At 65.9% G+C, this 55,557-nt stretch carries 57 protein-coding genes and 1 pseudogene (2 of these 58 cut by a window edge); 39 read left to right on the top strand and 19 right to left on the bottom strand.

The genetic code is table 11. The features are described from left to right. Together AU252_RS13705 and AU252_RS13700 are read left to right on the top strand one after the other, a co-directional pair. Positions 1-539, top strand: the final stretch of a protein-coding gene (locus AU252_RS13705; protein ID WP_058931205.1) for a nucleobase:cation symporter-2 family protein. Its footprint begins 949 nt before the window's first position; 539 of the gene's 1,488 nt are visible here — the last part of the coding sequence; its start codon lies beyond the left edge, outside the window; its stop codon occupies positions 537-539. Between the two features lie 121 nt (positions 540-660). Then, a complete protein-coding gene (locus AU252_RS13700; RefSeq protein WP_058931204.1) occupies positions 661-1,134 on the top strand; it encodes a DUF2867 domain-containing protein in 474 nt (157 codons plus the stop codon). Between the two features lie 13 nt (positions 1,135-1,147). Here AU252_RS13700 and AU252_RS13695 read toward each other — a convergent pair whose 3' ends face one another. Next, the gene (locus tag AU252_RS13695) at positions 1,148-1,903 is read right to left on the bottom strand and encodes an IclR family transcriptional regulator (RefSeq protein ID WP_058931203.1); all 756 of its coding nucleotides are present in this window, start codon (positions 1,901-1,903) and stop codon (positions 1,148-1,150) included. A 220-nt stretch (positions 1,904-2,123) separates the two neighbouring features. Between AU252_RS13695 and AU252_RS13690 the strand changes: the two genes are divergently transcribed. The 5 genes from AU252_RS13690 to AU252_RS13670 all read left to right on the top strand — a co-directional run bounded on the left by AU252_RS13690 (position 2,124) and on the right by AU252_RS13670 (position 9,520). After that, positions 2,124-3,518: an NAD-dependent malic enzyme gene (locus tag AU252_RS13690; RefSeq protein WP_058931202.1), complete on the top strand. Its 1,395-nt coding sequence runs from the start codon at positions 2,124-2,126 to the stop codon at positions 3,516-3,518. Between the two features lie 16 nt (positions 3,519-3,534). After that, on the top strand, positions 3,535-5,133 hold the full coding sequence (gene aceB / locus AU252_RS13685; RefSeq protein ID WP_058931201.1) for a malate synthase A: 1,599 nt from the start codon (positions 3,535-3,537) through the stop codon (positions 5,131-5,133). Positions 5,134-5,136: 3 nt separating this feature from the next. Beyond that, positions 5,137-6,414, top strand: a complete 1,278-nt coding sequence (locus AU252_RS13680) for a DUF6986 family protein (RefSeq protein WP_058931200.1) — start codon at positions 5,137-5,139, stop codon at positions 6,412-6,414. Positions 6,415-6,424: 10 nt separating this feature from the next. Then, positions 6,425-7,237 carry a bifunctional allantoicase/(S)-ureidoglycine aminohydrolase gene (locus AU252_RS13675; RefSeq protein WP_058931199.1) on the top strand — a complete coding sequence of 271 codons (813 nt, stop codon included), beginning with the start codon at positions 6,425-6,427 and terminating at the stop codon, positions 7,235-7,237. A gap of 165 nt (positions 7,238-7,402) precedes the next feature. Then, complete coding sequence (locus AU252_RS13670; protein WP_205630576.1) at positions 7,403-9,520, top strand: BTAD domain-containing putative transcriptional regulator; 2,118 nt, start codon at positions 7,403-7,405, stop codon at positions 9,518-9,520. Between the two features lie 8 nt (positions 9,521-9,528). Here the strand turns inward: AU252_RS13670 and AU252_RS13665 are convergent, their stop codons facing one another. Both AU252_RS13665 and AU252_RS13660 read right to left on the bottom strand, forming a co-directional pair. Beyond that, entirely contained in the window at positions 9,529-9,828 is a 300-nt protein-coding gene (locus AU252_RS13665; RefSeq protein ID WP_058931198.1) for an antibiotic biosynthesis monooxygenase family protein, read from the bottom strand. Between the two features lie 129 nt (positions 9,829-9,957). Beyond that, a complete protein-coding gene (locus AU252_RS13660; RefSeq protein ID WP_058931197.1) occupies positions 9,958-10,365 on the bottom strand; it encodes a winged helix-turn-helix transcriptional regulator in 408 nt (135 codons plus the stop codon). Between the two features lie 210 nt (positions 10,366-10,575). Between AU252_RS13660 and AU252_RS13655 the strand changes: the two genes are divergently transcribed. The 3 genes from AU252_RS13655 to hutG all read left to right on the top strand — a co-directional run bounded on the left by AU252_RS13655 (position 10,576) and on the right by hutG (position 13,160). Continuing rightward, positions 10,576-11,253 carry an FMN-dependent NADH-azoreductase gene (locus AU252_RS13655; protein ID WP_058931196.1) on the top strand — a complete coding sequence of 226 codons (678 nt, stop codon included), beginning with the start codon at positions 10,576-10,578 and terminating at the stop codon, positions 11,251-11,253. A gap of 204 nt (positions 11,254-11,457) precedes the next feature. Then, entirely contained in the window at positions 11,458-12,213 is a 756-nt protein-coding gene (locus tag AU252_RS13650; RefSeq protein WP_083510391.1) for an IclR family transcriptional regulator, read from the top strand. Beyond that, positions 12,210-13,160, top strand: a complete 951-nt coding sequence (gene hutG / locus AU252_RS13645) for a formimidoylglutamase (RefSeq protein WP_058931194.1) — start codon at positions 12,210-12,212, stop codon at positions 13,158-13,160. The genes AU252_RS13650 and hutG overlap by 4 nt, the downstream gene beginning before the upstream one ends. A gap of 303 nt (positions 13,161-13,463) precedes the next feature. Here hutG and AU252_RS13640 read toward each other — a convergent pair whose 3' ends face one another. Continuing rightward, positions 13,464-14,309, bottom strand: a complete 846-nt coding sequence (locus tag AU252_RS13640; protein WP_058932941.1) for an aldo/keto reductase — start codon at positions 14,307-14,309, stop codon at positions 13,464-13,466. A gap of 181 nt (positions 14,310-14,490) precedes the next feature. On the opposite strand from AU252_RS13640, the gene AU252_RS13635 reads away from it, so the two are divergent. Next, on the top strand, positions 14,491-15,396 hold the full coding sequence (locus AU252_RS13635) for a helix-turn-helix transcriptional regulator (RefSeq protein ID WP_058932940.1): 906 nt from the start codon (positions 14,491-14,493) through the stop codon (positions 15,394-15,396). Between the two features lie 145 nt (positions 15,397-15,541). Then, positions 15,542-16,351: a carbonic anhydrase gene (locus AU252_RS13630; protein ID WP_157768984.1), complete on the top strand. Its 810-nt coding sequence runs from the start codon at positions 15,542-15,544 to the stop codon at positions 16,349-16,351. Between the two features lie 4 nt (positions 16,352-16,355). Here the strand turns inward: AU252_RS13630 and AU252_RS13625 are convergent, their stop codons facing one another. Together AU252_RS13625 and AU252_RS13620 are read right to left on the bottom strand one after the other, a co-directional pair. After that, positions 16,356-17,288: a threonine/serine dehydratase gene (locus AU252_RS13625; protein WP_058931192.1), complete on the bottom strand. Its 933-nt coding sequence runs from the start codon at positions 17,286-17,288 to the stop codon at positions 16,356-16,358. Positions 17,289-17,583: 295 nt separating this feature from the next. Further along, the gene (locus AU252_RS13620) at positions 17,584-18,183 is read right to left on the bottom strand and encodes a hypothetical protein (protein WP_058931191.1); all 600 of its coding nucleotides are present in this window, start codon (positions 18,181-18,183) and stop codon (positions 17,584-17,586) included. 569 nt (positions 18,184-18,752) lie between these two features. Between AU252_RS13620 and AU252_RS25020 the strand changes: the two genes are divergently transcribed. The 14 genes from AU252_RS25020 (at position 18,753) to bcp (ending at position 31,063) form a co-directional block, all read left to right on the top strand. Beyond that, the gene (locus AU252_RS25020; RefSeq protein ID WP_430929445.1) at positions 18,753-18,881 is read left to right on the top strand and encodes a helix-turn-helix domain-containing protein; all 129 of its coding nucleotides are present in this window, start codon (positions 18,753-18,755) and stop codon (positions 18,879-18,881) included. Positions 18,882-19,202: 321 nt separating this feature from the next. Further along, positions 19,203-20,144 carry an RNA polymerase sigma factor gene (locus AU252_RS13610; RefSeq protein ID WP_058931189.1) on the top strand — a complete coding sequence of 314 codons (942 nt, stop codon included), beginning with the start codon at positions 19,203-19,205 and terminating at the stop codon, positions 20,142-20,144. A 2-nt stretch (positions 20,145-20,146) separates the two neighbouring features. Further along, positions 20,147-20,968 carry a hypothetical protein gene (locus AU252_RS23870; protein WP_058931188.1) on the top strand — a complete coding sequence of 274 codons (822 nt, stop codon included), beginning with the start codon at positions 20,147-20,149 and terminating at the stop codon, positions 20,966-20,968. Between the two features lie 206 nt (positions 20,969-21,174). Further along, the gene (locus AU252_RS13600; RefSeq protein ID WP_157768983.1) at positions 21,175-21,333 is read left to right on the top strand and encodes a hypothetical protein; all 159 of its coding nucleotides are present in this window, start codon (positions 21,175-21,177) and stop codon (positions 21,331-21,333) included. Between the two features lie 35 nt (positions 21,334-21,368). Continuing rightward, a complete protein-coding gene (locus AU252_RS13595) occupies positions 21,369-22,040 on the top strand; it encodes an NADPH-dependent F420 reductase (RefSeq protein WP_276203748.1) in 672 nt (223 codons plus the stop codon). A 119-nt stretch (positions 22,041-22,159) separates the two neighbouring features. Beyond that, entirely contained in the window at positions 22,160-23,104 is a 945-nt protein-coding gene (locus tag AU252_RS13590) for a hypothetical protein (RefSeq protein ID WP_240484180.1), read from the top strand. 165 nt (positions 23,105-23,269) lie between these two features. Next, a complete protein-coding gene (locus AU252_RS13585; protein ID WP_056340807.1) occupies positions 23,270-23,446 on the top strand; it encodes a CsbD family protein in 177 nt (58 codons plus the stop codon). 227 nt (positions 23,447-23,673) lie between these two features. Then, positions 23,674-24,474: a hydroxypyruvate isomerase family protein gene (locus tag AU252_RS13580; RefSeq protein WP_058931185.1), complete on the top strand. Its 801-nt coding sequence runs from the start codon at positions 23,674-23,676 to the stop codon at positions 24,472-24,474. Then, on the top strand, positions 24,363-25,397 hold the full coding sequence (locus AU252_RS13575) for a 2-hydroxy-3-oxopropionate reductase (RefSeq protein ID WP_430929444.1): 1,035 nt from the start codon (positions 24,363-24,365) through the stop codon (positions 25,395-25,397). Before AU252_RS13580 ends, AU252_RS13575 begins: the two co-directional genes overlap by 112 nt. 142 nt (positions 25,398-25,539) lie before the next feature. Further along, positions 25,540-27,318, top strand: a complete 1,779-nt coding sequence (gene gcl / locus AU252_RS13570) for a glyoxylate carboligase (RefSeq protein WP_058931183.1) — start codon at positions 25,540-25,542, stop codon at positions 27,316-27,318. Positions 27,319-27,343: 25 nt separating this feature from the next. Further along, positions 27,344-28,531: a glycerate kinase gene (locus AU252_RS13565; protein WP_058931182.1), complete on the top strand. Its 1,188-nt coding sequence runs from the start codon at positions 27,344-27,346 to the stop codon at positions 28,529-28,531. Further along, positions 28,524-29,885, top strand: coding sequence for an allantoinase AllB (gene allB / locus AU252_RS13560; protein WP_058931181.1), 1,362 nt, complete (start codon positions 28,524-28,526; stop codon positions 29,883-29,885). Before AU252_RS13565 ends, allB begins: the two co-directional genes overlap by 8 nt. 11 nt (positions 29,886-29,896) lie before the next feature. Next, on the top strand, positions 29,897-30,529 hold the full coding sequence (locus tag AU252_RS13555) for a winged helix-turn-helix domain-containing protein (RefSeq protein ID WP_058931180.1): 633 nt from the start codon (positions 29,897-29,899) through the stop codon (positions 30,527-30,529). A 66-nt stretch (positions 30,530-30,595) separates the two neighbouring features. Then, on the top strand, positions 30,596-31,063 hold the full coding sequence (gene bcp, locus AU252_RS13550; protein WP_058931179.1) for a thioredoxin-dependent thiol peroxidase: 468 nt from the start codon (positions 30,596-30,598) through the stop codon (positions 31,061-31,063). An 88-nt stretch (positions 31,064-31,151) separates the two neighbouring features. On the opposite strand, the gene AU252_RS13545 is transcribed toward bcp, so the two are convergent. Continuing rightward, positions 31,152-32,249: a D-TA family PLP-dependent enzyme gene (locus AU252_RS13545; RefSeq protein WP_058931178.1), complete on the bottom strand. Its 1,098-nt coding sequence runs from the start codon at positions 32,247-32,249 to the stop codon at positions 31,152-31,154. Between the two features lie 77 nt (positions 32,250-32,326). Here AU252_RS13545 and AU252_RS13540 point away from each other — a divergent pair, with 77 nt between their 5' ends. Beyond that, positions 32,327-32,704 carry a cupin domain-containing protein gene (locus AU252_RS13540; protein ID WP_058931177.1) on the top strand — a complete coding sequence of 126 codons (378 nt, stop codon included), beginning with the start codon at positions 32,327-32,329 and terminating at the stop codon, positions 32,702-32,704. Between the two features lie 235 nt (positions 32,705-32,939). Here the strand turns inward: AU252_RS13540 and AU252_RS13535 are convergent, their stop codons facing one another. The 4 genes from AU252_RS13535 to AU252_RS13520 are packed head-to-tail and all read right to left on the bottom strand — an operon-like array spanning position 32,940 to position 37,296. After that, entirely contained in the window at positions 32,940-34,001 is a 1,062-nt protein-coding gene (locus AU252_RS13535; protein WP_058931176.1) for an NAD(P)-dependent alcohol dehydrogenase, read from the bottom strand. Between the two features lie 39 nt (positions 34,002-34,040). Further along, the gene (locus tag AU252_RS13530) at positions 34,041-34,958 is read right to left on the bottom strand and encodes a carbohydrate ABC transporter permease (RefSeq protein ID WP_058931175.1); all 918 of its coding nucleotides are present in this window, start codon (positions 34,956-34,958) and stop codon (positions 34,041-34,043) included. Further along, entirely contained in the window at positions 34,955-35,923 is a 969-nt protein-coding gene (locus AU252_RS13525; RefSeq protein ID WP_058931174.1) for a carbohydrate ABC transporter permease, read from the bottom strand. The genes AU252_RS13530 and AU252_RS13525 overlap by 4 nt, the downstream gene beginning before the upstream one ends. Positions 35,924-35,949: 26 nt before the next feature. Next, a complete protein-coding gene (locus tag AU252_RS13520) occupies positions 35,950-37,296 on the bottom strand; it encodes an ABC transporter substrate-binding protein (protein WP_058931173.1) in 1,347 nt (448 codons plus the stop codon). A 274-nt stretch (positions 37,297-37,570) separates the two neighbouring features. Between AU252_RS13520 and AU252_RS13515 the strand changes: the two genes are divergently transcribed. Then, positions 37,571-38,494 carry an AraC family transcriptional regulator gene (locus AU252_RS13515; RefSeq protein WP_083510387.1) on the top strand — a complete coding sequence of 308 codons (924 nt, stop codon included), beginning with the start codon at positions 37,571-37,573 and terminating at the stop codon, positions 38,492-38,494. A gap of 67 nt (positions 38,495-38,561) precedes the next feature. Next, a complete protein-coding gene (arr, locus tag AU252_RS13510) occupies positions 38,562-38,987 on the top strand; it encodes an NAD(+)--rifampin ADP-ribosyltransferase (protein WP_083510386.1) in 426 nt (141 codons plus the stop codon). A gap of 201 nt (positions 38,988-39,188) precedes the next feature. On the opposite strand, the pseudogene AU252_RS24570 reads toward arr, so the two are convergent. From AU252_RS24570 to AU252_RS13500, 3 genes and pseudogenes are all read right to left on the bottom strand, one after another. Next, positions 39,189-39,350: pseudogene (locus tag AU252_RS24570) on the bottom strand (transcriptional regulator); the annotation flags it as partial. Positions 39,351-39,486: 136 nt separating this feature from the next. After that, the gene (locus AU252_RS13505) at positions 39,487-40,263 is read right to left on the bottom strand and encodes an alpha/beta fold hydrolase (protein WP_058931172.1); all 777 of its coding nucleotides are present in this window, start codon (positions 40,261-40,263) and stop codon (positions 39,487-39,489) included. A gap of 93 nt (positions 40,264-40,356) precedes the next feature. After that, positions 40,357-41,025 (bottom strand): metal-dependent transcriptional regulator, encoded by a 669-nt coding sequence (locus tag AU252_RS13500; protein ID WP_058931171.1) that lies wholly within the window; start codon positions 41,023-41,025, stop codon positions 40,357-40,359. Between the two features lie 70 nt (positions 41,026-41,095). Here AU252_RS13500 and AU252_RS13495 point away from each other — a divergent pair, with 70 nt between their 5' ends. The 4 genes from AU252_RS13495 to AU252_RS13480 all read left to right on the top strand — a co-directional run bounded on the left by AU252_RS13495 (position 41,096) and on the right by AU252_RS13480 (position 44,711). Then, positions 41,096-42,229, top strand: a complete 1,134-nt coding sequence (locus tag AU252_RS13495) for a multicopper oxidase domain-containing protein (RefSeq protein ID WP_240484179.1) — start codon at positions 41,096-41,098, stop codon at positions 42,227-42,229. After that, positions 42,226-43,458 carry a ZIP family metal transporter gene (locus AU252_RS13490; protein ID WP_058931170.1) on the top strand — a complete coding sequence of 411 codons (1,233 nt, stop codon included), beginning with the start codon at positions 42,226-42,228 and terminating at the stop codon, positions 43,456-43,458. Before AU252_RS13495 ends, AU252_RS13490 begins: the two co-directional genes overlap by 4 nt. A gap of 316 nt (positions 43,459-43,774) precedes the next feature. Continuing rightward, a complete protein-coding gene (locus AU252_RS13485; protein ID WP_058931169.1) occupies positions 43,775-43,999 on the top strand; it encodes a hypothetical protein in 225 nt (74 codons plus the stop codon). Positions 44,000-44,123: 124 nt separating this feature from the next. Beyond that, positions 44,124-44,711: an MOSC domain-containing protein gene (locus AU252_RS13480; protein ID WP_058931168.1), complete on the top strand. Its 588-nt coding sequence runs from the start codon at positions 44,124-44,126 to the stop codon at positions 44,709-44,711. Positions 44,712-44,747: 36 nt separating this feature from the next. Here AU252_RS13480 and AU252_RS13475 read toward each other — a convergent pair whose 3' ends face one another. Both AU252_RS13475 and AU252_RS13470 read right to left on the bottom strand, forming a co-directional pair. Next, the gene (locus AU252_RS13475) at positions 44,748-45,119 is read right to left on the bottom strand and encodes a VOC family protein (protein ID WP_058931167.1); all 372 of its coding nucleotides are present in this window, start codon (positions 45,117-45,119) and stop codon (positions 44,748-44,750) included. Positions 45,120-45,212: 93 nt separating this feature from the next. Next, positions 45,213-45,944: a TetR/AcrR family transcriptional regulator C-terminal domain-containing protein gene (locus tag AU252_RS13470; protein ID WP_058931166.1), complete on the bottom strand. Its 732-nt coding sequence runs from the start codon at positions 45,942-45,944 to the stop codon at positions 45,213-45,215. A gap of 120 nt (positions 45,945-46,064) precedes the next feature. Between AU252_RS13470 and AU252_RS13465 the strand changes: the two genes are divergently transcribed. Beyond that, a complete protein-coding gene (locus AU252_RS13465; protein ID WP_240484178.1) occupies positions 46,065-47,090 on the top strand; it encodes an NAD(P)-dependent alcohol dehydrogenase in 1,026 nt (341 codons plus the stop codon). Positions 47,091-47,608: 518 nt separating this feature from the next. Here the strand turns inward: AU252_RS13465 and AU252_RS13455 are convergent. Further along, positions 47,609-49,096: an HNH endonuclease signature motif containing protein gene (locus AU252_RS13455; RefSeq protein ID WP_058931164.1), complete on the bottom strand. Its 1,488-nt coding sequence runs from the start codon at positions 49,094-49,096 to the stop codon at positions 47,609-47,611. 229 nt (positions 49,097-49,325) lie between these two features. On the opposite strand from AU252_RS13455, the gene AU252_RS13450 reads away from it, so the two are divergent. Then, complete coding sequence (locus AU252_RS13450; RefSeq protein ID WP_058931163.1) at positions 49,326-49,826, top strand: hypothetical protein; 501 nt, start codon at positions 49,326-49,328, stop codon at positions 49,824-49,826. Between the two features lie 173 nt (positions 49,827-49,999). Here the strand turns inward: AU252_RS13450 and AU252_RS13445 are convergent, their stop codons facing one another. Beyond that, positions 50,000-50,311, bottom strand: a complete 312-nt coding sequence (locus AU252_RS13445) for a hypothetical protein (protein ID WP_058932934.1) — start codon at positions 50,309-50,311, stop codon at positions 50,000-50,002. Between the two features lie 169 nt (positions 50,312-50,480). Between AU252_RS13445 and AU252_RS13440 the strand changes: the two genes are divergently transcribed. Beyond that, the gene (locus AU252_RS13440) at positions 50,481-51,587 is read left to right on the top strand and encodes a type I restriction endonuclease (RefSeq protein ID WP_058931162.1); all 1,107 of its coding nucleotides are present in this window, start codon (positions 50,481-50,483) and stop codon (positions 51,585-51,587) included. A gap of 86 nt (positions 51,588-51,673) precedes the next feature. On the opposite strand, the gene AU252_RS13435 is transcribed toward AU252_RS13440, so the two are convergent. After that, a complete protein-coding gene (locus tag AU252_RS13435; protein ID WP_058931161.1) occupies positions 51,674-53,023 on the bottom strand; it encodes an MFS transporter in 1,350 nt (449 codons plus the stop codon). 214 nt (positions 53,024-53,237) lie between these two features. On the opposite strand from AU252_RS13435, the gene AU252_RS13430 reads away from it, so the two are divergent. The 3 genes from AU252_RS13430 to AU252_RS13420 form a co-directional block, all read left to right on the top strand. Next, a complete protein-coding gene (locus tag AU252_RS13430) occupies positions 53,238-53,969 on the top strand; it encodes a GntR family transcriptional regulator (protein WP_058931160.1) in 732 nt (243 codons plus the stop codon). Positions 53,970-54,106: 137 nt separating this feature from the next. Then, entirely contained in the window at positions 54,107-55,453 is a 1,347-nt protein-coding gene (locus tag AU252_RS13425; protein ID WP_058931159.1) for an enolase C-terminal domain-like protein, read from the top strand. Further along, positions 55,450-55,557, top strand: partial view of an aldehyde dehydrogenase (NADP(+)) gene (locus AU252_RS13420; protein ID WP_058931158.1) — the 5' portion only. 1,392 nt of this gene lie beyond the right edge of the window; only the first 108 of its 1,500 coding nucleotides appear in the window; its start codon is at positions 55,450-55,452; its stop codon lies beyond the right edge, outside the window. The genes AU252_RS13425 and AU252_RS13420 overlap by 4 nt, the downstream gene beginning before the upstream one ends.

The raw sequence follows: 55,557 nt of genomic DNA, 5'->3' as shown, positions 1-55,557 counted from the left end.
TGGGCCTCGTGGCCATCACCGGCATCAAGAGCCGCTTCGTGGTGAGCGCCGGCGGGCTCATCCTGGTGATCCTGGGTCTGCTGCCCATCCTCGGCCGAGTGGTCGCAGCGGTTCCGACACCCGTCCTGGGCGGCGCCGGCGTCGTACTCTTTGGAACGGTGGCCGCCAGCGGCATCCGCACGCTCGCCAAGGTGGAGTACAAAAACAACATGAACCTGGTCATCGTGGCCGCATCCATCGGCTTTGGCATGATCCCGATTGCGGCCCCGAAGTTCTACGACCAGTTCCCGTCCTGGTTCTCCACGATCTTCCACTCGGGCATCAGCTCGGCCGCCGTCATGGCCATCCTGCTGAACCTGCTCTTCAACCACCTCAAGGCCGGCAACTCGGACAACCAGTCAGTGTTTGTGGCCGGCACCGGCCGGGTGGTCACAGAATCCGACCTGAAATGCCTGGCCGACGGCGACCGTTACGAGGGCGGCAAGCTGATCGACGCCGAGGGCAAGGAAGTCCCGCTCAAGACGTCCGCGGAGCACTAACCCCGTCCAAATGACAGTTGACGGCAGTGTTCCACGGGAACACTGCCGTCATCTGTCATCTCGCGCAGATAGTACGACGGCGGCACTCACCACCGCGCGACACTCACCGTAGGCTCAAGCCATGACCGAACAGACACCCTGCTTCCGTTCACTCGCCCTTCGGGAGATCGCGGAGCCCGACTACGCCGACGTCTGCCTGGCCACCCTCCCCGCGGGTGCCAGCACGGACCCCGCGGAATGGGCGCAGCGCCTCTTCTCCATGGAATCGATGCCCCGATGGATCTCGGGAGCGATGCGGTTGCGCCAGGCACTGGTACCCCTGATCGGCATACCGCGTGCACCGCGGGACGTGTTCACCGTGACCGAGCAGTCGGGCGAAGAAGCCCTGATCTTCATCCGTGACCGGCACCTGGACTGCGCGATCGCCGTCGGGGTGGATCCGGTGAACCGGATCCTCAGGGTGACAACCGCCGTCGAGCTTAAGGGGTGGCGCGGGAGATTGTACTTTAGCGTCGTGCGGCCGCTTCACCCGATCGTTGTGGACTCCATGCTGAAGCGGCACACCCATCCAAAGGCACGCCGAAATGGCAGATGACGGGGAGGGAAACTCAGTTCTGGTTGAGCTCCGCCGAGATCGCCATCGCGGCCTGGCGCAGCAGCGGCACGGCACGGTCGGCGAAGCTCTGGTCCACGCGGCTGATCGGCCCGGAGACCGAGATGGCGGCCGGGGTGGGCGCGTTGGGCACGGCCATCGCGAAGCAGCGCACGCCGAGCTCCTGCTCTTCCTCGTCGATGGAGTAGCCGCGTTCACGGATCAGCTTCAGGTCGGCCAGGAGGGAATCGATGTCGCCGATGCTCTTGGCCGTGGGGGTGGGCATGCCGGTGCGGGCCACGATGCCGCGCACCACGTCGTCGTCCAGCTGGGCCAGGATTGCCTTGCCGACGCCGGTGTCGTGCGTGTGGGCGCGGCGGCCCACCTCGGTGAACATGCGCATGGAGTGCATGGACGGCACCTGGGCAACGTAGATGACCATGTCCGAGTCCAGCACGGCCATGTTGGAGGTTTCGCCGAGGCGGTCCACAAGGTTCTTCAGCTGCGGGCGGGCCACGGCTCCAAGCTGCTTGCTGGCGGCTTCGCCAAGCCGGATCAGCCGGGGGCCCAGTGCGTAACGGCGGTTGGGCAGCTGGCGGATGTAGCCAAGCGAGACCAACGTGCGCAGCAGGCGGTGGATGGTGGGCAGGGGCAGATCCGTGGAGGAGGAGAGCTCGCTGAGCGTCACGTCACCGCCCGCGTCTGTGATGAGTTCCAGCAGTTCGAAGACGCGCTCGACGGACTGCACGCCTCCGGAGGCTTTTTCAGCCATTCCGTTGTCTCCTATGGCTCAGATTCTGACATCTCTTATCCACATCGTGAAAAGAGTTGCTTAGAACACTCAACATACAGCACAACCAGGCCCCAGGCGATGTCCCCAAACATGACCGTCAGGGGGTTGCATTTCCACTTTGCAGATAATAATATCCATAATACGAAAACATTCGGTTGCACGAGTGGTCCGGGAACGGACCCAACGAGGAGGAAATTCAATGGCGAACCCGAGCCCCGGAAATTCAATCACCCTGCGCGTCGCGGCGCCGTCGAGCTTCACCGCCACCAGCGAACTCGCAGCCGCCGTCGGCGCTGCCGGCGCAGCCATCACGGCGCTTGACGTCACGGAATCCCACCATGACACCCTCGTTGTGGACGTCACCTGCAACACCACCGACGACGACCACGCCGCCCGCGTCAAGGACGCCCTGAACGCGCTCGACGGCGTCACGGTCCAGCACGTCTCGGACCGCACCTTCCTCATGCACCTCGGTGGCAAGCTCGAGGTGGTCCCCAAGGTAGCCCTGCGCAACCGCGACGACCTCTCCCGTGCCTACACTCCCGGCGTCGCCCGCGTCTGCCTCGCCATCGCGGAGGACCCGGCAGCGGCCCGCAACCTGACCGTCAAGCGCAACACCATCGCCGTCCTCACCGACGGTTCGGCCGTACTGGGCCTGGGCAACATTGGCCCGGCCGCGGCCCTGCCCGTGATGGAAGGCAAAGCGGCGCTGTTCAAGCAGTTCGCCAATGTTGACGCCTGGCCGGTCTGCCTGGACACCCAGGACACCGAGGAAATCATCATGATCGCCAAGGCCATGGCCCCCGTCTACGGCGGCATCAACCTTGAGGACATCGCGGCGCCGCGCTGCTTTGAAATTGAGAAACGCCTGCGCGATGAACTCGACATCCCCGTCTTTCACGACGACCAGCACGGTACGGCCATCGTGACCCTCGCGGCCCTCCATAACGCCCTGCGGGTGGTGGACAAGAAGCTCCCCGAGGTCCGCATCGTTGTCTCCGGCGTCGGCGCCGCCGGCTCGGCCATCATCCAGCTCCTCAAGGCCCAGGGCGCCCAGCACATCGTTGCCGCCGGCCGCTCCGGAGCCATCCACTCGGGCGAGCAGTACGACGACGAGCACCGCGCCTGGATTGCCGCGAACACCAACGAGGAAGGCTTCGCCGGAACCCTGCACGAAGCCATGGCCGGTGCCGACGTGTTCATCGGTGTCAGCGCCCCGCACGTGATCGGCGAAGAGCAGGTCGCCGCCATGGCCGAGAATGCGATCGTCTTCGCCATGGCCAACCCGACGCCGGAGATCGACCCCGTCATCGCGTCCAAGCACGCCGCCGTGGTGGCCACGGGCCGCAGCGATTTCCCCAACCAGATCAACAATGTGCTGGCCTTCCCAGGCTTCTTCCGGGGGCTGCTCGACGCCGGCGCGAGCGACATCACGCCGGAGATGCTGGTGGCCGCCGCAGACGCCATTGCCAACCGGGTAGCTGACGACGAGCTCAACGCGAGCTACATTATCCCCAGCGTCTTCGATCCTCATGTCGCCGCCGATGTGGCTGCCGCCGTGGCAGGCGCAGCTCACGCCGCCCGCGCTCTCTAGAAAAGGACTTACGAATATGGCTATCACTGTTACTGACCGCCAGCCGGTCGCCCGCGCCGAAGAGATCCTCACCCCCAAGGCCCTGGCCTTCGTCGAGGAGCTGCACAGGCGCTTCGCCGGCACGCGCAACGAGCTGCTCGAGGCCCGCCAGGCCAAGCGCGACGGCGTCGCCCGCACCAGCCGCCTGGACTTCCTCCCGGAGACGCAGGAAATCCGCGACGGCGACTGGAAGGTCGCCGAGGCGCCCGCCGCGCTGCAGGACCGCCGCGTCGAGATGACCGGCCCGGCCACCCCGGCCAAGATGGCCATCAATGCCCTGAACTCCGGCGCCAAGGTGTGGCTGGCGGACCTCGAGGACGCCAGCACGCCCACGTGGCCCAACGTCATCGACGCCATCCTGAACCTGCGAGACGCCGCAACCGGCACCTTGGCCTACACCTCGCCCGAAGGCAAGGAATACACGCTCCGCACCGACGCGCCGCTGGCTGTTGTGGTGGCCCGCCCCCGCGGCTGGCACATGCCGGAAAGGCACCTGCTGATCGACGGCGAACCCGCCGTGGGTGCGCTGGTGGACTTCGGCCTGCACTTCTTCCACACCGCCAAGCAGCTGCTGCTCAACGGCCACGGCCCGTACTACTACCTGCCCAAGATGGAATCGCACCTCGAGGCCCGCCTCTGGAATGAAGTGTTCGTCTTCGCCCAGGACTTCCTCGGCATCCCGCAGGGCAGCGTCCGCGCCACCATGCTGATCGAAACCATCCCGGCCGCCTTCGAAATGGACGAGTTCCTCTACGAACTCCGGGACCACGCCTCGGGCCTGAACGCCGGCCGCTGGGACTACCTGTTCAGCATCATCAAGTACTTCCGCGACGCCGGCGAGGAGTTTGTGCTCCCGGACCGCGCCTCGGTGGTTATGACGGCTCCGTTTATGCGCGCCTACACCGAGCTGCTGGTGAAGACCTGCCACAAGCGCGGTGCCTTCGCCATGGGCGGCATGGCTGCCGTCATCCCCAACCGCAGGCACCCCGAGGTCACCGAAGCAGCCTTCGCCAAGGTCCGTGCGGACAAGACCCGTGAGGCCAACGACGGGTTCGACGGCTCCTGGGTGGCCCACCCGGACCTGGTCCCCACCTGCCGCGAAGTGTTCGACGGCGTACTCGGCGAGCGCCCGAACCAGCTGGACAAGCAGCGCCCCGAGGTTTCGGTTACTGCGGACCAGCTGATCGACATCGCCTCGGCTGAAGGCCAGGTCACCGAGGGCGGGCTGCGCCTGAACCTGTATGTCGCGGTCGCCTACACCGCCGTCTGGCTCTCCGGCAACGGCGCCGTGGCCATCCACAACCTCATGGAGGACGCCGCCACCGCCGAGATCTCCCGCTCGCAGGTATGGCAGCAGATCCGCAACAAGTCCGTCCTCGCCGACACCGGAAACACCGTCACCCGCGAACTGGTCGAAAAGATCCTGGGCGAGGAAACGGAACGGCTCCGGACCGAATTCGGCGACGAGGCCTTCCGCCTGTACTACCAGCCGGCCAGCAAGCTGATCGCCGAGATCTGCCTGTCCGAGGACTACACGGACTTCCTCACCACTCCGGCCTACGAACTGGTGGGCTGAGTCATGGCGGTCTCCCCCACGCCGTCGCTCTCCGCGGCGGATCTTGCCGCCATCGACGCACAGCTGGCCGCCACCGACCAGCTGCTGGAACGTAATTACCCGGGCGACGACGGCACCCGCCAGCCCGTGCACACCGTGTACGTGCCGGCGGACCGGTTCACGCCGTCGTTCGCTGCCGACTGGGGCGCCCAGGCGCTCACGACGGCGGAAGCTCACGGCGGGCTCGAGAAGCTCGGCGCGCTGCTGGGCCAGGAGCCGGAGCTGGCCGCCGCCGTCGCCGCACGCGTCGGCGCCAAGCTGAGCAGGGAACCGATCGAGGACCTGCGCCTCGACTTCGAGGATGGCTTCGGCGACCGCGGCGATGAGGCAGAGGACGTGGCAGCAGTCGCGGCGGCCAACGCTGTGGCCACCGCCGTCGCGGCCGGCACAGCGCCGCCGTTCATCGGCATCCGCTTCAAGTGCTTCGAGGCGCCCACACGGGGCCGCGGCCTGAAGACCCTGGATCTGTTCGTCTCCACGCTCGCGCAGGCCGGCGAACTTCCTGCCGGACTCATCCTGACCCTGCCCAAGGTCACCACCGTGGCGCAGGTCCAGGCGATGGACTTCGCCGTGTCCCGGCTGGAGGAAGTCCATGGGCTTCGCGCTGGCCGGCTCCGCTTCGAGGTGCAGGTGGAGACGCCGCAGCTGATCCTCGGGCCGGAAGGCACCTCCCCTGTGGCGCAGTTGCCGCACGTGGTTCCGGGACGCATCAGCGCCCTGCACTACGGCACCTACGACTACTCCGCCTCGCTGCAGATCTCGGCCGAGTACCAGTCCATGGAGCACCCGGTGGCGGACTTCGCCAAGGAAGTCATGCAGCTGGCCGTCGCCGGAACGGGCATCCGCCTCTCCGACGGTTCCACCAACATCATCCCGGTGGGCGACGCGGTCGAGGATGCCTGGAAGCTGCACGGACGCCTCGTCCGCCGCTCGCTGGAGCGCGGCTACTACCAGGGCTGGGACCTGCACGCGGCCCAGCTGCCCAGCCGGTTCGCCGCCACGTACGCGTTCTACCGCGAGGGGCTTCCGGCCGCAGCGGCACGCCTGCGCAACTACGTGGAGCGCACCGAAGGCGGGGTCATGGACGAACCCGCCACCGCCCGGGCCCTGGCCGCCTTCGTCCTGCGCGGCGTCCAGTGCGGCGCAGTGGGGACCGAAGAGGTCCAGGCGCTTGCCGGCGTCGAACTTTCCCAGCTGACCGCATTGGCGCACCCGCGGCTGGCACACTCCACTTCAAAGTAAGGATCCAATGATGGGCAAGTACTACTACCCCCAGGGCGGGCTGCCGCCGCAGACGCACCTCACCACGGAGCGGGCCATCGTCACGGAGGCCTACACGGTCATCCCCAAGGGCGTTATGACCGACATCGTGACCAGCACCCTACCGGGTTTCTCCAACACCCGCTCCTGGATCCTGGCCCGCCCGATCTCCGGGTTTGCCACCACGTTCTCGCAGCTGATCGTGGAGATCGGCCCCGGCGGCGGCGCTCCGAAGGCCGAGTTTGAGCCCGGTGTTGAGGGCGTTGTCTTTGTCACCAAGGGCAAGGTCAACCTGACGCTCGACGGCGAACTGCACCAGCTTGAGGAAGGCGGCTACGCCTACCTGGCCGCCGGTGCCACCTGGGGCCTGGAGAACGTCTCGGATGACATCGTCTCCTTCCAATGGATCCGCAAGGCCTACGAGCGGCTTGAGGGTTACGAGGCAAAGTCCTTCGTCACCAGCGATGCCGAGGTGGAACCCACCGCGATGCCGGATACCAACGGTGCCTGGAAGACCACCCGCTTCACGGATTCCAGCGACCTGGCCCACGACATGCAGGTGAACATCGTGACGTTCCAGCCGGGCGGGGTCATCCCGTTCCCGGAGACCCACGTGATGGAGCACGGCCTGTACGTCTTGGAGGGCAAGGCCATGTACCTGCTCAACAACGACTGGGTTGAGGTGGAGGCCGGCGACTTCATGTGGCTGCGCGCCTTCTGCCCGCAGGCCTGCTACGCCGGTGGTCCCGGTGAGTTCCGCTACCTGCTCTACAAGGACATGAACCGCCAGATCAAGCTGACGTAGGCCGCCTCGGGCGGGCTTAAACACAACGTTCGACGGCGGCGCTTCAGTGCCGCCGTCGTCGTTCGTACCAGCGGCTCGGCAGCTAGGCGGATCCTTTCCCGATCCGCCGCCGAGGGCTCGCAGCCAGCCCTGTCATTGACAGCGTGGTGGTGGGATTCTGGAAGCGTGACGGCGTTGGTCGAGGGCGAGGTTCGAATTCGGTTGCTTGGCGGCTTCCGGGTGTCGGTGGGTTCGCGGGACATCCCGGATGGCGAGTGGCGTTTGCGTAAGGCCAAGGCCGTGGTCAAACTTCTGGCGTTGGCACCGGGTCACCGGTTGCAGCGGGAGCAGGTCCTGGATTATCTGTGGCCCGGGTTGGACCCGGATGCGGCCAGCGGTCAGCTTCGCAAGGTGGTCCACGAGGCCCGCCTCGTCTTGGATCCGAGCCTGTCGGCATTGGACCGGTACCTCATCTCGGGTGAGCAGCTCCGGCTGGACCGCGAGTCGACGTGGGTGGATGTTGAGGCGTTCGAGGCTGCGGCTATGCGGGCACGCCGGACCGGCGACCCGGCCGCGTATGCGGCTGCGATCCGACTGTACGACGGGGATCTCCTGCCCGAGGACCGATATGAGGACTGGGCAATAACCAGGGAGGGGGCGCTCCGGTCGGATTTCCTCGCTCTGCTGGTCGAACAGGCACGATTGTTGGAGGCCCGCGCGAACTTCGACGGTGCCGTATCGGCACTGCGGCGGGTCATTGCAGCTGACCCCATCCACGAGGAGGCAGGTGTCGCGTTGATGCGGGTGCACGCTCTGGCGGGCCGGCGACACGAGGCGATGCAGGAACATGAGCGCCTCCGCGCAGCGCTGGACCGGGAACTAGGCATCGAGCCAGACCCTGCCACGGAACGGCTGTTCGAGCAGATCCGCACAGGCCTGTCGTCGGAGCCTGAGCTGGCCAGCGAGTTGTTGGAGCAGGTCGGTGGCCTGCGGTTGGTGTCGGGCGATTTTCAGGGTGCGGTCGCAGCGTTCGTTGCGGCGGTTGCGCGCCTGCGCGGTTCCAGCGCCAATCACCGGTTGGCCCGGCTGCACCGCAAAGCCGCGCAGGCCCACCTTATGATGCAGGACGCGGCTGCCGCGGAGAGCCACTTACGGGCGGCCGAGGGCCTGCTGGCAGGCAGGAAGGACGAGGCCGAGAAGGCGCGGGTCCTGGAGGCGCGCGCGAACTGGCTGTGGTCCGTGGGGCGCTACGACGAAGCACAATCCGCAGCGGAGGCTAGCCTGGCGGCGGCCGAGGTCCACGGAACGGGCGAGGACGTCGCCGCGGTGCAGGAAACGCTCGCCATCATCTGTCATATGCGCGGAGCATGGCGGCCTGGTCTTCAGGCCGAGATCGAGCGGCTGGGTGATGTGGGCGGCGAGGATCCGCGGCTGGGAAGGATCTTCGAATTCTATTGCTGCATCGGTGAATACCATCTGTATGGGGACGGGCTGTGCGAGACGGTCGAAGACTATGCCCGCGGCACGCTGGCGCTGGCCATCGGCCGGGGTGCGCGCCACGCTCAGGCGTTCGCCTGGTGCCTGCTCGGGGAATCACTCCTGTTGCAGGGGCGCTGGGATGAGGCCGCGGGGTGCCTGGAGCGCAGCACAGAATTGTACGCTGAGCTCGATGCCCGCTCCGGTGCGCTGCCTTGGCAGCGGCTTGCCGAACTCGCGGTAATGCGAGGCGATAGCATCGCGGCGGCGGCGTACCTTCGTCACGGGATGGCGATCGCCGTGGTATCGCCCTTGGCCCGGCACGCCTGGGGCCGGCTCTATGCGACAGCGGCGTTGGACGCGCTGGAGCGCCGCGATCCGGCCGAGGCAGTCCGCGTAGTCCGGTCCGCGGCGGCGACAGCGGCGCGCTACGGCGAATGTCCGACGTGCACCGCCCTGCTGTATCCGATGGCGGCCGAAGCGTTCGCTGCGCTCGGCGACAGGGCGGGCGCAACCGTATTCGCCCAGGCAGCCGAGCGGGTTGGGCAGTCCTTCCAAAGTTCGGCGTGGACTGCCATGGCCGAGTCCGCCCGCGGTTCGCTGGCGCTGACCGACGCGGACGCGGGCGGGGCACGCGAACGATTCCTCTCCGCGGCGCGCCTCTACGAAAGGGCCCATCAGCCTTTCTGGTCCGCCCGCTGCCGGCTGCAGGCCGCTTTGGCCGGCGCCGGCGGTCTGGCTGACCGGCACCTGCTGGACGACGCGGCCATTGCGTTCGAGCAGCTCGGCGCGCTGCGGGCGCTCGCGGCCGCGCGCCGGGCAACCTGACTCAGAACTTACACGGTCACTACACGGTCGAAATCAGCACCGCTCATGTGCTCGCACAGCGCAACGCAGGCATCGAAGTGGGTCATGAACCCCGGGTTCTGCTTCCACGCGTCCCGGGACGCCTCGTCGGTCCACTCCGCGAACGAAACATAATGACCGGGAACACGTCGGTCACGAATGAGGTTCGCCACCAGGATCGACGGGTAGTTCGCCCGGGACCACTGAAGGAACTCGGTCCACCGATCTATGAATTCCTGCTCGCTGCCCTGCTTCACCTGCCAGGTTCCTGAGGCATAGTGGTCTGCCATTGTTCTCACCTCCTTTCAGATTTCTCGCTTAACGGTAGGTCGCGACCGTTCCCCAAGCGTTCCCCGGTCCGCATGGTGATGTCCCGGGCGTGGGCGAGGCCGACGACGGCGGGCGGGCCGCCGTCGGGGCTACCCGGCGATGGAGCGGTCGTGGTCGTGCTCAAGGCGGGCATGGGCTACTTCGTCCATGTTGGCCTCGGCCCAGTCCTTCATCTCATGGATCACGCAGAGCAGGGAGTGGCCCAGGGTGGTGAGCTCGTAGTCCGTCCGGGCAGGAACGGTGGGTGTCACGGACCTCGAGACCAGGCCGTCCCGTTCCAAGGAACGCAGCGTGGAGGTCAGCATCTTCTGGCTCGCGCCCGGGATCTGCCGCCGGAGCTCGCTGTGCCTTTGTTGCCCCTCGGATAACGCGAGCATCACGAGGCTCACCCATTTGCTGCTCATGGCCTCCAGCAGCTGCCGTGCCGGGCATCCGGGCAGCGCGGCGTTGTACTCGAGCCGAGTTTCGTGCCGCTTCTGGCTGGCTGTCAGAGTCATGTCACCCACGCTTTCCATCAGGATCTGAAGTGCGCCGCCAAGCCTACGGAGGCAAGGTTTCCGGAAGGGAAACTCCCGCAACATTCGGTCACACAGGCACCCCGGCGTGCCCGGGGCACTTTGAGGTGCCTCCTTCTGCGGTCCCCTAACGGTGGGCAAGGATCGTGAGGGCGGCCGGAAACCGGCGCGCCTTCCGAGGAAAGGACCCCCATGCCTACGCTCCTGCACATCAATGCCTCGCCCCGCGACGCCCACAGCGGCTCGCTCCAGTTGGCACGCCACTTCATCGACGCCGTGCAGGATGCCGGCGGGGAGCGCGTCACGGTTGAGGTCTTGAACCTGTTCGACGCCGGAGTCCTCCCTGATTTCGGCAGCATCGCGGCCGCCGCTAAAATGGCCGTCTTCTCCGGCCAGGAGCAGAGCCCTGAGCAGACGCACGCGTGGGAGGCCGCCCGGGCCGTATTCGAACAGTTCGCGGCCGCCGACGCCTACGTCTTCAACATCCCCATGTGGAACGCAGGGATCCCGTACGTGCTCAAACAGTGGATCGACATCGTGACCCAGCCGGGCTGGACCTTCGGTTTCGACCCCGCGGCCGGCTACCGAGGCCTCCTGGAGGGCAAGCACGCCCTGGCCATCCACAGCAGCGGCGTCTACGCGCCCGGGGTTCCCGCAGCCTTCGGACAGGACTTCAGCAGCACCTTCTTCGCGGATTGGCTGGCTTTCGTCGGCGTCGAGGACGCCGTGCACGTGCGCTTCGCACCCACCGTGTTGAACGGCGACGTCGACGGCACCCGCCGCAAGGTGGAGGCGGAACTGCTCGACGCCGTCGCGGGCTTTGCCGGCAAGCTCCGCGGCGCCGGTGTTCTTGAGCCTGCCAGCGCCTGAATAGGGGCCCGACGGCGGCACCCGGGTGCCGCCGTCGGGCCCTCCCCCGTGGTGCGGCGCCCGCCCCACGACCGGCAGGAGAGTACCGCCAGCAGCCGCTGAGCGACTCCTGAGCGTCGCCATTCCCACCCGGCGGAAATTAAATTCCCACGCCACGGGAACTCATTAACGCCATCTGTGATTCCAGCCACTAACGTCGCTCTTATGCATACAGATCCGAGCCATTCCGTGATGCCGGAAGGCAACGCCTCGCGGTTCGTCGACATCCTGCTCGAATTCGCGCGGTACCGGACTCTGACTGCAGCCCAGATCAGCAAAACAACGGGCATCCCCGCCAGCGCCGTGTACCGGCACCTGGCACTGCTGGTGCAGTCCGGGCTGGTGGCGCAGACCAGGCGCCGCGGGCAGTACAGTGCCGGCCCGGAAACCCTGCGCCTCGCCGCCAACTTCCACCAGGAAGCCATGGTCAAGGGCCGCATCTCGGAGCAACTACAGCGGCTCTCGGATGAAACCCAGGAACTGGCCGCCTACCTGGTGGTCCGCGGTGCGGAGGCACTGTGCGTGGATGCCATCGAAGGCCCGCAGATGCTGCGCTGCAGTTATTCGCCGGGCCGCTCGCTCCCCCTGCTGAAGGGCGCCAGCGCAATGGCCCTGCTCGCACACCTGGACCCCCAGGAGCAGAGCAGGATCGTGGCCGGCCTCGGGCTCAGCTCCGAGGACGCAGACAACCTGAACCACGAACTCCAGCTCGTCCAGGGCCGCGGCTTCGGCCTCAGCTACGGGGCGGTGGATGCGGGCGTCTGGGGCGTCAGTTTCCCCGTGTTCGACGACGGCGGCCGGCTTCTGGGTGCCGTCAGCACCATGGCTCCGGCGGACCGGGCGGTCCGGCGCGAAAAGCAACTCATAGCAAGCACCCGTGACGCCGCATTGGTGCTCGGACACGGAGAAGGATCCCGATGACCAACCCCACCACCCAGCACACGTGGACGGGCCGCGACGACGGCCCCGGCCCAGAACACCGGCGCTGGCACCACGCAGTGAACACGGCCCAGGCCGGCACCACGGGAATCGCCATACTTGGGTTCCGCAGCGATGAAGGCGTCCGCCGGAACAAAGGCCGGGTCGGCGCCGTCGACGCTCCCGCAAGCATCCGCTCCGCCCTGGCACCCATGGCGGCGCCCGCGGAACTCCTGGTCCACGACCTTGGCGACAACACCGTGGTGGACGGAAACCTCGAGGACGGCCAGGAGCGTCTTGGCGCGGCCGTCCGCCAGGCCCTGGATGCGGGCCACCTGCCTGTCATCCTGGGCGGCGGCCACGAAACCGCCTTTGGCACCTACACGGGCCTCCGCGCCAGCCAGGTCACCGATGGACGCCGGATCGGCATCATCAACCTGGACGCGCATTTCGACCTCCGAGCGGAGGCCATCCCGTCCTCGGGCACGCCGTTCCGGCAGGTGGCCGACGCCGAGCGCGCCCTGGGCCACGGGTTCAACTACACAGTGGTGGGCATCAGCCAGCCCGGTAACACCGAGGCCCTGTTCCAGACAGCCCGGGAGCTTGGCGTCAAGTACCTCCTGGACGAGGAATGCACCGAGTCCAGGACTGAGCAGGTCCGGCAGTTCACGCAGGACTTCATCGACTCCGTGGACGTGGTCTACCTGACCATAGACCTCGACGTCCTCCCCGCGTACGTCGCCCCCGGTGTCAGCGCACCGGCGTCGTACGGGGTTCCGCTCTCCGTCGTGCTGGAAGTGTGCCGCCAGCTGGCCCGCTCCCCCAAGCTCGCCGTGGTCGACGTCGTCGAACTGAACCCCAGGTTCGACGTCGACTCCCGCACGGCACGCACGGCCGCACGCCTCATCCACACGATCGCCACAGAGCGATCCGGTCACCGGCATGCGTAGCCGGAAGCCCGCCTCCCCTCCCCAGAAACTCACGGTCAGGGCTCAGTAGCCGTCCGCGGTTCAGGTTCAATTGCCCACGCGGCTTCGTGCAGGAAACTGGCCAGCCGCCGCTGGAAGCGGGCCAGTCTCCTGCGTGCGCGTCCGGCTGGTCGTGGTGCCACAACGGGTGCATCCGGCAAGGCGCTGCGGCTGTCGTTGTTTATGAGGTGGACGACTGCCCAAGCCATCATCAGCGAATTATCCATGGTTCTCTTCTTGTTCGGTGGGGCTCTTTTGGTTTCGCACTTCTCAGGTGCGGATTGGCTACATTTGGCTGTGCGCGGCGACGGCGGGATCCCCGCCGGTGCGGGCGCCCGACTCCAGTTCCGTGATTTCGGCTGCCTCCGCGGGCGTCAGCGACACGGCGGCAGAGCCCAGGTTTTCCCGCATGCGTGCGGCCTGGACCGACTTCGGGATGACGATGGTGCCCTGGCTGAGATGCCACGCGAGCACAACCTGGGCAGGTGTGGCACCGTATTTCGCGGCCAGGGATTTCACGGTGGCCGCTGCCAGATCGGCGCCCTGCCCCAATGGGCTGTATGCCTCCACCGCAATGCCCAGGGAGCGGTTCTTGGCCGCCAGTTCCTGCTGCTGGAAGGCGGGGTGGATTTCGATCTGGTTGACGGCCGGGACAATGTCAGCCGCCGGCAGGAGCGTGTCCAGGTGGTCAGCCAGGAAGTTCGAAACTCCGATGGCGCGGATCTGGTTGTTTGCGTACAGCTTTTCCATGTCCTTCCAGGCCTCCGTGAAGAGTCCCTGTGCGGGCACGGGCCAATGGATCAGGTAGAGGTCCACGTAGTCCAGGCCCAGGGCTTGGCGGCTGTTTTGGAAGGCCTGGTGGGCCATTCCTTGTTCACCGTTGCGCAGCTTGGTGGTGATGAAGATTTCCCCGCGGGGTATGCCCGAAGCGGCAATGGCTGCCCCGACGCCGGCCTCGTTCCGGTACGCCGCGGCAGTGTCGATGTGGCGGTAGCCGGCTTCGAGCGCGCCCTCGACGATGCGCTGCGTTTCTTCCGGCGGGACCTGGAATGCGCCGAAGCCGAGTTGCGGGATCTGGACGCCGTTGTTGAGGGTCACGGTGGGGATGGTAATTTCCTGTGGCTGGGACATCATCAGTTCTTCCGGTGGTGGTGTTGATTGCTCGAACAGCCCTGCACGGGCGGCTATGCGTTCAACGCTAAGCACGCCGGCCGGCCGTGTCAGCAGGTAAGCCATTCCCTCCTTTTCCTAGGACTGGCAGTCCTACCTTCGTCACTGGAAAGCGGGGACGCCGGCTTGGACAATGGAAGGCATGGGTCAGAGCGCGGAGTTTGGAAAGTTCCTGAAGGTAATGCGGTCGCGGCTGACGCCGGAGCAGGCCGGGATAGCCGCGACCTCCGGTGGCAGGCGCGTCCCCGGGCTGCGACGCGAGGAAATCGCGCGCCTGGCGGACGTGAGCACCGACTACTACACCCGGCTCGAACAAGGCCGGAACATCCACCCCTCCCGGGCGGTGATGGATTCAGTGGCGCGGGCCCTGCGCCTGGATCCTGGCGAGCAGGCGCACATGTTCGACCTTCTGGAGAACTGCGCGAAGTCCCAGCATTCACCCATTCCGGAACAGGGTGTTCGGCCGGCGCTCCGCCAACTTCTGGATGCCGTGGGCAACGTTCCCGCCCTGGTTCTGGGCCGCCGCACAGATGTTCTGGCCGGCAACCGCCTGGCGTTCCTTCTGCTTGCGAAATTCCCAGCCATGCCGGCGGCGGAGCGGAACCTCACCCGATGGGTTTTCCTCGATCCACTCGCCCACGATCTCTTCCGGGACTGGGAGACGGTGGCGGCCGAAGCCGTCGGGACACTGCGCGCGGATATCGGCCGGCACCCCAACGACCCGCAGGCCAATCAACTCGTCGGCGAACTCGCGGTGCACAGCGAACGCTTCCGCCAGTGGTGGGCCGGACACCGGCTGGCCACGGGGTCCGCAGGCAGTGTTCGGCTTCACCATCCGGTCGTCGGGGACCTGGAACTGAACTTCGAAGACCTGACGCTTCCTGACGATCCAGACCAGGTGCTGCGGGTGTATTCGGCGAAGCCGGGCTCGCCGTCGGCTGATTCGCTGACCCTGCTCGGCAGCTTCGGTGCCGAAGTGCTGGCCGCCGCGGAAGCCCCGCGGGCAACAGAGGACACGGACGCATCCGGCGCCGCCAAGGCGCCCTGACTTCCGGAAGGCCGTGGTGATGGCCCCCACGGTGTCACATCCTGCGGTTAGCCCGTGTGACAAGACCTGCCACCGGCCCCCGTGGTAGTCGTCGTAGGTCTGGCCGGGCTCTCCGGTGCGGACCTACACGACCCGAAGGATGGAAATGCGCAGCGCCACAGTAATGACCAGGAAGTCTTTGATAGTTGGATCCGGCCTGGGGCTGCTGGCACTTGTCACCGGCTGCAGCAGGTCCGCCGCCGGGGCCGCGGCACCCTCGCCGTCCGCCTCCGCAGGTCCCCATGCCTGGTCCTACGACGGCGCCGAGGGCCCTGAACACTGGGGCACCCTGAGTTCCGACTTCGGCTCCTGCTCTTCCGGCACCGCCCAGTCCCCCATCGACGTCGGCGGCCGTTCGGGCCTTTCCCCGGCACCGCTCGCTGTCGACTATTCCGCCTCGGAAGGCGAGATCATCGATAACGGCCACACCACCGAACTGCGTGCACTGACGGCCCAGGGCATCACGGTTGGCGGTAAGGAGTACGCGTTCAAGCAGATGCACTTCCATGCCCCGTCCGAGCACACGCTGGGCGGTGTACGGCACGAGGCCGAGTTCCATTTCGTCCACCAGGCCGACGACGGCGGGCTGGCCGTCGTCGGGATCCTCGCCAGGGTGGGGGCTACCAATGCGCCCTGGGCGCCGTTCACGGACGGCGTGCCGGCCGCAGCCGATGGGCAGAAGGTGCCGGCCGGCGTCGTCGACTTCCCGGCGCTGTTCCCGGCGTCGCTGGACCACTTCGCGTATGACGGCAGCCTGACCACTCCGCCCTGCTCGGAAGGCGTGCGCTGGCTGCTCCTCGAGACGCCCATCGAGCTGGGAGCCGGACAGCTCGCCACACTGCGTGCGGCGCACGCGGGCAACAGCCGGCCGGTCCAGCCGCTCAACGGGAGGGACGTCGTCGCGGTGGACCAATAGAACCTCAGACAGTGGCGGGGTCCGTGTTGGCGCCGCAGAGGATCACGGCCACGCGTTCCCCGTCCGCCGGGACGTAGGCACCGGCGTGCAGGGCGGCGAAGGCTGTTGCCGCGCCGTGCTCCACGATGATGCGGTACTGATCCCAGAGCAGGGAGCGGGCGGCCACGATGTCCTCGTCGGAGACCAGCACGGCGCGGACGCCGGTACGGACGGCCACGTCGAAGCCGATCCGGCCGATCTGCCGGGCCCCCAGGGAGTCCGCGGCGATCCCGGAGACGGCCACGTCCACGGGGGTCCCGGCCGCGAGCGCGGCGTGCAGGGTGGGCGTGGATTCGGACTCGACGCCCACCACTTTGGCCCGGCCCTCCACGGCGGCCGCGACCCCCGCCATAAGCCCGCCGCCGCCCACGGCCACCACCACGGTGTCCACGTCGCCCAACTGCTCCAGCAATTCCGTTCCGATGGTGCCGGCGCCGGCGGCGATCTCGGGCTGGTCGTAGGCATGGCAGTAGACCGCGCCCGTCTCGGCGGCGTAGGCCATCGCGGCGTCGTAAGCCTCGGAGTATTCCGCGCCGCGCTGGACCACGTTGGCGCCGATGTCCCAGAGCTTCTTGACCTTCACGGCCGGGGCGGTTTCGGGCACGAACACCGTGGCAGGGACGCCCACTTCCGTGGCCGCGTAGGCGTTGGCGAGCCCGGCGTTGCCGCCGGAGGCCACCACAATGCCCACGTCGTCCTTTAGTTCGCCGCGCTCCCGGCAGGCCAGGACCCGGTTGAAAGCGCCCCGGGCCTTGAATGTGCCGGTGTGCTGCATGAACTCGCACTTGAGCCACACCTCGCCGGGGAACTGGCCGCGGTCAGCCGCCAGTACGGGCGTGACGCGGATCCTCCCCGCAATCCGGGCAGCGGCTTCGTCGACGTCGGTGCGTGTGATCATGGGGAAATCCTCGTTCCGGGGTGGGGCTGGGTTCAACGTTCAGGCTATCGCCCCCGTGGTGTCGCCGTCGTTCCGTCCCAGTGGCTCGGCGCAAAAGCGTCCCAAAGAGAGAAATGGGCCGTTTGCGCGAGCCGAATTCGCGGCATGCCGAATTACCGGCCCTGCTGCCGGTCGTGTTCCACTGTGGTCCTTGGTTTGTTTCGGTCCCGGGTGGCCAGTCAGGTCTTTGCCGGCCGCGGGAAGATGTGGTTGAAAAGGTCCGTCCAGGCGTTGTCCCAGGGCCCGCTTGAATTTGTTAACCGATGAAGGTGACGAGGTCTTCGCAGAAGTCGCGTCCTGCCGTGTCCGCTTGCCCGTGACTGGCCGTCTCGCCGAGGTCCCTGATGAACTCGTCGTCGGAGGGGTCAGCAGGCGTGCCGCCGTGATCAATGAGAATCTCGAACCTGAATGTACCCGTGTCCATGAACAGACGCTTACCGTCCGGGCCATAGACCTTCTGGACGCCGGAGACAGCGATCTCGACGGTCAGGGTGCCATCGCCGTTGTCGGTGATTTTGTGGTCCCGTGCCTGGCCTGACTCCGTGATCGTGTAGGTCTGCTCGTTCAGGGTGTTTGTCCACACATCGGTTGAGCGGATCGGACCCCCTCCGTATGCGAGGCCGTCGCCGTGATGGACGAAGAGGAACATCCCCTCGGCATGCCTGTCGTGTCGCACCGGGAAGTCTACGATCCCGGCGCAGAATCCGGGGAATTCTTCCTGGGCAATGGCGCTGCTGGAATCCGTAAAGTGGTCGTGCTCGAGCGGCCGCGCCGCCAACGCGGGGGCAGCCGATGCGATCGAGATTCCGATCACGGAGATCACCGCTCCCAAGGTGGCAAGTACCTTGTGCTTCATATCATCCTCCTCGATTAGTGGCCCGCAGCAGCGGGCCAGAGATCATCTGTTCGTTGCTTGGGTGGGGATCGACGTAGAGCAGGCAACCACGGCCAGGGAATTCAGAAGCATCACGCACAAGACAATGAGTTTGAGATTCGGCTGTGATGCCGCTCCGCCACTTTTCACAAGGGGCACCTCCACACCAAGAATGTGTCCGGAGCCCAGATCAGCGGAGTTTTCTGATGGGGGAAACGCTACTCTCCGGGCGCCGTTGGCACCAGAGTTCGAGTCTCAAAGGCCGACGGGTCCCAGACCACGGACCTGCAGCGGGACGCCCTCCTGGCCGCCGGCATCGGTGTGGGTTCCCTCCACGAAGACAAAGCCTCCGGGAAGAAGGTACGGCGATCGATACCACCACGGCGTCCGGAAAGCTCGTCTTCGGCATCTTCGCGGCCCCTCGCAGAGTTCGAACGCGAGCTGATCTCTGAACGCACACTCGCCGGGCTGGCTCCGCCCGCGCCAGGGGCCGGAACGGCGGGCGTCCCTACAAGATGACCCCGGCGAAGCTCCGTCTGGCTATGGCTTCCATGGGGCAATCTGGCACCAAAGTCAGTGATCTCTGCACCGAACTCGGCATCACGCGGCAGACCCTGTACCGGCACGTGTCGCCCAGCGGCGAACTTCGTCCGGACGGCGCAAAGCTGATCAAGGGTTAATGTCCTTCAGTCCACCGTCGTCTCCACGTACGCTGGCGGCAGCAAGCAGCTATGGCAAGCCGTTCTGCCCGTTAACCTAGGATCGGTGGTCTTGGCCTGGCGTGGTTTTGCCTCCGCCGGCAGCTGTTGGAGGCTTTTCGCAGGCGGCACAGATGCCCAGTAGTTCCACGGTGCGGAGACGGCATCACCGTCCTCACGCAGCATGGCGTGCAGCTGCTGGGCGCTGCGGAACCCGGTGGTCCGCCCCAGCATCTCCTCCAGGGCCGAGCGCTGCCGGGTCCGCCTTTCCACCCCTTGTGACGACGTGCGACACTTGAGCACATGGAGCCGTCCGACGGCGAACTTGTCGTGGCCGCGCAAGCAGGCGACGCTCAGTCGCTGGCAGTTCTGCTGATGCGCCATCGTGCCGCAATGCACGCGGTGGCGACCGCGGTGATGGCCGCGGGTCCCGACGTCGAGGACGTGGTGCAGGATGCCTCGCTGGTCGCGATCGCCGATGTTGGCAGGATCAGGGACCCGTCGCTCGCGCGGGCGTGGTTGACCGGGATCACCCGGAATCTGGCCCGTGCCCGGCTCCGCCGCCGCGAGCCGCTTCCCATGGACCTCACCGACATTCCGTCGGCGGAGGATCTCGAACGCCGGCTCGACGAGGCGGCACTGCGGGACTGGGTCTGGGAGGCGATAGGCGGGCTGTCGGAGCCCCTGCACGATGTCGTGGTGCTGCGCTACTTCAGCTCGGCCCCTAGCTATGACGCGATCGCGGCTGCCCTGGGCGTTCCCGTGGGCACGGTGCGCAGCCGTTTGCACGATGCCCGTGCGGCTCTGGTTGCCCGGCTGCGCGCACTGGAGTTGGCGGCTGCCGATGACCATTCCCGGGTGAGCCAAGCCCGCGAACTGCTGTTCGCCGCGATCGTCGAGGAGTACAACGGCGGCTACGAACCCGCCCTGCTGGCCAACGCGCTGGCTGAGGGGGCCCGACTCACCGTGGCCACCAGCGCCGAGGTCTTCGTCGGCCGGGAAGCGATCATACGCAGCCTGGCAGAAGACCTCGAAGCCGGGGTCCGGCTGCGCCTGCTCCGCGTGGTGGCCGGTGCCGGGCTGACCGTGGTCGAAGGTGCATTCCAGAACCCCGCAGATGCGCCCGATCACTGCCCGCCGTTCACCACGCAGGTTTACCGGCACCGCGGTGAGGAGATTGTCAGCCTTCATCTGGCGTACTCGTCCGGAGCAGCGAACTTTTCGGCTCGCCCAGGACACCAGTAGGCATGACAACTACCGCCTACCCCACACTGAGCTCCCTCGAGGGCTTTCCGTTCCCGGTCTTCGCCAGCCGCGGATCCGAGGACCGCGGCCGGTCCATCGCTGCTCGCACGGCTCATGCGCTCGACTGGCTCGGCCAGGTCACCGGCAAGGTGCGCCGCCCGACGTTGGTGGTGGCCGACGCGCACGACTGGGCCAGCGTCTGCGAGATCCCGATCTACGGGATGATGTTCTCCATCCCGGACAAGCTCGGCACCTCTCCAACACCGGCCGACTGGTGGCAGGAATACGTCGACGCTCTGCGACCACACCTGAGCGAGACCGCTTCCACCGGGATCGCGGCCACCTTTGGAGACCCGCCGGACTTCATCGGGATCGCCGACCTGATCATCACCCACGAGGCGACCCACCTGTTCCACGAGATCCACCCGGTCACGTGGGCCTCGGAGTTCCCGGCCGAATGGGTCATGGAGCTATTCGCCAACCTCGGGATGCACGGCTACCTCGCCACTCACGAACCCGACCAGTTGCATCTGCTGGCCTCCCTGACCGAGGCCACCGTCGATGCCGGAAACGGCATCTGGGACCTGCAGGACCTGGCAATGATGGGCGAGAGCATGCAGACCAGCGTCACGAACTACGTGTGGTATGAGTTCCGGCTGATCCGCTTCGCCGAGCAGCTGTGGACCGCCGGCCATGAGGACGGGCTCCGGGACTACCAACAGCTGCTCGGCCATCCGGAGCTGACCCGCGACCAAGTCGTGGATCGGCTGTCTCGACTGGAGCCCGCAGTCGCCGATGCGGTCCGGCGGTGGCCGGCTCCCTGACCAGGCGGCCAGCGAGGACCGATGGGCGATGACGGGTTCCATCACGCCATGTTCTTTGATGCTGGCGATGAAGTCGGTAGTCAGGGCGGCATCCTTGCGGGGGACTGTGGAATTAGCGGTGTATCAGCGAGGCAGGAAATTTCCGACAAGGCATGGGCCGTAATGGCACCTCTTTCCCCGTGTGGAAGGGGAACGGACGTCCGATCATGGACATGCGGCGGACGGTCGAGGGCATCGTCTGGCAGCAGGCGGATCCTCTGGCCGCCGGCGTCCGACGCGATGACCTCTACGTTGATCACGGTGTGTCCGGGAACCGGCTCTCCCGCCAGAGAGAAACGTTGCTTCCCCCTGCCGTAGAGACTTAGCCTTGGCCGGCCGTCGCAGGCGTAACGAACGAAATATCCCTGCGGGCGCCGGTGTTGCCCCGGATATGACAACCATCGGAATCATCGGCGCAGGACACATTGGCAGCCAGGTTGCCCGCAAAGCGGTGGAACTCGGCTACGACGTGGTGATCAGCAATTCCCGCGGCCCCGAAACGCTGGCCGCACTCGTGGCGGAACTGGGACCCCGTGCCCGGGCCGCGACGCCGGCCGAAGCGGCAGCGGCGGGCGATTTCGCCGTCGTGACCATTCCTTTCAGGAGCCTCGGCAGCATCCCTGTGGAGCCGCTCGCGGGGAAAATCGTGATCGATACCGGCAACTACTACTGGAAGCGCGACGGCCATGTTTCGGCCCTCGACGCCGGCGAAACCACGTCTTCCGCGCTGGTGCAGGAACACCTGCCCACGTCCAAGGTGGCGAAGGGCTTCAACCACATCCGGTACAGCGAAATCACCACGGACGGCACGCCTCCCGGCACACCGAACCGCCGTGCCCTGGCCACCGCAAGCGATTACGCCGAGGCCAGCGAGCTCGTGACGAAGCTGTATGACGAGTTCGGCTTCGACACGGTGGACCTCGGCCCGCTCTCCGAGAGTTGGCGCGCGGAGCCGGGCCGTCCGGCGAATGTGGTGCGGCAGAACGCTGCTGATCTCAGCGAGACCCTGGCCAAGGCGCCGCGGACCGTCTGACGTTTGCCGGCCGGTTCAGGCCTGCAATAATTAATCCATTCGGCGTATTATTTAGGGTGATCCACGTTCTCTTGGCCCAGACGCGGCCCAACCCTGATCCCTGACACTGAAGGATTTCCGTGAGCCACCTCAACCACAACCAGGCCGCGCGGCCTGCCTCTGGCGCCGAAATGCCACCCCACGCCATCGGCAAGGACGTAGCACTCGCCTTGTTGATCGGGCTTCTGGCGGGTTTGCCTGGGCTGGCCCCGTGGCTGGTCACCGGCGCGCAGCTTCCTCTGCAAAACCTTTGGGGCGCGGAAGTGCTGCCGCAGCAGATGCCCCTGTCGCTCCTGCCGTTGAGCCAATACGAACTCACCACGCTCGTTGCGCTGATGACCGTGGGAGGGGCAGCCGCCGGCCTGGCAGTGCGGCTCTGGTCACCCGCCCGACGACGGCTGGTTGTCTGGTGTGCGGCCGGCGGCGTTCTCGCGGTGCAGGCCACGGCGACGGTTCAGGCGTTTTCAGTGCTCGACGCCGGCTTGGCGGGCGGAGCGATGTCAGGCGTCTATTTCGCCGGGCTGCTCGCAGGGGTCATCGCAGCCATCGTCGCGGGCCTGGTGGCGCTCCTGCTCATCGCGGCGAAGTCCAGGGCCCTGACAGCCCTGGGTATCGGACTCATCGCCGTGCCATTTGGGTCGTGGGTCGGCGAGTGGGCGGGGAATCTGGCCGGGGCGGGCAACCTCTCCGCCCCGGTATTGACGCTGCTGCGCTGGTTGCCCGCGGTACTGGTTGGTGCGGCGCTGGCATGGTGCGGCCTCCGTCCCGCCCGCCGCGCATTCGTTTGGCTGGTGAACCTGGCCGCTCTGTGGGTGGTTCCGGCGTTGTTCATCTCCGTCAATTACGTCCTGGGCACACGATTGCCGGAGCGGGACCCGCAGGAATTGGCCCTGATGATCCGACAGATCCTGACGGCCACGCTCGGACCCGACGGCGGCGCCGGCCCGACCGTCCTCCTGGCATTGGCCATCGCGCTGGCAGGCGCGGCCGTCGGGGAATTCGCCCGCCGGCGTCGGCGTCGCTGAAGGCCGGACTCAGCCGCGAGGCCGGTACCATAACTACCTCGATCCCCCGCATTCCCGCAGATCTTTTAGGCTGCCCACCGGTCCGCGGGGGCCATTCCTTCTACAATTTAAGTGGCGGCATAGGCGGCAATCAGCCGAACCGGCCGCACCACAAGGAGGACCGCAATGGGTTTGGGTGACAGGATCCACAACGCCGCGGAGAGGCTTCACGGCAAGGGAAAGAAGGCCGCCGGTGAGGTCAGCGGAAACGACCGCATGAGGGCAGAAGGCAAGGCCCGCGCAGTCCGGGCCGACCTCAAGCAAGCCGGCGAAAAGATCAGGCACGCCTTCAAGCGGCACTAAGTACGATCAATCGAACGGGCGGCTCTGCCAGGAGCCGCCCGTTCTTTATGCCCGGTCGGGAAGAGTTTGCTGTCCCCACCCCCTCCCAACCCACACACCCCCTTGACTCGCGCCCCCACCTTCCCTAAACTTTTCATAAAGCAGAATCTAAATTCCACAAAGCGGAAACTCGAGAAGAGCCAAGCAAGCGGGAAGATAGATCAAAGCCCTCCTCGGAAGGACCTACGATGACGTACACAGTGAACTGCTCCATCCTCTTGACGGAGCTTCCCCTGCTCGAGCGCCCCGCAGCCGCAAAGGCGGCCGGCTTTGACGCCGTCGAGTTCTGGTGGCCCTTCGACACCTCCGTCCCCACGGACGCCCAGATCACCGGGTTTGAGAACGCCATCAAGGATGCCGGCGTACAGCTCACAGGCCTGAACTTCAACGCCGGCAACATGCCCGGCGGCGACCGCGGCCTGGTCTCCTGGCCCGCGCGTTCCACCGAATTCCTGGACAACATCGACGTCGTCGCCGGCATCGGCGAGCGCCTCGGCTGCAAGGCCTTCAACGCCCTCTACGGCAACCGCGTCGACGGCGAATCGGCCGAGAAGCAGGACGCCATCGGCGCCGAAAACCTCGCCGCGGCAGCTGCCGGCGTCGCAGGCATCGGCGGCACCGTCCTCCTCGAACCCGTCAGCGGCGCCGCCAAGTACCCGCTCCTCACGGCAGCGGACGCCCTCAAGGTGATCGCCCGCGTCAAGGCGGAATCCGGCGCAGAGAACATCAAGCTCCTCGCGGACTTCTACCACCTGGTAGTCAACGGGGACGACGTCGCAGCCGTCATCGAAAACCACGCCAAGGACTTCGGCCACATCCAGATTGCCGACAACCCCGGCCGCGGGGCTCCCGGAACCGGCGAGCTTCCCCTCGGCGAATGGATCGCCCGCAGCCGCGAACTCGGCTACAACGGCTACATCGGCCTCGAATACAAGGAACCGGCGGAAACCGCGTTCAGCTGGGCTATCCGCCAGCGCGTCTCGCAATAGTCCCCACCCGCACCACCACACAGACTTTCAGTAAAGGAACCACAATGAACAACGTTGCAGTCATCGGACTCGGAATCATGGGCCTGCCCATGGCCATCAACCTAGTCAAGGCCGGCCACACCGTCACCGGGTTCAACCGCAGCCAGGACAAGATCGACAAGCTCGTCTCCGAAGGCGGCCAGGGTGCCACGAGCATCGCGGACGCCGTCAAGGACGCCGACGTCGTCATCACCATGGTGCCGGACTCCCCCGACGTCGAGGGCGTAGTCAGCGGCAAGGACGGCGTCTTCGCCAACGCGAAGAAGGGCACCTTGTGGATCGACGCCAGCAGCATCCGCCCGGATGTCGCCAAGCGCCTCGCCGACGATGCCAAAGAAGCAGGCATCCGTCCCCTCGACGCCCCGGTCTCCGGCGGCGAACAGGGCGCCATCAACGCCGTCCTCTCCATCATGGTGGGCGGCGAGGCAGCCGACTTCGAGGCTGCACAGCCGGTCCTCACCGCCGTCGGCAAGACCATCGTCCACGTGGGCCCCTCCGGCTCCGGCCAGACCGTCAAGGCAGCCAATCAGCTGATCGTGGCCGTCAACATCCAGGTCCTCGGCGAGGCGATCGCCTTCCTTGAGGCCTACGGCGTGGACACCGACGCCGCCCTCAAGGTTCTCGGCGGCGGCCTGGCCGGCTCCAAGGTCCTGGACCAGAAGGGCCAGAAGATGCTGGACCGCAACTTCGACCCCGGTTTCCGCTTGGCCCTCCACCACAAGGACCTCGGCATCGTCACCTCGGCAGCCCGCGAAGCCAACGTCGCCGTCCCGCTTGGCGCCGTCGTCGCACAGCTCGTCGCCGCAACCGTCAACCAGGGCGACGGCGGCCTCGACCACTCCGGCCTCTTCAAGCAGGTCCTGCAGCTCAGCGGCCGCAAGTAGGAGCAGCCCCGATAACGGGGCACTTCGACACGGACACGCCGGCCGCCGTCGTAATTTACGACGCCGACTCCCCCAAAGTGCCCCGCGACGGTTCGCAGGGCTATCTCAGCACACCCAAAACAGACTTTTCAAGGAGTACACAATGACTAAGATGCGCACCGTTGACGCTGCCGTCGCAATCCTGGTAAAGGAAGGCGCCATCGAGGCGTTCGGCCTGCCAGGAGCGGCAATCAACCCGTTCTACTCGGCAATGCGGAAGAACGGCGGGGTCCGCCACACGCTGGCCCGCCACGTAGAAGGCGCCAGCCACATGGCGGACGGCTACTCCCGGGCCAAGGATGGCAACATCGGCATCTGTATCGGCACCTCGGGCCCTGCCGGCACGGACATGATCACCGGCCTGTACGCCGCCTGGGCAGACTCCATCCCCATGCTCTGCATCACCGGCCAGGCCCCCGTGGCCAAGCTGCACAAGGAAGACTTCCAGGCCGTGGACATCCAGACCATCGCCGCCCCCGTGACCAAGATGGCCATGACCATCATGGAGCCCGGCCAGGTTCCGGGCGCCTTCCAGAAGGCTTTCCAGCTGATGCGCTCCGGCCGTCCGGGCCCGGTCCTCCTGGACCTGCCGTTCGACGTGCAGATGGCCGAGATCGAATTCGACATCGACGCCTACGAGCCCATCGTTGTCCAGAAGCCCACGGCCAGCCGCAAGCAGCTGGAAAAGGCCCTGGATATGCTGACCGCAGCCGAGCGCCCGCTGATCGTGGCCGGCGGCGGCATCATCAACGCCGGCGCCTCCGCGCAGCTGGTGGAGCTGGCCGAACTGCTGAACGTTCCGGTCATCCCCACCCTGATGGGCTGGGGCACCATCCCGGACGACCACGTCCTGATGGCCGGCATGGTGGGCCTGCAGACCAGCCACCGCTACGGCAACGAGACCATGCTGGCGTCCGACTTCGTGATCGGCATCGGCAACCGCTGGGCCAACCGCCACACCGGCGGCCTGGACACCTACACGGCGGGCCGCAAGTTCGTGCACATCGACATCGAGCCCACCCAGATCGGCCGCGTGTTCTCGCCGGACCTGGGCATCGCGTCCGACGCCGGTGCGGCGCTGGACGGGCTGATTGAGCTGGCACGCGAGCGCCAGGCGGCTAAGTCCCTGCCGGACTACGCCGGCTGGGTTGCCGAGTGCACCGCACGCAAGGGCGCCCTGCAGCGCAAGACGCACTTCGAGAACGTGCCCATCAAGCCGCAGCGCGTGTACGAGGAAATGAACAAGGCCTTCGGCAAGGACACCACCTACGTGTCCACCATCGGTCTGTCACAGATCGCCGGCGCGCAGCTGCTGCACGTGTTCGGCCCGCGCCAGTGGATCAACGCCGGCCAGGCCGGCCCCCTGGGCTGGACCGCCCCGGCCGCCCTGGGCGTGGTCCGCGGCAAGCCGGACGAGACCGTGGTTGCCCTGTCCGGTGACTACGACTTCCAGTTCATGATCGAAGAGCTGGCCGTGGGGGCGCAGTTCAACCTGCCGTACATCCACGTGGTGGTGAACAACTCCTACTTGGGCCTGATCCGCCAGTCGCAGCGCGGCTTCGAGATGGAACAGAACGTGTCCCTGGCGTTCGAGAACATCAACTCCCCGGAGACCAACGGCTACGGCGTGGACCACGTCAAGGTGGCCGAGGGCCTGGGCTGCAAGGCCATCCGCGTGGAAAACCCCTCCGATCTGCCGGCCGCGTTCGACAAGGCCAAGGCACTGATGGGCGAGTTCAAGGTTCCCGTGGTGGTTGAAGTGATCCTGGAAAAGGTCACCAACATCTCCATGGGTGTTGAGATCAACGGCGTGAACGAGTTCGAGGACCTGGCCGAATGCGGCGAGGACGCCCCCACCGCGATCATCGCCCTGCTGGACTAGTAAGAAACTGAGAGGAGGAACCGGAATGCGTGTGGTCATCGCCCCGGACAAGTTCAAGGGCTCGCTGTCCGCCCCCGACGTCGCCAGCCGCCTGAGCGCGGGACTGCAGTCAGCTGTGGCGGACCTTGAGACCACACTCATTCCGGTGGCCGACGGCGGCGAGGGCACCCTTGACGCCGCCGTCGGCTCCGGCTTCACCCGCCGGACCGCCACCGTAACCGGCCCCACGGGCCAGCCGGTCCGGGCCGACTTCGCGGTCCGCGGCAGGGAGGCCGTGATCGAAATGGCCGCCGCATCCGGGCTCGCGCTGCTGCCCTCCGTCATCCAAGGCGGCGGCCCGGACTCCGGAACGGCCACCACCGCCACCAGCCTGGGCACCGGAGAACTCATCCGCGCCGCACTGGACCTGGGCTGCCGGCAGATCATCCTGGGCGTGGGCGGCAGCGCCAACACCGACGGCGGCGCCGGGGTCCTGCAGGGCCTCGGCGCGGTCTTCCTCGACAAAGAGGGCAACGAGCTCCCCGGCGGCGGGGCCGCCCTGGCCCGCCTGGACCGGATCGATTTCTCCGGCCTGGACGTCCGGCTGGAGGACGCCCGCTTCACCCTGGCGTCCGACGTCGACAATCCCCTGCTGGGGTCCAGCGGCGCCGCCGCGATCTTCGGACCGCAGAAAGGGGCGACCCCGAGTGACGTCGTCGCCCTCGACGCCGCACTGACGAATTTCGTCTTGGTCCTCGCCGGCGAGATCGGCATCCGCGCCGAGAGGGCCGCCGTCGCACCCGGCGCGGGAGCAGCCGGCGGCGTCGGCTACATTGCCATCGCGGCGCTGGCCGCGGCACGCAGGCCGGGCATCGACGTCGTACTCGAATTCACTGAGCTGGAGCAGCGGCTCGCCGGCGCGGACCTGGTGATTACCGGCGAAGGAAGCCTGGACGAGCAGAGCCTGCTCGGCAAGACGCCCATGGGGGTGGCCCGCGCGGCGGCGCGTGCCGGAATCCCAGTGATTGCCGTCTGCGGCCGCAGTACGCTGAGCCCGGAACAACTCACCGAAGCCGGATTCAAGGCTGTTCACGCCCTGACCGATTTTGAGTCCAATGTAGAAAAATGTATGGCCGAAGCAGGCCAGCTGCTTGAAGAATTAGGTAAGCACATCGGCGTGCACCTGCCTACGAGTGCAGAGCGTACCGACACCAAGGAGAACGTCCATGTCTGAAGAAACCACCCCGGCGGCCGGCGCGTTTGACCTGGTCATCCGCGGCCAGCGCATCCTCACCACCGCAGGCATCACCGCCCGCGAAGTAGGCATCCGCGGCGGCGTGATCGTCGCCATCGAACCGTTCGGCAACGGCCTCACCGGCACGCAGGTCATTGACCTGGCCGACGACGAAACCCTGATCCCCGGCCTCGTGGACACGCACGTCCACGTCAACGAGCCCGGCCGCACCGAGTGGGAGGGCTTCGCCTCGGCCACCCGCGCGGCAGCCGCCGGCGGTGTCACCACCATCATCGACATGCCGCTCAACTCCATCCCGCCCACCACCACGGTGGAAGGCCTCAAGCTCAAGCGCGAGGTTGCCGAGGACCAGGCGTTTGTGGACGTCGGATTCTGGGGCGGCGCCGTACCGGGCAATAAGAAGGACCTCCGCGGCCTGCATGACGAGGGCGTCTTCGGCTTCAAGTGCTTCCTGCTGCACTCCGGCGTGGACGAGTTCCCGCACCTCGAAGCGGATGAGATGGAGGAGGACATGGCCGAGCTCAAGTCCTTCGACTCCCTCATGATCGTCCACGCCGAGGACTCCCACGCCATCGACCGCGCCCCGCACCCGGGCGGCGACCACTACGAAACGTTCCTGGCCTCCCGTCCGCGCGGCGCCGAAAACAAGGCCATCGCCGAGGTCATCGAACGGGCCCGCTGGACCGGCGCCCGCGCCCACATCCTGCACCTCTCGTCCTCCGACGCGCTGCCCATGATCGCCAGTGCAAAGCGCGACGGCGTCCACCTCACCGTGGAGACGTGCCCGCACTACCTCACCCTGATGGCCGAGGAAATCCCCGACGGCGCCACCGCGTACAAGTGCTGCCCGCCGATCCGTGAGGCCTCCAACCGCGAGCTGCTCTGGAAGGGCCTGCAGGACGGCACCATCGACTGCATCGTCTCGGACCACTCCCCCTCCACCCTGGATCTGAAGGACCTGGAAAACGGCGACTTCGCCGTGGCCTGGGGCGGCGTCTCCTCGCTGCAGCTGGGGCTGTCCCTGATCTGGACCGAGGCCCGGCACCGCGGCATCACCCTGGAGCAGGTGGTTTCCTGGATGGCTGAGAAGCCCGCCGCGCTGGCACGCCTTCACAACAAAGGCCAGCTGGCCCTCGGCTACGATGCGGACTTCTCCATCTTCGCGCCGGACGACGCCTTCGTCGTCGACGTCACCAAGCTCAAGCACAAGAACCCCATCACGCCGTACGACGGCAAGGCGCTCTCCGGCGTCGTCCGCAAAACGTTCCTTCGCGGCAACGAGATCGACGGCCGCACGCCCAGCGGCAAGCTGATCCGCCGCGGCGGCGTCTGAGGCGCAGCGCGATGGCCGTCAACGTCCACGCACCATACCCGCGGCCACGGCTTCAGCCGCGCGGCCTGGCAGTGTGGCTCCAGCCTTGTGAAGGCCAGGACATCGACCCGGCGGTCTGGGCCCAGGCCGCCCAAGCGGTCCTGGCGCGTGCCCGCCAGCTCGCTCCGGAAGCCGGAGTCCACCTGTGGACCGCGGCCGGAACGGCCTGCGTCGAAGGTTCAGACGGTCCCGACGGCGGCGCTGATGTTTCGGAAACGGCGTCCGACGCCGGAAACGGCACCGCCGCCGTCGTCGCCCCGCCAGTCTCCCTGGCCGGGCGACGGAGCATCGTGGCAGTGGATCTGGCCGCGGACACCGTACTTCTGGATGGTGTCCCGGTCAGCTTCACCCACATGGAATTCAGCCTCCTGAGGTACCTCGTGGAAAACCAGTCGCGGACGATTCAACGTGAAGAACTGCAACGCGTCCTCGAGTCCCTGGACTGCCCCGGCGCGGCATTCCGCTCCATCGACGTGTATGTTGGACGCGTCCGGCGCAAGCTGGGCTCGGCCCGCCACGCCATCGCAACAGTGCGCGGCGGCGGCTACCAGTTTGTGCCCGGACCGGGCAGCACCGTCCGCGGACCCGCGGAATACTGCATCTAGGCAGCCCGTTGCACCGATAGATGATCGCCGGCCACGGCGGTTGCCCCACAAGTCAAGGATCGAAACATGACCCAGAAACTCCTCGCCGGAACCCAGGCCCCCGATTTCGCCCTGCTCAACGCCGACGGCCAGAAGGTCTCCCTCTCTGATTACCGCGGAAGCAACGTCATTGTGTACTTCTACCCGGAAGCCGCCACCCCCGGCTGCACCACCGAGGCCTGCGACTTCCGCGACAACCTCGCCAGCCTGCAGTCCTCCGGCTACGAGGTCCTGGGCATCTCCCCGGACGCGCCTGAGAAGCTGGCGGCATTCACCGGCGACTTCGCCCTGACGTTCCCGCTGCTCTCCGACGAGGACCACGCCGTGGCGCTGGCCTACGGCGCCTGGGGCGAAAAGCTGGTGAACGGCGAAGTGGTTGACGGCCTGGTCCGTTCCACCGTGGTGCTCGACGCCGAAGGCAAAGTCACGCTCACCCAGTACCAGATCAAGGCCCAGGGCCACGTCGCAGCGCTCAAGGCAGAGCTCGGCGTCTAAGGAAACCTGCGCGAACGGACACTTGCGGCCCTAGCCGAGCGGACGCCCGACGGCGGGACCTCCCGCCGTCGTAGCTGCTTCTTGGGGACTATTTGTTGCGTCCGCGTGCAGCCACCTGCCAGCGGGCCACGATTTCGCCGCCGCTGATCACGGTGACTTCGTCGACGAGGTTCATGGCAATGCAGACGTGATTGGGGACCACCCGCAGCCGGTCTCCGAGAGCCGGCAGCGTTGCCTCCGCCGGCCACACGACGGTGGCGTGGTGTTCTGACAGTGCACTAATTCGGGCTTCCGGGTGGTCTAGGAGCCGCCCGAAGCCGGTGGCCCAGCCGGGCCGGTCCCCGCCGAGGATTTTGCTGCCGGAGTCCAGGATGACCCTTCGCGGTATGAGGTCGGTGCCTTCATGCCGGCTGACGACCGTTGCCGCGACGGTCAGCGCGATGTCTTCTGCCGCACAGCGATCCAGTTCCAGTTGTTGGGCATCCCCGAAGACGTACACGCCGGGCCGGACTTCTGTCGCTCCGGAGTTGCCCGTGAGGGTGGCGGTGGGTGTGGACCCGCCGCTGACGTGGGTGATGGGGAACCCTGCAGCAGTGAGCAGGTCGGCTGCTTCGCCGAGGGCCAACCGTTCCTCGTCCGCAGCCTTCAGCGGCATGCCCGGGGCATAGCTGTGCCCTGGAAACGTGAAAATTCCCGTGACGCGCAGCCCTGCCCGCGCTGCGGCGTGGGCGACGTCGACAGCGGCGTCGGGTGCTATCCCGCTGCGGTGATGGCCGCTGTCGATCTCCAGCAGCACTTCAATCTCACCAACGGCATCGCCGAGCGACGCGGCCATGGTTTCGGCTGCTTCCCGTGAGTCCAGACCAACTGCGATCCTGGCTTTTGCTGCAAGGCGCTGGAGCCGTTCGGCTTGGCGGGGACCGACCCAGAGCGGATAGGCGATGAAGATGTCTTTGGCTCCGTGCTCTGCAAAGACTTCGGCCTCTCCGAGGGTGGCCACAGTCAGTCCTGTGGCTCCGGCTGCCAGCTGCATTTCAGCGATTTCGGGCACTTTGTGCGTCTTGACATGTGGCCGAAGATGCAGGCCCTTGGCCTGGACGGCCGTTGCCATGCGGTCGATATTTCGCTGGAGCACGTCCCGGTCGATGATGATCTCAGGTGTGTCGATTTCCGCTGGGATGGTCATCCTTACACTTTATGCGGAACCCCTCGCATACCCTATGTATACAACACTGACAATCGGTGGGGACTGAAGGAGATGCAATGCGCAAACCAGAGCTGGAGTTCCACGAACCGATCGTTGGCTGGCAGAAGACAAACGGCGACGCCGAACACGGAATCTGGGAGCAGATCCTCGCTGCGGACCCTCTCAGCGGAGATTCGACCCTGCTCCAACGCTATGAGCCCGGCGCCGACACCATAGCGAGCGGCGTGATCGTCCACGACTATTGGGAAGAGGTCATGATTCTCTCGGGGGAACTCACCGATGTGACCCTCGGGAAGACTTTTACGGCCGGCATGTACGCGTGCCGTCCGCCCGGCATGCGTCACGGGCCTTACCTCAGCGGCGCCGGCTGCAGCATGCTCGTTGTTGTTCGGCCTTCCCCGGAACCCGGCGCGAACGGACACTTGAGGCCCTAGACAAGCGGACGCACGACGACGGGACCTCCCGCCGTCGTATCAGTCCCGGAGCGGCCCCCATCCGACCGGACGGGGGCCACGGATATCGGCCCTGCGCCGATCAGCAGCCGCCGACCAGCCTTGTGCTTCCTGAGCGCCGGACTCGCCGACAGGCCCACGGGCCACCCTGAACCCGACGATCACCGCGCGGCCGCCACATCCCCCGGACGGGTGAGACGGTCCCTCCTCCCCTGGGTCAACGGCCGGGGTAGACGACGGCTTTGAGCTGGCCGGCCTGCTTGCCCGCTTTCAGGGCTTCTTCGGACTCGGCGAGGGTGAACTTTCCGGTGACGAGAATGTCCAGGTCCACCTTTCCGTCGGCGATCAGTTGGATCGCCAGCGGCCAGGTGTTGGTGTACCGGAACACGCCGGAGAGCCAGATCTCCCGGTTCTGGATGTACGAAACAGGGAGTTCGACGTCGTCCGCCCCGAGCCCCACCAGGATGACCCTGCCGGCCGGTCCGACGGCCTTGATCCCGGAACGGACCGCCTGCGGTGCGCCGGAAGCGTCAATGAACGCATCGACGTCGAGCCCTTCCACACTGTCCGTCTTGGCGTTCAGCGCGTGCGTGGCGCCATGTTCCAAAGCGAAGGCGAGCCGGTCCTCGGCGATGTCAGTGATGTAGATTTCGGTGGCGCCGAACGCGCGTGCAGCCTGGGCGGCGATGATGCCGATCGGGCCGGCGCCGGCGATCAGGACCCGGCTGCCCGGCTTGATTTCCGCTCGTTCGCAGGCCCAGAGCCCGACGGAGAGCGGTTCGATGAGGGCTGCGGCCTCGTCGCTGACACTGTCCGGGATGTCGTAGGCGAAGTCGCTCTGGATGGTGACGTATTCGGCGAAGGCGCCGTCGATCGGCGGGGTGGCATAGAACTCGATGTCCGGGCACAGGTTGTAGCGGCCGGCTTTGCACTGCTTGCAGGTGCGGCAGGGGCGCTGGGGTTCGACGGCGACGCGGTTGCCGATGCGGGCGGGGTCAACGGCGCTTCCGACGGCGGCGATCCGGCCGGAGAGTTCGTGGCCGAGGATCAGCGGGTGGTCCACCACATAGTCGCCGATCCGGCCGTGCTCGTAGTAGTGGACGTCGCTGCCGCAGACGCCGACGGCGGCCACCTGCACCAGGACCTGGTCGGCGTCGGGCTGCGGCAGGGGAAGGGTTTCCATGACCATGTCGCCCTGGCGCTTCAGAACGGAAGCCCGCATGGTGGCTGGCAGTTCGGCGGGGGCCAGGGTGGTGGACTGGGCGGTGGGTGTTGTCATTGAATTGCTCCTCTAAGAATCGAAAGTGGGGATGTCCGGCTACTTGACGGCGCCCAGGGAGAGGCCCTGGACGAGCTTGTCCTGGGCGGCGAACCCGGCGAACAGCACCGGGAGGGAAATCACGACGGCGGCAGCGCACACCTTGGCGAGGAAGAGGCCCTGGCCGGAGACGAAGCCGGTCAGGAAGACTGGTGCTGTTCCCGCCACCACGCCGGTGAGGACCCGGGCCAGGAGCAGTTCGTTCCAGCTGAAGATGAAGCAGATCAGCGCGGTCGCGGCGATGCCGGGCATCGCGACAGGTGCCACCACCTTGCGCAACGTGAGGAGCAGCCCGGCGCCGTCGATCTGGGCGGCTTCCAGCATTTCGACCGGTACCTCGGCGAGGAAGGACCTCATCATCCAGACCGCGATGGGAAGGTTCATGGACGTGTACATCAGGATCAGGAACCAGATGTTGTCCAGCGCACCGACGGTCCTGGCGAACAGGTAAAGCGGCAGGATCGCCGCCACCACGGGCATCATCTTTGTGGAGAGGAAGAAGAACATCACGTCGGTCCATTTCTTCACCGGCCGGATGGACAGGGCATACGCGGCGGGAATGGCCAGCACCAGGACGAGAACCGTGGACAGGATGGATGCGGTGGCGGAGTTGATCAGCGACGGCCACGGGCTGACGCCGGACGTTTCCCCGAAGAACTCCCGGTACGCGTCCAGGGTGAGGTTCGCGGCGATGGACGGCGGGTTGGTGGCGGCGTCGGTTTCGGAGTGGAAGGAGGTCAGGATCATCCACATCACCGGGGCGGCGAAGAGCAAGGCGAGCAGCCAGGCCCCGAGGCCGGCGGCGGTGTTGTTGCGGGTGGGGTCCATGCGTGACTTGCCGCGCCGGAGCGTTCCGGTCGCCTGTGCGGTGGGGCCGGTGGTTGCCTTGCGGTGTGCGGCAGGAGTGAGCGTGCTCATCGTGCTGCCTCCTTCTTGAAGAGCGAAAAGACGGTGCGGAGGGCAAAAGTGGCCACGACGATGGTGCCGATGACCACTACGACGCCGGCAGCAGACGCCAGGCCGTATTCGTTGGCGAAGTAGAACGTCTGGTAGATGGCGTAGGGCAGGTTGGCCGTGCCCAGTCCGCCTGCGGTGAGGGTGAAGACGGCGTCGAAGTTCTGCACGATATAGATGGCTCCGAGCAGGCCGCCAAGCTCCAGGTACTGGCGCAGATGCGGCAGGGTGAGGTGCCGGAAGATCGCCCACGGTGTGGCGCCGTCCATCTGGGCCGCTTCCACGGTGTCCATGGGACGGGACTGCAGGCCCGCCAGCAGGATGAGCATCATAAACGGTGTCCACTGCCAGACCAGCGAGACGATGACGGCCATCATGGGTGCCTGGGACAGCAGGTCCAGCTGGGGTGCCGTGCTGCTGCCGAAGAGGGACCAGATCCAGGTCAGGATGCCGTTGATCAGCCCGTACGTGGGGTTGAGCAGGGCGTGCTTCCAGATGAGGGCCGCGGCCACGGGCACCACCAGGAACGGTGCGATCAGCAGCGTCCGCGCCAGTCCGCGGCCGATGAACTTCTTGTCCAGCAGCAGGGCCAGGCCCAGCCCGATGACCAGGCTGGCGAGCACGACGGAGACGGTGAGGAGGATGGTGGTGAAGATGGCCTGGCGCAGGTCCGGGTCGGTGAGGACCGTGACGTAGTTCTCGAGGCCGGCGAAGGCGGTCTTGTCAGGGCTGAGGCTGTTCCAGTTCAGGAACGAGATGATCAGCGTCACCACGAACGGGAGCTGGGTGACGAGAATGAGGAAGATCAGGGCCGGAAGCAGCGGTGCACGCCGGGCCCAGGCCAGGGCGCGTTCCCGCGACCGGGCATTTCTTGGAAGTTTGGCTGCGTGGTGTCCCGGGCGGGAGATGCGCGCCGTTGCGGTAGTCATGAGGTTCTCCTGCGGTTCGGTTCTGGCTACTTGTACTTGTTGCCGACTTTTTGGGCGGCTTCCTGGCCCTTGGCCAGTGCGTCGGCCACGGTGCCCTGGCCTGCGATGGCGGAGCTGACGCCCTGGGAGACGTTGGTGCCCAGGGCAGCGAACTCGGGAATGCCCACAAACTGGATGCCGACGGCGGGACGTTCCTGGGCGCCGGGGTTCTTCGGGTCGGCGTTCTCGATGGCGAAGCGTTCGGCCTCGAAGAACGGTGCCGCCTTCTGGAAGTCGGTGTTCTCGTAGGTGGAGATGCGCTTGCCTGAGGGAACCTTCGCCCAGCCGAGCTTGGAGGCGACCAGTTCCTCGTACTCCTTCGAGCTGGCCCAGGCGATGAACTTCCCGGCAGCATCCTGTTTCTTGGAGGCCGCCTGCACAGCCCAGGACCAGGTCCACAGCCAGCCGGACGACGTCGTTTCCTTTACCGGGGCCTGGGCGTAGCCGATCTTCCCCTTCACGGGGGACGTGTCTGATTCGAGGGCGCCGGCGGCCGACGTGGCGTCGTACCACATGGCCACTTTGCTTTGGCTCATGTTGTTCAGGCATTCGGTGAAGCCGGCCTGCGCGGCCCCTGCTTCACCGTGCTCCCGGACCAGTTTGGTGTAGAAGTCGACGGCTGCTGTGAACTTCGGGGAGTTGACCTGGGCGTTCCAGTCCTTGTCGAACCAGGTCCCGCCGAAGGTGTTCACCACGGTGGTCAGCGGCGCGAAGACCTGTCCCCAGCCGGGCTGGCCGCGCAGGCAGATGCCCTTTATTCCCGGGGCTGCGCCGTCCACCTGTGCTGCTATGTCCGCCACCTCGTCCCAGGTGGGCTTCGCCGGCAGGGTCAGGCCCTTGGCGTCCAGAATGTCCTTGCGGTACATCAGGAAAGAGGATTCGCCGTAGAACGGTTCGCCGTAGAGCTTGCCGTCCTCGCCGGTGAGGGAGGCCGTGTAGGCGGGCAGGATGTCGTCCTGGTCAAACGCGGCGTTCTCGGCAACATTGTCCAGCGGCGCGAGCCAGCCGTTGGCGGAATAGAACGGGATCTCGTAGTTGGACAGTGACGCGACGTCGTACTGGCCGGCCTGGCTGGAGAACTCCTGGCTGATCTTGGCCCGGACGTCGTTTTCAGGCAGGATCGTGTAGTTGACCTTGATGCCGGTTTCCTTGGTGAAATTATCCGCGGTGAGCCGCTGCAGGTCCTCCATCTGGGGGTTGTTCACCATCAGGACATTGATGCTGTTGGGGTCTCCGGCGGAATTGCCTCCGCCGGCACCTGCACAGGCCGAGGCGCTCAGGGCGATGCAGAGGGCTCCGGCGGCAATCGCGGCAGCGCGCGTTTTTGGGCGCATTGAGGACTCCTTTGTTCTTCAGGGGGTGCACAGCCGGCTCGCGTCGACTGCCGTGTCGACGCACTCGGCTGGGGCGGTCCCGGTCATCGGGATTTCGATGCGCCGGACTGGTATTCCTCAACTTTAGGTGTGTGGGGTAGGGCACAACTAGCGCCCTGCATGCCAGTTTCTGATACTAATTTTCCCTATCGGCCTTCCGGGCGCAGGCGCTAGTGTGGGAAAGTGCCATTGGCGCTGTCCATATTTCATGAACCCGGAGGCTTGGAGAACCACTATGAGTGCTGCAGATCCCGGCGACGGGGCATCGGCCAGGCTTGCCGAAAGGCTGCTGGGCATGCGGGCCAGCCGGGAGGTCATCCCGGTGGATCCGAACCATTCGGTCCGGTGGCACGAGCATGACTACCCCACCGCGGCGGCCCGCTGGAATTACCACCCCGAGTATGAGATCCACCTGATCAGGAAAGGCACCGGCAAGTTCATTGTCGGTGACCACATCGGCACGTTCGAGGCCGGGCATGTGTCGCTGGTGGGATCAGGACTGCCCCACGACTGGGTCAGCGACCTCGAGCCCGGCGAGGTCATTGCCGGCAGGGACGCCCTGATCCAGTTCGATGGAAAATGGGTGGAGCAGACCACGGCCTTGGTTCCGGAGCTGGCCGAAATCGAACCCCTGCTGGAACAGTCCGCACGCGGTATCGAGTTCCTCGGGAGCACGGCCCGGGCTGCGGCCGCATCCATCGAAGCGATGGGCACCTCCACCGGGCTGGGGCGGCTGCACCACCTGCTGGAACTGTTTGCCATTCTTGCGCGCTCACCGCAGGAGGACCGGCGCTACCTCGCTGACGAATGGTTCAGGCCGCAGCTGGACGGCCAGGCCGCGGCGGTGGTGGACATCGTGCTGGAGTACGTGTTTGGCAATCACGCCGGCAACGTCAGGATGTCCGAGGCGGCGGCCCTCGTGGGAATGTCCGAGCCGACCTTCTCGAAATACTTCAAGCGCGCCACCGGCCAGAACTTCAGCGATCTGGTCCGCAAACTCCGCCTGGCCCATGCACGCCGGCTGCTCGAACGCAGCGACAAACCCATCTCGGACATTTGCTATGAGGTCGGGTTTTCCAACCTGTCCAACTTCAACCGGCATTTCCTGAACGACGCCGGCGAAACGCCCCGGAGCTACCGCCAACGAATGCAGGGCTGACCCATATCCGGCGTGCGCAAAGTGGTGGGAGAGCTAGAGTGGAAGCCAAATTTCGAGGAGGCTGTACATGGAGAACGAATCAATGTCGCCGCAGGCCAAAGACCCCGGGCCCTTCTACCACGGCACCAAAGCCGACCTGAAGCCTGGGGACTTTCTGAAACCCGGCAACACGTCGAATTACGGGGAGCGGAAGACTGCGAACTACATCTACCTGACTGCGACCTTGGATGCGGCTACCTGGGGAGCCGAACTTGGCGTAGGCGAGGGACCAGGCAGGATCTACCGCGTGGAACCCACGGGCTCTTTTGAGGATGACCCCAATCTGACGGACAAGAAGTTCCCGGGCAACCCCACGAGGTCCTACCGCACCCACGAGCCGCTGCGGGTGGTTGACGAGATCTTGGATTGGCAGCCCCATTCCCCCGAGGTGCTTCAGAACATGCGGAACCACCTTGAAGAACTCAAACGGCTGGGCATCGAGGCAATCAACTGAACTCCCGCCCGTGCCGGCGCTGAGGGCAGTCCAGCCGTCAGGACCGGGTGCCAGCTTCGGGTGGTGTGATGGTTGCCGTGCTGGAGTCACCTTGAGGCGATTCAACCGGGCGCTTGTTGGTGGTGCTCCACATGGTGAGGAGTCTAGTTTTTCCTGTGATTCGCTGCCCGGTTCGGCCGTGTACGCGATGAGGGTCAGACCTTCTCCGGGGAGTTCAAGTGAATCGCCCGTGAGTTCGAGGTCGCCGACTATCGGGTTGTGCAGCGTCTTGCGGGCTGAGCGGTGGAAGCGGACGTTGTGCCGTGCCCAGCGTGTCGAGAATTCAGTGCTTCCCGTGGCCAGGTCACCGATGAGGGTGCTCAGGGCCCGGTCGCGGGGGTTCCGTCCCGATTCGGTGCGCAGTGCTGCGGCGAGGTCAAGGAAATCTCTCGCTCCTGAATCCGCGGTCAGCCGCGAAGCGCACGACGGCGGGACCTCCCGCCGTCGTCCGCTCTCCGTTTCAGAGGGCTGCTTTAGCGGCGATGAACTGCCGGATCCACTGGATGGTTTCCGGACGGTCCAGGTGGAGGCCGTGGCCGGCGCCGGGGACCTTGGCCAGCGTGGAGCAGCGAATGTGCCGGTGCAACTGGACGGCGTTAAGCATGGGTGTCAGGGCGTCGTCGGTGCCGTGGAGGATGAGCGTGGGAGATTCGATGGAGCCGAGGTGGCTCCATGCGTCGTGGTCCTGGCTGGCACGGAAGTGGCGTGCTTTGGCCCAGGCTGTGGCCCGCGAATTGAAGAACGCGCGTGTGGCGTCGGGGTGGTCCGCGGCCCATTCCGGAGCAAAGAAGAGGGGCGCGAGGCGCGCCATGTCGCCGCTGACTAGGGCTTCCATGGCGTCCTTGGTGGGCTCGGCTCCCGCCAGTTTGCCTCCGCTTGTGGCGGCAAGAATCAGCCCACGAACACTCTGCGGGTGGTCGATAGCAAGCCATTGGGCCACCCGACCGCCCATGGAGTGGCCGTACACGTGTGCGGACTCGGCGCGAGAGGCCTTCAGGACAGCCGCCGCGTCGGCGGCAAGGAGCCTCGTGGTGTAGCGGCCGGCGTCGCCGTTGCTGCTCCCGCCGATCCCCCGGTGGTCGAAGCGGATGACGCGGAAATGCTCAGCCAAGGCCTCCGCCGTTGGTCCCCAACCCTCCATCGCCGTGGCCTGGCCGGCAATCAGCAGCAGGGGCCCGCCCTGCCCTTCTTCGGCCCACGCCAGTTCGGCGCCGTCGGGAGCCAGGGCAATCTTCACCGTGACACTCTATCTTTCCAGCGGTAAGGCCGCTGTGGTGCAGGGCACGGCGGGCATACACCGGGCCGGCCCGGCACGCTTTCCGGAGCGCCCTTAGTTTGCCACTACCCAGATGGCCTCTGCTGCGGAGGGGCCCAGATCAACGTCGCGGTCCCCCACCCGAATCGTGGTCACGTCCGCATACGGGCGGTGTGCTAAAACTTGGAGCCGGGTGTCCGGTCCCAGCCCGAGCTGGGTGAAGTACCGGAGCATGTCCGGGTCCGCGTCCGAGATCCTTGTGATGGTGACCGTCCGTTCCGGTTCCACGGATGTCAGAGGATCCCCTTGCGGGGGGTGCGGTACCCCATTCCCAGAGGGGATTGGGTCTCCGTGTGGATCCCTGGTGGGGTGGCCGAGCTTCTCGTCAATGCGCTGGATCATGGTGTCGGAAACGGCGTGCTCGAGGATCTCGGCCTCGTCGTGTACCTCGTCCCAGCCGTATCCCAGAATCTGCACGAGGAATGTTTCCAGAAGCCGGTGCCTGCGCACCATTTCGACAGCGTGTGCCCGGCCGGCGGGCGTCAGTTCGATGCTGCCATAGGGGGCATGGGTGACCAGGCCCTGCTTTGCCAGCCGACGGATGCCGTCCGAAACGGTGGACGGTTTGACCGCCATCCGCTCGGCCATGGCGCCAACAGTGATGGGAGCCTCGGCCCATTCCGTTGAGGACCAGATCATCTTCAGGTAGTCCTGCGCGGAAGCTGTCAGCTCGGAGACGGTCATATCCCCATATTACCAGCCGAACATGAATGTTAGACTGGCCTAACAAAAGTGTTTGGTCAATGGAGATGAAATGGACGGCACGCCGAAAACCGAAGGAAAGACGATGCCGACGCGGCGTGCCATGCTCGCAGGAGCGGCGGCCTTTGCCGCGGCGCCTGCGCTTGCCGGCTGGGCACCGTTGGATTCCAAGGATCCCGGGCATCACGCCGGACACGGCACGGTGTCAGGTCAGGCAGCGAAGACTTCCACGGACGGCTCCTCAGCGGCAGGCGCTGGTTCGCCCCGCACGGACGCTGGCCACATGGCGAACCATGCCGGTCACGCAGGCTTCGCCGGCGGTTCCGTCCCGCCGGAGCGCGCAGGGATCGACCCGACCGCGATCCTGCACGATTTCGACCGGGGGAAAACCAGCACGCTTCCGGACGGCCGCACCCTTCGGGAGTGGGACATCGTCGCAGTAGATATGGACTTCGAGATCGCCCCGGGGGTGACGTTCCCGGGCTGGAGCTACAACGGCCGGATCCCCGGTCCGACCCTCTGGGCGCAGGAAGGCGACGCCCTGCGGATCCACTTCACCAATGCCGGAGCGCACCCCCACACCATCCACTTCCACGGGATCCACCGGGCCGAGATGGACGGCACCCCGGGGATCGGCGCCGGGTCCATCGCTCCGGGCCAAAGCTTCACCTACGAATTTGATGCCACACCATTCGGCACGCATCTCTACCACTGCCACCAGTCGCCACTGGCGCCGCACATCGCCAAGGGCCTCTACGGCGGCTTCATCATCGAACCCAAAGTAGGCCGGCCGAAAGCCGACAACGAAATGGTCATGGTGATGAACGGCTACAACACCGACGGCGGCGACGACAACGAGTTCTACTCCGTCAACGGACTGCCCTTCCACTTCATGGACTTCCCCGTCCAGGTCAAGCAAAACGAGCTCGTCCGGATCCACCTCATCAACGTCCTCGAATACGACCCCATCAATTCCTTCCACGTGCACGGAAACTTCTTCCACTACTACCCCACCGGGACCATGCTGACGCCCAGTGAATACACCGACACCATCTCGCAAGTGCAGGGCCAGCGCGGCATCGTGGAGCTCCGCTTCCCATACCCGGGCAAGTACATGTTCCACGCCCACAAGACCGAGTTCGCGGAACTGGGCTGGATGGGCTTCTTCGAGGTGGGCGCATCATGAGCCTGGATGAAAAGTCAGCTGCCGCCCTGGCGGCCGCACCCCACCGCCGGCCACCGGTGCCGCGGTGGATGCTCGGATTGGGCCCCCTGGTCCTGATCGCAATCCTGCTGGGCCTGTTCACATTGCTCAACGCACCCGGTCTCAACAAACTCTCCGACGGCGTTCCGCCTAAGGAGGAGGTCGCCGTCGAAGACATCCGCCTGACATCAGGCCAGATCGCCATTACCGTCCGCAACGAGGGACCCGACCCGGTATCCATCGCCCAGGTCAACGTCTCGGACTACTACGCCCTGTTCACGCAGACCCGGGAAACCATGGCGCCGCTGGAGTCCACCACCCTCACCATCATCTACAGCTGGGTGGAAGGGGATCCCTACGAGGTGGCGCTGGTGACCTCGAACGGCGGCAAGATCCCGGCGGTTATTGAAGCGGCCGCCCTGAGTCCGGAGCGCGGCAGCTCCTTCTTCGGACTCATGTTGCTCATGGGGATCTATGTGGGCGTGATACCCGTGGCCCTGGGAATGCTGTGGATGCCGTTCGTGCGCCGTTCGTCCGCGTCCTGGGTCCGCGTCCTCTTGGGAGTCACCGTCGGGCTGCTGGCCTTCCTGGCCATCGACGCGACCCTCGAAGCCGTGGGACTCTTGGCCGGCAGCGGCGCGTTCGGCGGCCCCATGGTCGTCTTCCTCGGCGCCGTGACCGCCTACCTCATCCTCGAGGGAACGGATGCGTGGATGCGCCGGCACCAGAACTCCAGCGCTGCCGGCCAACCTTCAGCCCTGCCGCCGCAGCGCCTGGCGCTGCTGATCGCCATCGGCATCGGCCTGCACAACTTCGGCGAAGGACTCGCCATCGGATCCGCGTACGCGGTGGGCTCACTCGCCTTGGGCGCGTCCCTGATCGTAGGCTTCGCCATCCACAACACAACCGAGGGCCTGGCGATCGTCACCCCGCTCGCCAAACAAGCCCCCGGCCTGGGCCGCCTGGTGATCCTGGGACTCATCGCAGGAGCGCCCGCGGCCGCCGGGGCCCTCCTCGGGGCGACCGTGTACCAGCCGGCCCTTGCTGCTTTCCTGCTCGGCATCGGAGCCGGAGCCGTGGCCCAGGTGGCCGTCAAACTCCTGCCAATGCTCAAGGACACCGCGGGCAAGGCCTTCACCCCGCTCACCGGCGCAGGCATCGTCCTGGGAATGGGACTGATGTTCGCCACCGGCCTGTTGGTCCAGGCCTAGGCCAACTACCCACCAGCGATTTGGCGGGCGACGGCGGGACGTCCCGCCGTCGTACTCTGGCGCTTAGTCAGGCTCCCCCGATTTTTTCGGCCTACCTATTGCCCCGGGACCATCCGTTCAGGCACACTGGCTACAGATCCGCAGGAACAAATGCTTCCGCCGATCCAGCCCGCCGGACAATTCGGCCGGCCACCGCCCCATCAGAGATGCCGGGCAACCCCTCTGGAACCACCGCTTTCCGCCTCCCCGGGTGCGCCCGGGCCCGGAAACTTGCGCCTACCCAGAGTCCCGGGATCCCGCCGAGAAAGAGACCACCATGATCAAGCGCCACTCTGACCTTGTCCTGGCAATCACAGCCCACGATCCTGACACGGTCGAAAACGACCTCAACACCGCGGTGGAAATGGCCCGCGAACACGCCATGAAGGAAAGCCGCCACGGCATCCTCGTCACACAGCACAGCTACACCAGCTACACGGTCGCCGTCAGCCGCGATGTCCCATACGGCCAGACACACGAAAGGCGCGATCTGCCCGCTTAGCAGTAAAGCTAGCGGACGACGGCGGAACCTCCCGCCGTCGTCCGCTCGCGTTTGGGGCCGTTCCACTCGGCGCGAGCGGTCACTTAAGCCCCCCCCCCCCCGCCCGGCGGAGTAGTTTTGTGGCATGACGGAAACCTTTCGGTACGACGTGGAGGTCCTGCATCTCCTGGTCTCGCCGGCGCACGCCTACTTCGGCCGGGCCCGCGAGGGTGCCGCGGATGTCCCCACCGCGGATGCCGGGCGGGTGGAGCTCGTGGCGGGCAAGGGCATCGTCGGGGACCGGTTCTTCGGCAAGGCCGCGCACTTGGACGCCGCCGTCACCCTGTTCGCGATCGAGTCGCTCGAGGCCATCGCCGCGGAGCTGGGAACGGCACGGTTTGACCCGCTCCTGACAAGGCGCAACGTTGTGCTCCGAGGCGCTCATCTGGCTCCGTTGCTGGGACACGACTTTGCCCTGGAATCCCAGGGAGACCTGGTGCGACTCACGGCCGGGCGGCCCGCCCACCCCTGCGTCTGGATGGACGAGATGCTCGCCCCGGGCGCACACAAAGCAATGCGCGGCCGGGGCGGTGTGCGCTGCCGGGTAATTTCCGACGGAGTCCTGCACCGCGGGCCGGCGGTACTGGTCAGCCCCGTGCCGCTCGAGCCCGAGCGCGCCGGCGAGGCCACGCTGTTGCGGGCGTCGCGGCTGTCGAGTTCGACGCCGCCTTAGTGAGACGCCGCCCTATGAGAGTGGGCCGCTGGTAGGTCAGACGTGCTGATCCACCAGCACCGGGTTGCCGTCCGGGTCCACAACAATGAAGCTCCCCGGACCGGTGGTGGTCTCATCCGCCTCGGCAACGAACTCCGCGCCCTGGGCTTTGAGTTCCCGCTGGAGGTCGCGCACATCGGTGAAGGAGTCCAGCGCTTCCGCGTTCTGGCTCCAGCCCGGGTTGAACGTCAGCATGTTCTTCTCAAACATCCCCTGGAAGAGGCCAATAACGGTCTCGCCGTTCTTGAGGATCAGCCAGTTCTGGGTGATGTCGCCGCCCAAACTGGTGAAGCCCAGTTTCTCGTAGAACGCAGCTGATGCCGCGATGTCCTTGACGGTGAGGCTGATCGAAAAGGCGCCGAGCTGCATGGGTAACTCCACTCTCAAAGGGACGGATGTTCCGATGGTACCCACAGGCGCAAGCGGACGACGGCGGGACGTCCCGCCGTCGTCCGCTCCCGGTCATCCCCGCTCGAGTCGGGCGGCTGCGGAGCTGCAGTCCCGCTGGTGCAGCCGTTCGATGCCGTCGAGGAGGAGGTCCAGGGCGAACTCGAACTCGAACTGGTCGTCGCAGCCGCTGCCGACTACCGAGCCGTCATCGTGGCTGGCAGCAGTCGCCACTTGCAGGACGTTCGGGTAGTTGGCGGACATTTCCTGGTACATGGCGGCCTGGACTTCCGGTGCCACCGCAGCGGGAGCGTCGCCCTCTGAAGTGGCCGTGGCGTCGAACAGTTCCTGCGTGAAGCCCCACATCCGGCTTCCGATGGCATGCATCACGTGGTGCGTGAGGTCTACGGAAAAGCCCCGGGCGAAGAACATGCCGATGAACGAGTCCATGTAGCCCAGGACGGCGGGGGTCGGGTTGGTGCGGGTTTCCAGGACGCGCCTGGCCCACCTGTGGCGCTGGAGGACGCGCCTGGCCGACAGCACCCGCAGCCGCACCATGCTCTTCCAGTCAGCACCGGCAACGGGAGGGTCAATCTCGCCGATGACCACATCCACCATGCCGTCAAGGAGCTCCTCCTTGTTGGCCACGTGTTTGTACAGCGCCATGGGCACCACGTCCAGTTCTTGGGCGAGGCGGCGCATGCTCAGCGGACCGATCCCCACCTCGTCGGCGAGTGCAACGGCCGCCAGGAGCACCCTCTCCCGGTTTAGCCGCGCCCGGCGTTCGGCGGCAATCTGCTGAGTCACTGTTCCCTGCTTCCGAGGGCTGTACACCCCTCCATTGACAAGTGTACTAAGTACACCTAGTGTCAGTCCCATCAGATAGGTGTACGACGTACACCTCATGGAAAATCGAGGAGCCAAACCATGAACCCACTCCAGCCGGCGGCCGCAACAGCCACGGGAGCACGGACCATGAAAGCCGCGACCTACCGCCGGTTCGGCGGCCCGGACGTGGTCCGCGTCGAGGAGATCGCACAGCCCGCTCCGCGCGCCGGAGAGGTGCTCATCAAAGTCATGGCCAGCACGGTCAGCGTCGCCGACCACCGCGTCCGCAGCCGCAATGTCCCCAAGGGACTCGTGGCACTCACGGCCCTGACCCTCGGCCTCTTCCGCCCGCGGACCCGGGTCCTCGGCATGGACGTGGCCGGCGTGGTGGAGTCCGTCGGCGAGGGCGTGACCGCGTTCCGGCCCGGCGACGAGGTTATTGCGATGCTCGGCGCAAAATTCGGAGGGCATGCGGAGTACGTGTCCGTTCCGGCGAAGGGGCCCATCGCCACCAAACCCCGGAACATGGGCTTCGAGGAAGCCGTCACGCTGCTCTTCGGCGGACTCACGGCGAAATCCTTCCTGGGCATGGCGGCCATCAAGACCGGCGACACGGTTCTTATCAACGGCGCCTCCGGAGCTGTGGGAACGGCCGCCATCCAGCTGGCCAAGCACCTCGGCGCCCACGTTACCGCCGTGAGCAGCGGGGCCAACAGGGAACTGGTGGAATCACTCGGCGCGGACGGCTTCATCGACTACACCGCAGCGGATTTCACCGCAGACGGCACAACGTACGACGTCGTCATGGACTGCGTGGGGAACGCCCCGTTCGCGAGGGTGCAAGGGAGCATCGCGCCGGGAGGTGCCTTGCTTCTGGTCATCGCCGACCTCAAAGGCATGCTCGGCGCGCGGGGACAGAGCCGCCGAAGCGGCAAGCTGGTCACTTTTGGCGGCCTCAAGCTCACGTACACCGCCGACGACGTCGCATACCTCGTGAGCCTCGCGGAGGAAGGCAAGTATCAGGCTGTCATCGACAGAACCTACAACCTTGCCGACGTCGTCGAGGCACACCGCTTCGTGGACACCGGACGCAAGCGGGGCAATGTGGTCCTGCGGGTCCCCTAAGCAGCGTGCCCCCGGATCACTTCTCCGCTGGGGATCCTTCGCCCCCGTTATCCACCGGACCGGCCCCTTCGGACTCAGACACCGCATCGGGGTGCGCATCGTCTTTGTGGCGGGCTTCCTGGAGGTGGTGCTCCAATTTCTCCTCCGCCTCCCGGCGGCGTTGACCTACGGTCCGCATTTGTTGCGTTGTCGGAGCGGCGTGGGCGTGCTGGTGTGGGCCGTGATCCTGCAGGCCGTCAGAGATCTTCTCACTCATACTGAAATCGTCCCACCATGCGTCACTGTCGGGAAGGCACCGCGGACGACGGCGGGAGGCCCCGCCGTCGTCCGCTTGTCTCTGGTGCGCGGCGGGTTGCCGGGCTCCAAGGTTGCCGGGCGCGGGGGGTTCCGAACTCCAGGATTGCCGGGCGCCCGGTTGCGATCACCGGCGGCGGAAACCCGGAGGCAGGCTGGGGCGTGCATTGTGCACGGTTCACGGACCCAAGCACAGGCACAAGGAGACTGCTCTTGGGCGCGCATCAACCGGTGGAGTGGAGGAACCGTTCCACGCCGTTCTCTCCAAGAGACAGTCCGATGTGAACGAAATCCGGATCGCCGCAACCTTCGCGCGGCGTGGGGAGCCAGTGCCCGTTCCTGCGCGCTTCCGGTTTTGGTTCTTTTGGCCAGTGTGGAGGTTCCCAATCCTGGTGTTCGCTCTTGTAGTGCCGGCCCGTGGGCGATATCCAGCCGGGTGGTTCGTTCTTGCTCGCCGCTGTGGGTCTCCAGGCGCTGGTGTGTCTCAGGCGGTGATGTTTGGGGCAGGGCTGTCCCAAATTCGATACACCAGTAGTTCCGCCCTTATGCCAGGCGAGGATGTGGTCCGCTTCGTTGTCCAGGGAGTGGTTGGAACAGCCCGGGAACGGGCACTTACCGTCGCGCAGCCGGAGCCAGTTCCGCATGGCCTTGGTGAGACGGTAGTTGGCTCGACCGATCTCCAGGGGCGCCCCGTCCCGCGGGTCAACCAGGACGCGGTAGAACGAATCGGCCCCGTTCGACACGAGATCCCTTGCCATCGACGCGGGGATCGGACCGTAGCCGTCAAGCATCGCAGGCTCCTCGGTAGCGCCGAGCAGTGAAAACACAGGGACCGTCACCAAAACGTGGGCCCGGGGCGGCGGAACCTGCCCGGGATCATGTTCTGCCGGATTCCCGCTGCTGAGAAGGGCGGCGGCGAGGACGTCGGCCCGGAGTTGGGTGAGGGTCAGGGGCTCGTCCGGGCCCTGCAGACCGCGGGCGACGGCAGTGGTCCGGTTCCAGATTGCTGCGGCCTGGTCGGCGGGAAGGTATGCAGAGAGCCAAGCCATCCCGTCCTGGTCCGGGGCGTACTCCACCCGGCGGTCAAGGACACCCTTTGCGTGGCGCTTCTCGATACTCTCGGTGTGGTGGCGCTCGCGCCAGGTGCGTGCTCTGTGACGGAACCGGGACGCCGGCATCTCCCCTGCGGGACAACCGCCGGCCGGGTTCGGCGCATCCGGGTCCAAAAAGTGGGCTTCCAGGGCCGCGGCACCGTCCGGGTCGAGGGTTGCGACTTCGTCCACCATGGCCCGCGCGTGCTGCCACGAAATGGTGCCAGATTGCAGAGCGGACAGGGTCAGCGGCAGGGCAGCCGTCAGCATATGAGACTCGTTCAGCAGGGCCCCCGAAGCACGGTCACCGATGTTCAGTACGCAGGCGACCTCCGCGGTCACCGCCATCTCCTGTGCCCGAACAGGTGCATCGGGCGAAGCGAGGGCTTGGGCGGTGTCCGAATATTTCACTGCAGCCCGGGCCTTCAGTCCCGCCACCCGCGCCTCCACTCCCGCGGCGCCGGAGAGGATGTCCAGGCACGTATCACCCATGCCATGCAAAGGATCAGCCTCCGATGACGCTTCAGAACCAGACTCGTCATCCCCGTCCAGTGCGGAATTCAGCACATCAATGGCGGCAAAGATGTCCTCATATGCGTTCGCCACCTCTGCGTTTCCCATAACTCCATCATCCAGTGGGGGTCTGACATTTAACGGAGAAGGATGTCGGGTAGGTGGCTATCCTCCCCCGCGGTCCGCGGGACCCGCCTCCTTGGACGGAGACACCGTGTCGTATCGGGATGGCGCCACGGACGACGGAGGGAGGCCCCGCCGTCGTCCGCTTTCGCCCGTACCGGAGTTCTACGACGCCGACCAGCCGCCGTCCCGCGGCACGTGGAAGTATTCAGGTATGACTACCGATAATGATGCTGCCAACACTCCGGCGCCAATGGACCCACCCGGCCCAGACGCCTCAACTGAAGTCAGCCGCGGCTGGGACCACATCGGGGCCATCATTGTGGATGCCACGCTCCAGCGCCGCCAGAACTACAACGAAACCGTCAAGCCGCGCGTCGAAGCCCTCGTCGCGGAATGGCCGGATGCCGCTACAACCAGTGGATTCCGCCAGCACCTAGATACGGGGAACCTCTCGGAAGTCATCGACTGGCCATCGCCCGGCCGCCTGGCCCAGATAGAGGACATCACGCAAGTGTTCGAGCGCGAGGGCATCGAAACGGTAGCGGAACTCCGCGGCACGCTCGAGGACCACGCCAAGGGTGCCGCTCTTCGGGCAGCCCTTGCGCTCGTGCGGCATGTAAGTCCCAAAACGCTGGATTACATTGGCACGCTGAGCGGGATCTCAACAGCTGCTGCCGCCGACGGGGCTGCCGGCGTGGAGGACCTGACCTAACCGCACATAGCTCTTAATCGGCAAGTCAGCCAATGCGTTCTGGGTTGTCTGGCCGAAGCCGGAGGGCAACCCATAAACCGCAGCGCCGGCAAATGTAGGCGGGTTCGGTGCCGATCGCATGAAGCTTCTTGCGACTCATCACCCTGCCGCAGCAGGAGCATCTGCAGGTCCCTTCAGAGTCCATTGTTTTTGAGCGCTTCGGTTATTTGGCTGATCGTCGGAAGGCCCGCCAGCCCGCTTGGAGTCGCGTATATCCGGCAGGCCAGGTCGTCTGCAGTGGCACCGGTCGGAAAAATGTCGGACCCATTGAGGGTGATCGTGGGGGAACCCGCGAATCCCGTGCCCGCCGTATCCGGCGCGGACTCCAGGAGTCGTATGGTCACTGGGATATCGCTGTGTCCCAAGGCGGTCAGGGCTGATTCCAGTCGCTCCTGCGCCTTAGCAAGGTTGGGGCACTCGTCGATGTGGAGCAGCTCGATCCTCATAGAATCATTCTCCACCCCCAGCATCAGCCTCCGGGACTCGCCGGCGGTGACTCTTCCAACAGCTACGTGGGCGAATTTACGACGACCTCAAATACTTTTTGTTGTTTCATCAACTTCGCTCGTCGCTGCGCTACGGTAAGCATCACCATCAATTTTTCAAGGGGGAAAAATGGAGTTTGCAGAAAAGCTCTCGGCTTTGGCAGCAAAGGTGCGCCAGCAGCGAGAGGTAATCCAGACCGAAGAGGCAACAAAGAATGCGTTTGTGATGCCCTTCATTTCAACAATCCTTGGCTACGACGTCTTTAATCCGATGGAGGTCGTGCCGGAATTCATCGCGGATGTCGGCCTGAAAAAGGGCGAGAAGATCGACTACGCGATCGTCAAGGACGGCGAAGTCCAGATCCTCATCGAGTGCAAGAAGTCCACGGAGCCGGTGAAAATCGAGCACGCGTCGCAGCTTTTCCGCTATTTCGCCGTGACTAACGCGCGCATAGCGATCCTCACCAATGGCGAGGTGTACCAGTTCTTCACGGACCTCGATGCTCCGAACCGGATGGACGCGAAGCCGTTCCTGGTCCTGGACCTCACGGACATCGATGAGTCCTTGATCCCTGAGCTGCAGAAGCTGTCCAAGGACGTCTTTGACCTTGATTCGATCATCAACGCCGCCGGTGAACTGAAGTACATCGGCGAGTTGAAGCGGACCCTGGCAGCGCAGTTCAAGGAACCGGAGGATGAATGGATCAAGTTCCTCACTGGCCGCGTCTATCCCGGCGCGTATACACAGAAAGTGCGTGAGCAGTTCACGGCGCTGGTGACCAAAGCGTCCAAGCAGTTCCTTAACGACCAGGTCAACGAGCGTCTGAAGAAAGCCCTCGGCGCCCCTGGCTTCCCACAGACTGAGGTCGCGGCCGCAAGTGTCACCAGCGCGCCGGTGGCCGAAGCCGACCTGGCCGACGCCGAAGCCCTCGAGACCACCCTTGAGGAGATCGAGGGCTACCAGATTGTCCGCGCCATCGTCTGCAGCGAGGTCAAGCCGGCCCGCGTAGTCCAGCGCGATGCCAAGTCCTACTTCGCGGTGCTGCTGGACGACAACAACCGCAAACCGATCGCGCGCCTGCACTTCAACCGGACGCAGAAGTACATCGGGATCTTCGACGACAACAGGGAAGAAACCCGCGTCCCGATTTCCTCCCTCGAAGAGATCTACGAGCACACCGAGGCCCTGCGCGCCAGCGTCAAGAGCTACCTGAGCGCGTCACCCTCAAGCAACTAAGGGGCACGGCGAAGCTTCGTTAAACAGCAGAAGCGGACGACGGCGGGACCTCCCGCCGTCGTCCGCTCTGCGTCGGTGCCGCTCTCCTACGCCGCGGCGGAGGCGGGAACCTTCAGGGGCTCCACCTTGCCGAGGACGAACAGGTAGTTCGCCGCTCCGGCCAGCGAAACCAATCCGATGACCGCGAGCGGCGCTACGTAGGATCCCGTCTGGTCCACCAGGACACCGATCAGGACCGGGGTGAAGATGCCTGCCAGGTTGGAGGCGAAGTTCTGGAGCCCGCCGATGGATCCGACGTGGCGGGAGCTCGGGGCAACGTCCGCGGGGAGCGACCAGATGCCGGTGGCGGCGACGGTGAGGCTGGAGTATGCCACCGACAGGAGGGCAAGTGCCATCCATGCCTCCGGGACAACGGCGGCGAACATGATGACCGAACCGCCGATCAGACCGCCGGCGATGGCGGTCTTCCGGACCCGTGTGACCGAGACCCCGCGCTGGACGGCCCGGTCGGCAACGTAGCCCGCCAGCCAGCCGAAGGCCACCGCGCAGATGCCCGGGATGGCACCGAAGAGGCCGAGCTTGAGCAGGTCGAAGCCGCGTTCCTTCACGAGGTAGCTCGGGAAGAAGGTGATGAAGAAATAGATGGCGCTGTTCAGGCAGAAGAAGCCGAACATCATGCTGAGGATGGTGCGGTACTTGAAGAGTGAGCGCCAGGGAAGCTTCGCTGCGTCGGCGTCGTCGTTCGCTGCGCTCCGGGCGCCGCCTTCCCGGATGTAGGCCCGCTCCTCGTCATTGGCCGTCGGGTGGTCCTCGGGGCTCCGGTACATCTTCCACCACACAACAGCCCAGATCAGGCCGGCCACACCAATGATGATGAAGACCGCATGCCAGGACGTGAAAGCGACGATCAACGTGACGATCGGCAGAGCGATGACCGCACCTACGCGGGAGCCTGAATCCCAGATGCTGGTGGCAAAGGCCCGTTCGCGGACCGGGAACCAGGTGGCCACCACCTTGGCGGCGGTGCTGGGGGCCGGACTTTCACCGACACCGAGCAGGAACCGCGCGGCGAACAGCGACCAGAAATTCTGCGCAAAGGCGGTGACCATGGTGAACACGGACCACCAAACCGCTGCCAGGGTGAAGGACTTCCGCGGCCCAACCTTGTCCACGTACCACCCGGCAGCCAGCTGGCAGAAGTCATACGCCCAGAAGAAGGCGGCGAAAATGAGACCCTGCTGGGTTGCTGAGAGCTCAAAATCCTTACCCATAAACGGCAGGGCCACGCTGAGGCTGGAGCGGTCAAGGTAGTTAATGCTGAGCCCGACGAACGCGAGCCAGATGATCACCCAGCGCTTGCGGGTCATGGTGCGGGGAGCCTTGGACGAAAGATCGGGGGAAGAGTTGGGGGCGAGCCTGCTGTCTTGGACAGTCATACCGTCTCCTTTGACGTAAACGTGGCTTTCGGGTGCCTGGACACCGGGGAAGACGCCGAGGATTCCGGCGCAAGATCATGTAGGAATCGAAATAATCATATAGTTAATGTGATCCAGAGCAACTTTTGGACGAAAACGCCCCACCCCGGCCGCACCCACCCGTGGAATATGATTCCCAAAGCGACTCCACCAACCAGCACAAAGAGGTAACCGCGTGCCCACACGTCAATCATCCGATGCATCCAAAGGCAAGGCGGCCGTCAGTGACGTCTACGCCGCCATGCGGGCCTCCATCCTCAAGGGCGAAATTGCACCCGGCGCACGGATCAATATTGATGCGGTCTCCCGCAGCCTGGGCGTCTCACAGACGCCGGTCCGCGAAGTTCTGCAACGGCTGGAGGGTGACAACTTGGTGGTCTACAGCCCCGGCCGAGGATACAGCACCACACCCCTGCTGGACCTGCCCGCGCTGCGATCGCTCTTTGAGTTCCGGCTGCTGGTGGAACCGTGGGCCGCGCGGTCCGCGGCCGTGGACCGCCTCGCCAACCCAGCCGCGGCCCTGGAGAAGGAACTGTCTACCATCCGCAACTCCATGAAGACCACCAGCGGCGACGCCCGGCAGGACCTCGTGGCCCATGACACCCGCTTCCATGACACCATCCTGCTGGCAGCGGGGAACCCGGTAGTCCAGCACGCCTTCGCCCAGACCCACTGCCACCTGCACACCTTCCGCCTCTACCCGGCAGACATCGACGGCGCCATCACCATCGCCGAGCACGCCACCGTACGGGAGGCCATCGCATCCTGCCTGCCCGACCGCGCCGAGGAGGCCATGGCCGAGCACATCAGGAATTCCTTCGCCCGGTTCGCCAAGGCCTTCGAAGGCACGGCGGACCTCTCACCACTGGAGAGCGACGGGCCGCCAAGAAGGCATATCGTCACCTGAAATCGAAGCCCCGGCCTGCTGGCCGGGGCTTCTTTTTTCTCCGGCACTTGATCTGAATCACCGTTCCTATATGATTGTGAGAATTCATATAGGAATCGTGTCCAACGAAGTGAATTGACCAGAGAGAGAAGAAACCCATGACCTCCATCATTTCCATCCACACCCAGGACGTGCGGTTCCCCACGTCCCTGGAGCTCGACGGTTCCGACGCGGTCAACGTTGACCCGGACTACTCCGCCGCGTACGTCGTCATCCGCACCGACGCGGGCGACGAAGGCCACGGCTTTGTTTTCACCTGCGGCCGCGGCAACGAAATCCTCACGCACGCCATTGACGCCTACGCCGGCCTGCTCCTCGGCCGGGACATCGATGAACTGATCTACGACCTCGGTGGCGCGTCGAAGCGGCTCATCCACGATTCCCAGCTGCGCTGGCTCGGCCCCGAGAAGGGCGTCACGCAGATGGCGGCCGGCGCCCTTGTCAGCGCACTCTGGGACATCCGCGCACGGCGCGAGAACAAGCCGCTGTGGCTCCTGCTCAGCGAGATGCCCGCCGAAGAAATCGTCGACGTCGTTGATTTCACCCACATCCGCGACGCGCTGAGCCCCCAGCAGGCGCTGGACATCCTGCGCGCCGGCGAAGACGGCAAGGCCGCCCGGATCGCCGCCCTGAAGGTGGACGGCTACCCCGCCTACACCACCTCGCCGGGCTGGCTGGGCTACAGCGACGAGAAGCTCGTCCGCCTGAGCAAGGAAGCCGCCGCGGACGGCTTCTCCATGATCAAGCTGAAGGTGGGCGGCGACATCAATGACGACCGCCGCCGCATGGCCCTGGCCCGAAAGGCCGTGGGCGACCTCCCGATCGCCATCGACGCCAACCAGCGGTGGGAAGTCTCCGAGGCCATCGAGTGGGTCAACCAGCTCTCCGAGTTCAACCCGTACTGGATCGAAGAACCCACCAGCACGGACGACATCCTGGGCCACGCGGAGATCCGGAAGGGCGTTGCCCCTGTCCGTGTGGCCACGGGCGAGGCCGTCGCCAGCCGCATCGTGTTCAAGCAGCTGCTCCAGGCCGGTTCCATCGACGTCCTCCAGCTGGACTCCACCCGCGTGGGAGGCGTCAACGAGAACATCGCCAACCTCCTGCTCGCTGCCCGCTTCAACGTACCGGTCTGCCCGCACGCCGGCGGCGTGGGGCTGTGCGAACTCGTCCAGCACTTCTCGTTCTTCGACTACGCAGCCATCACAGGCAGCCAGGACGGCCGGATGATCGAGTACGTTGACCACCTGCACGAGCACTTCGCCGAGCCGGTCCGCATCGTCAACGGCCGCTACGCCGCCCCGGAACTCCCGGGCACCGGGGCCGAAATGCTCAGCGCATCGCGGGCCCGCTGGGAGTTCCCCGCCGGTGCCGGATGGCTCGAAGTGGGCGACCGCGCCGCGGTGACGGGCGCCTCCGTGACCGGAGCCGGTGCGCTCCGATGACAACCACGGTCCATGACCTCAACGCGAGTGTCGACGCCGCCCACGCCGCGTTCGAAAAGGGCCGTGCCGCGGACCCCGGCACCCGCGCAGCCTGGCTGGAGGCG

Source organism: Pseudarthrobacter sulfonivorans, from assembly GCF_001484605.1.
Classification (GTDB): Bacteria; Actinomycetota; Actinomycetes; order Actinomycetales; family Micrococcaceae; genus Arthrobacter; species Arthrobacter sulfonivorans_A.
This window is presented reverse-complemented; position numbering and strand designations above follow the sequence as displayed.

Bases quoted from the DNA above. Each gene is read 5' to 3' on its own strand.
- AU252_RS13620 (WP_058931191.1), bottom strand. From the start codon at position 18,183: ATGAAGCACAAGGTACTTGCCACCTTGGGAGCGGTGATCTCCGTGATC.
- AU252_RS13655 (WP_058931196.1), top strand. From the start codon at position 10,576: ATGCCTACGCTCCTGCACATCAATGCCTCGCCCCGCGACGCCCACAGC.
- AU252_RS13585 (WP_056340807.1), top strand. From the start codon at position 23,270: ATGGGTTTGGGTGACAGGATCCACAACGCCGCGGAGAGGCTTCACGGC.
- AU252_RS13630 (WP_157768984.1), top strand. From the start codon at position 15,542: ATGCGCAGCGCCACAGTAATGACCAGGAAGTCTTTGATAGTTGGATCC.
- AU252_RS13455 (WP_058931164.1), bottom strand. From the start codon at position 49,096: ATGGGAAACGCAGAGGTGGCGAACGCATATGAGGACATCTTTGCCGCC.
- AU252_RS13660 (WP_058931197.1), bottom strand. From the start codon at position 10,365: ATGACTCTGACAGCCAGCCAGAAGCGGCACGAAACTCGGCTCGAGTAC.
- AU252_RS13680 (WP_058931200.1), top strand. From the start codon at position 5,137: ATGGCGGTCTCCCCCACGCCGTCGCTCTCCGCGGCGGATCTTGCCGCC.
- AU252_RS13690 (WP_058931202.1), top strand. From the start codon at position 2,124: ATGGCGAACCCGAGCCCCGGAAATTCAATCACCCTGCGCGTCGCGGCG.
- AU252_RS13520 (WP_058931173.1), bottom strand. From the start codon at position 37,296: ATGCGCCCAAAAACGCGCGCTGCCGCGATTGCCGCCGGAGCCCTCTGC.
- AU252_RS13555 (WP_058931180.1), top strand. From the start codon at position 29,897: ATGGCCGTCAACGTCCACGCACCATACCCGCGGCCACGGCTTCAGCCG.
- hutG (WP_058931194.1), top strand. From the start codon at position 12,210: ATGACCAACCCCACCACCCAGCACACGTGGACGGGCCGCGACGACGGC.
- AU252_RS13695 (WP_058931203.1), bottom strand. From the start codon at position 1,903: ATGGCTGAAAAAGCCTCCGGAGGCGTGCAGTCCGTCGAGCGCGTCTTC.
- AU252_RS13440 (WP_058931162.1), top strand. From the start codon at position 50,481: ATGGAGTTTGCAGAAAAGCTCTCGGCTTTGGCAGCAAAGGTGCGCCAG.
- arr (WP_083510386.1), top strand. From the start codon at position 38,562: ATGGAGAACGAATCAATGTCGCCGCAGGCCAAAGACCCCGGGCCCTTC.
- AU252_RS23870 (WP_058931188.1), top strand. From the start codon at position 20,147: ATGACAACTACCGCCTACCCCACACTGAGCTCCCTCGAGGGCTTTCCG.
- AU252_RS13465 (WP_240484178.1), top strand. From the start codon at position 46,065: ATGAACCCACTCCAGCCGGCGGCCGCAACAGCCACGGGAGCACGGACC.
- AU252_RS13495 (WP_240484179.1), top strand. From the start codon at position 41,096: ATGGACGGCACGCCGAAAACCGAAGGAAAGACGATGCCGACGCGGCGT.
- AU252_RS13425 (WP_058931159.1), top strand. From the start codon at position 54,107: ATGACCTCCATCATTTCCATCCACACCCAGGACGTGCGGTTCCCCACG.
- AU252_RS25020 (WP_430929445.1), top strand. From the start codon at position 18,753: ATGGGGCAATCTGGCACCAAAGTCAGTGATCTCTGCACCGAACTCGGC.
- AU252_RS13600 (WP_157768983.1), top strand. From the start codon at position 21,175: ATGGACATGCGGCGGACGGTCGAGGGCATCGTCTGGCAGCAGGCGGAT.
- AU252_RS13525 (WP_058931174.1), bottom strand. From the start codon at position 35,923: ATGACTACCGCAACGGCGCGCATCTCCCGCCCGGGACACCACGCAGCC.
- bcp (WP_058931179.1), top strand. From the start codon at position 30,596: ATGACCCAGAAACTCCTCGCCGGAACCCAGGCCCCCGATTTCGCCCTG.
- AU252_RS13450 (WP_058931163.1), top strand. From the start codon at position 49,326: ATGACTACCGATAATGATGCTGCCAACACTCCGGCGCCAATGGACCCA.
- AU252_RS13625 (WP_058931192.1), bottom strand. From the start codon at position 17,288: ATGATCACACGCACCGACGTCGACGAAGCCGCTGCCCGGATTGCGGGG.
- AU252_RS13490 (WP_058931170.1), top strand. From the start codon at position 42,226: ATGAGCCTGGATGAAAAGTCAGCTGCCGCCCTGGCGGCCGCACCCCAC.
- AU252_RS13700 (WP_058931204.1), top strand. From the start codon at position 661: ATGACCGAACAGACACCCTGCTTCCGTTCACTCGCCCTTCGGGAGATC.
- AU252_RS13530 (WP_058931175.1), bottom strand. From the start codon at position 34,958: ATGAGCACGCTCACTCCTGCCGCACACCGCAAGGCAACCACCGGCCCC.
- aceB (WP_058931201.1), top strand. From the start codon at position 3,535: ATGGCTATCACTGTTACTGACCGCCAGCCGGTCGCCCGCGCCGAAGAG.
- AU252_RS13475 (WP_058931167.1), bottom strand. From the start codon at position 45,119: ATGCAGCTCGGCGCCTTTTCGATCAGCCTCACCGTCAAGGACATCGCG.
- allB (WP_058931181.1), top strand. From the start codon at position 28,524: ATGTCTGAAGAAACCACCCCGGCGGCCGGCGCGTTTGACCTGGTCATC.
- AU252_RS13515 (WP_083510387.1), top strand. From the start codon at position 37,571: ATGAGTGCTGCAGATCCCGGCGACGGGGCATCGGCCAGGCTTGCCGAA.
- AU252_RS13675 (WP_058931199.1), top strand. From the start codon at position 6,425: ATGGGCAAGTACTACTACCCCCAGGGCGGGCTGCCGCCGCAGACGCAC.
- AU252_RS13635 (WP_058932940.1), top strand. From the start codon at position 14,491: ATGGGTCAGAGCGCGGAGTTTGGAAAGTTCCTGAAGGTAATGCGGTCG.
- AU252_RS13480 (WP_058931168.1), top strand. From the start codon at position 44,124: ATGACGGAAACCTTTCGGTACGACGTGGAGGTCCTGCATCTCCTGGTC.
- gcl (WP_058931183.1), top strand. From the start codon at position 25,540: ATGACTAAGATGCGCACCGTTGACGCTGCCGTCGCAATCCTGGTAAAG.
- AU252_RS13545 (WP_058931178.1), bottom strand. From the start codon at position 32,249: ATGACCATCCCAGCGGAAATCGACACACCTGAGATCATCATCGACCGG.
- AU252_RS13650 (WP_083510391.1), top strand. From the start codon at position 11,458: ATGCATACAGATCCGAGCCATTCCGTGATGCCGGAAGGCAACGCCTCG.
- AU252_RS13640 (WP_058932941.1), bottom strand. From the start codon at position 14,309: ATGTCCCAGCCACAGGAAATTACCATCCCCACCGTGACCCTCAACAAC.
- AU252_RS13565 (WP_058931182.1), top strand. From the start codon at position 27,344: ATGCGTGTGGTCATCGCCCCGGACAAGTTCAAGGGCTCGCTGTCCGCC.
- AU252_RS13500 (WP_058931171.1), bottom strand. From the start codon at position 41,025: ATGACCGTCTCCGAGCTGACAGCTTCCGCGCAGGACTACCTGAAGATG.
- AU252_RS13665 (WP_058931198.1), bottom strand. From the start codon at position 9,828: ATGGCAGACCACTATGCCTCAGGAACCTGGCAGGTGAAGCAGGGCAGC.
- AU252_RS13575 (WP_430929444.1), top strand. From the start codon at position 24,363: ATGGATCGCCCGCAGCCGCGAACTCGGCTACAACGGCTACATCGGCCT.
- AU252_RS13435 (WP_058931161.1), bottom strand. From the start codon at position 53,023: ATGACTGTCCAAGACAGCAGGCTCGCCCCCAACTCTTCCCCCGATCTT.
- AU252_RS13540 (WP_058931177.1), top strand. From the start codon at position 32,327: ATGCGCAAACCAGAGCTGGAGTTCCACGAACCGATCGTTGGCTGGCAG.
- AU252_RS13445 (WP_058932934.1), bottom strand. From the start codon at position 50,311: ATGAGGATCGAGCTGCTCCACATCGACGAGTGCCCCAACCTTGCTAAG.
- AU252_RS13485 (WP_058931169.1), top strand. From the start codon at position 43,775: ATGATCAAGCGCCACTCTGACCTTGTCCTGGCAATCACAGCCCACGAT.
- AU252_RS13535 (WP_058931176.1), bottom strand. From the start codon at position 34,001: ATGACAACACCCACCGCCCAGTCCACCACCCTGGCCCCCGCCGAACTG.
- AU252_RS13580 (WP_058931185.1), top strand. From the start codon at position 23,674: ATGACGTACACAGTGAACTGCTCCATCCTCTTGACGGAGCTTCCCCTG.
- AU252_RS13610 (WP_058931189.1), top strand. From the start codon at position 19,203: ATGGAGCCGTCCGACGGCGAACTTGTCGTGGCCGCGCAAGCAGGCGAC.